The 57671-nt window shown below is 51.2% G+C and carries 41 protein-coding genes (2 of these 41 cut by a window edge); 14 read left to right on the top strand and 27 right to left on the bottom strand.

Translation table 11 applies throughout. The features are described from left to right. From ACN4EK_RS11870 to ACN4EK_RS11860, 3 genes are all read right to left on the bottom strand, one after another. A protein-coding gene (locus tag ACN4EK_RS11870) for a ribonuclease J (RefSeq protein WP_431658093.1) crosses the window boundary here: on the bottom strand, positions 1–621 show its start. 1143 nt of this gene lie to the left of the window's left edge; the window shows 621 of its 1764 coding nt (coding positions 1–621); it begins with the start codon at positions 619–621; the stop codon falls past the left edge of the window. Positions 622–845: 224 nt separating this feature from the next. Next, entirely contained in the window at positions 846–1730 is an 885-nt protein-coding gene (gene dapA / locus ACN4EK_RS11865) for a 4-hydroxy-tetrahydrodipicolinate synthase (protein WP_431658092.1), read from the bottom strand. 107 nt (positions 1731–1837) lie between these two features. Beyond that, on the bottom strand, positions 1838–2875 hold the full coding sequence (locus ACN4EK_RS11860; protein WP_431658091.1) for an aspartate-semialdehyde dehydrogenase: 1038 nt from the start codon (positions 2873–2875) through the stop codon (positions 1838–1840). Positions 2876–3290: 415 nt separating this feature from the next. Between ACN4EK_RS11860 and ACN4EK_RS11855 the strand changes: the two genes are divergently transcribed. Further along, a complete protein-coding gene (locus tag ACN4EK_RS11855) occupies positions 3291–3428 on the top strand; it encodes a photosystem II reaction center protein K (RefSeq protein ID WP_431658090.1) in 138 nt (45 codons plus the stop codon). A 137-nt stretch (positions 3429–3565) separates the two neighbouring features. Continuing rightward, complete coding sequence (locus tag ACN4EK_RS11850; protein WP_431658089.1) at positions 3566–4159, top strand: DUF4126 domain-containing protein; 594 nt, start codon at positions 3566–3568, stop codon at positions 4157–4159. A 95-nt stretch (positions 4160–4254) separates the two neighbouring features. On the opposite strand, the gene ACN4EK_RS11845 is transcribed toward ACN4EK_RS11850, so the two are convergent. Then, complete coding sequence (locus ACN4EK_RS11845) at positions 4255–5337, bottom strand: ATP-dependent 6-phosphofructokinase (protein ID WP_431658088.1); 1083 nt, start codon at positions 5335–5337, stop codon at positions 4255–4257. Positions 5338–5588: 251 nt separating this feature from the next. Between ACN4EK_RS11845 and era the strand changes: the two genes are divergently transcribed. Next, positions 5589–6500 carry a GTPase Era gene (gene era / locus ACN4EK_RS11840; protein WP_431658104.1) on the top strand — a complete coding sequence of 304 codons (912 nt, stop codon included), beginning with the start codon at positions 5589–5591 and terminating at the stop codon, positions 6498–6500. A gap of 301 nt (positions 6501–6801) precedes the next feature. After that, the gene (locus ACN4EK_RS11835) at positions 6802–9285 is read left to right on the top strand and encodes a sensor histidine kinase (RefSeq protein WP_431658087.1); all 2484 of its coding nucleotides are present in this window, start codon (positions 6802–6804) and stop codon (positions 9283–9285) included. Between the two features lie 139 nt (positions 9286–9424). Here the strand turns inward: ACN4EK_RS11835 and mutS are convergent, their stop codons facing one another. The 11 genes from mutS to ACN4EK_RS11780 form a co-directional block, all read right to left on the bottom strand. Next, positions 9425–12178 carry a DNA mismatch repair protein MutS gene (mutS, locus tag ACN4EK_RS11830; RefSeq protein WP_431658086.1) on the bottom strand — a complete coding sequence of 918 codons (2754 nt, stop codon included), beginning with the start codon at positions 12176–12178 and terminating at the stop codon, positions 9425–9427. Between the two features lie 85 nt (positions 12179–12263). Further along, positions 12264–12863: a pseudouridine synthase gene (locus tag ACN4EK_RS11825; protein WP_431658085.1), complete on the bottom strand. Its 600-nt coding sequence runs from the start codon at positions 12861–12863 to the stop codon at positions 12264–12266. A 75-nt stretch (positions 12864–12938) separates the two neighbouring features. Continuing rightward, positions 12939–15419 carry a hypothetical protein gene (locus ACN4EK_RS11820; protein ID WP_431658084.1) on the bottom strand — a complete coding sequence of 827 codons (2481 nt, stop codon included), beginning with the start codon at positions 15417–15419 and terminating at the stop codon, positions 12939–12941. Positions 15420–15495: 76 nt separating this feature from the next. Further along, the gene (locus ACN4EK_RS11815; RefSeq protein ID WP_431658083.1) at positions 15496–18048 is read right to left on the bottom strand and encodes a DUF11 domain-containing protein; all 2553 of its coding nucleotides are present in this window, start codon (positions 18046–18048) and stop codon (positions 15496–15498) included. A 2-nt stretch (positions 18049–18050) separates the two neighbouring features. Next, entirely contained in the window at positions 18051–20273 is a 2223-nt protein-coding gene (locus ACN4EK_RS11810) for an OmpA family protein (RefSeq protein WP_431658082.1), read from the bottom strand. Between the two features lie 17 nt (positions 20274–20290). Continuing rightward, positions 20291–24172, bottom strand: coding sequence for a hypothetical protein (locus ACN4EK_RS11805; protein ID WP_431658081.1), 3882 nt, complete (start codon positions 24170–24172; stop codon positions 20291–20293). A gap of 1 nt (position 24173) precedes the next feature. Next, positions 24174–25151: a hypothetical protein gene (locus ACN4EK_RS11800; protein ID WP_431658080.1), complete on the bottom strand. Its 978-nt coding sequence runs from the start codon at positions 25149–25151 to the stop codon at positions 24174–24176. 338 nt (positions 25152–25489) lie between these two features. Beyond that, positions 25490–26290: a tryptophan synthase subunit alpha gene (gene trpA / locus ACN4EK_RS11795; RefSeq protein ID WP_431658079.1), complete on the bottom strand. Its 801-nt coding sequence runs from the start codon at positions 26288–26290 to the stop codon at positions 25490–25492. A gap of 71 nt (positions 26291–26361) precedes the next feature. After that, the gene (locus tag ACN4EK_RS11790; RefSeq protein ID WP_431658078.1) at positions 26362–26679 is read right to left on the bottom strand and encodes a DUF3007 family protein; all 318 of its coding nucleotides are present in this window, start codon (positions 26677–26679) and stop codon (positions 26362–26364) included. 20 nt (positions 26680–26699) lie between these two features. Next, on the bottom strand, positions 26700–26924 hold the full coding sequence (gene ndhL, locus ACN4EK_RS11785; RefSeq protein ID WP_431658076.1) for an NAD(P)H-quinone oxidoreductase subunit L: 225 nt from the start codon (positions 26922–26924) through the stop codon (positions 26700–26702). 1129 nt (positions 26925–28053) lie between these two features. Beyond that, positions 28054–28242, bottom strand: a complete 189-nt coding sequence (locus ACN4EK_RS11780; RefSeq protein ID WP_431658075.1) for a hypothetical protein — start codon at positions 28240–28242, stop codon at positions 28054–28056. 75 nt (positions 28243–28317) lie between these two features. Between ACN4EK_RS11780 and ACN4EK_RS11775 the strand changes: the two genes are divergently transcribed. Further along, entirely contained in the window at positions 28318–28449 is a 132-nt protein-coding gene (locus ACN4EK_RS11775) for a hypothetical protein (RefSeq protein ID WP_431658074.1), read from the top strand. Positions 28450–28521: 72 nt separating this feature from the next. Continuing rightward, entirely contained in the window at positions 28522–29688 is a 1167-nt protein-coding gene (locus ACN4EK_RS11770) for a hypothetical protein (protein ID WP_431658072.1), read from the top strand. A gap of 19 nt (positions 29689–29707) precedes the next feature. Here the strand turns inward: ACN4EK_RS11770 and ACN4EK_RS11765 are convergent, their stop codons facing one another. Next, positions 29708–30661 (bottom strand): lysylphosphatidylglycerol synthase domain-containing protein, encoded by a 954-nt coding sequence (locus tag ACN4EK_RS11765; protein WP_431658071.1) that lies wholly within the window; start codon positions 30659–30661, stop codon positions 29708–29710. Positions 30662–30803: 142 nt separating this feature from the next. Between ACN4EK_RS11765 and ACN4EK_RS11760 the strand changes: the two genes are divergently transcribed. Both ACN4EK_RS11760 and ACN4EK_RS11755 read left to right on the top strand, forming a co-directional pair. Further along, positions 30804–32393, top strand: coding sequence for a B12-binding domain-containing radical SAM protein (locus tag ACN4EK_RS11760; protein ID WP_431658070.1), 1590 nt, complete (start codon positions 30804–30806; stop codon positions 32391–32393). 46 nt (positions 32394–32439) lie between these two features. Continuing rightward, positions 32440–34026 (top strand): B12-binding domain-containing radical SAM protein, encoded by a 1587-nt coding sequence (locus ACN4EK_RS11755; RefSeq protein ID WP_431658069.1) that lies wholly within the window; start codon positions 32440–32442, stop codon positions 34024–34026. Positions 34027–34112: 86 nt separating this feature from the next. Here ACN4EK_RS11755 and petL read toward each other — a convergent pair whose 3' ends face one another. Then, entirely contained in the window at positions 34113–34208 is a 96-nt protein-coding gene (gene petL / locus ACN4EK_RS11750) for a cytochrome b6-f complex subunit PetL (protein WP_431658068.1), read from the bottom strand. 140 nt (positions 34209–34348) lie between these two features. Here petL and aroB point away from each other — a divergent pair, with 140 nt between their 5' ends. Further along, entirely contained in the window at positions 34349–35458 is a 1110-nt protein-coding gene (gene aroB, locus ACN4EK_RS11745) for a 3-dehydroquinate synthase (RefSeq protein ID WP_431658067.1), read from the top strand. A 363-nt stretch (positions 35459–35821) separates the two neighbouring features. On the opposite strand, the gene ACN4EK_RS11740 is transcribed toward aroB, so the two are convergent. The 7 genes from ACN4EK_RS11740 to ACN4EK_RS11710 form a co-directional block, all read right to left on the bottom strand. Next, positions 35822–36811: a bifunctional riboflavin kinase/FAD synthetase gene (locus tag ACN4EK_RS11740; RefSeq protein ID WP_431658066.1), complete on the bottom strand. Its 990-nt coding sequence runs from the start codon at positions 36809–36811 to the stop codon at positions 35822–35824. Between the two features lie 102 nt (positions 36812–36913). Then, positions 36914–37807 (bottom strand): MBL fold metallo-hydrolase, encoded by an 894-nt coding sequence (locus tag ACN4EK_RS11735; protein ID WP_431658065.1) that lies wholly within the window; start codon positions 37805–37807, stop codon positions 36914–36916. Between the two features lie 583 nt (positions 37808–38390). Beyond that, positions 38391–40811 carry a sucrose synthase gene (locus ACN4EK_RS11730; protein ID WP_431658063.1) on the bottom strand — a complete coding sequence of 807 codons (2421 nt, stop codon included), beginning with the start codon at positions 40809–40811 and terminating at the stop codon, positions 38391–38393. A 404-nt stretch (positions 40812–41215) separates the two neighbouring features. After that, positions 41216–42241, bottom strand: a complete 1026-nt coding sequence (locus ACN4EK_RS11725) for a tetratricopeptide repeat protein (protein WP_431658062.1) — start codon at positions 42239–42241, stop codon at positions 41216–41218. 288 nt (positions 42242–42529) lie between these two features. Continuing rightward, positions 42530–46159 carry an NB-ARC domain-containing protein gene (locus ACN4EK_RS11720; RefSeq protein WP_431658061.1) on the bottom strand — a complete coding sequence of 1210 codons (3630 nt, stop codon included), beginning with the start codon at positions 46157–46159 and terminating at the stop codon, positions 42530–42532. A 49-nt stretch (positions 46160–46208) separates the two neighbouring features. Beyond that, positions 46209–47534 carry a sensor histidine kinase gene (locus ACN4EK_RS11715; protein WP_431658059.1) on the bottom strand — a complete coding sequence of 442 codons (1326 nt, stop codon included), beginning with the start codon at positions 47532–47534 and terminating at the stop codon, positions 46209–46211. Positions 47535–47676: 142 nt separating this feature from the next. Further along, positions 47677–49470, bottom strand: coding sequence for a two-component system response regulator (locus tag ACN4EK_RS11710; RefSeq protein WP_431658058.1), 1794 nt, complete (start codon positions 49468–49470; stop codon positions 47677–47679). 842 nt (positions 49471–50312) lie between these two features. Between ACN4EK_RS11710 and ACN4EK_RS11705 the strand changes: the two genes are divergently transcribed. Then, entirely contained in the window at positions 50313–50633 is a 321-nt protein-coding gene (locus ACN4EK_RS11705) for a YiaA/YiaB family inner membrane protein (RefSeq protein ID WP_431658057.1), read from the top strand. A gap of 107 nt (positions 50634–50740) precedes the next feature. Here the strand turns inward: ACN4EK_RS11705 and dapF are convergent, their stop codons facing one another. Further along, positions 50741–51580: a diaminopimelate epimerase gene (dapF, locus tag ACN4EK_RS11700; RefSeq protein WP_431658056.1), complete on the bottom strand. Its 840-nt coding sequence runs from the start codon at positions 51578–51580 to the stop codon at positions 50741–50743. 52 nt (positions 51581–51632) lie between these two features. Between dapF and ACN4EK_RS11695 the strand changes: the two genes are divergently transcribed. Next, positions 51633–51848: an Hfq-related RNA-binding protein gene (locus tag ACN4EK_RS11695; RefSeq protein ID WP_431658055.1), complete on the top strand. Its 216-nt coding sequence runs from the start codon at positions 51633–51635 to the stop codon at positions 51846–51848. 8 nt (positions 51849–51856) lie between these two features. Here the strand turns inward: ACN4EK_RS11695 and ACN4EK_RS11690 are convergent, their stop codons facing one another. After that, positions 51857–54196, bottom strand: a complete 2340-nt coding sequence (locus ACN4EK_RS11690) for a cation:proton antiporter domain-containing protein (protein WP_431658054.1) — start codon at positions 54194–54196, stop codon at positions 51857–51859. A 226-nt stretch (positions 54197–54422) separates the two neighbouring features. Here ACN4EK_RS11690 and ACN4EK_RS11685 point away from each other — a divergent pair, with 226 nt between their 5' ends. Both ACN4EK_RS11685 and ACN4EK_RS11680 read left to right on the top strand, forming a co-directional pair. Then, entirely contained in the window at positions 54423–55370 is a 948-nt protein-coding gene (locus tag ACN4EK_RS11685; RefSeq protein ID WP_431658053.1) for a M23 family metallopeptidase, read from the top strand. Between the two features lie 107 nt (positions 55371–55477). Then, positions 55478–56023: a late competence development ComFB family protein gene (locus ACN4EK_RS11680; protein ID WP_431658052.1), complete on the top strand. Its 546-nt coding sequence runs from the start codon at positions 55478–55480 to the stop codon at positions 56021–56023. 97 nt (positions 56024–56120) lie between these two features. Here ACN4EK_RS11680 and ACN4EK_RS11675 read toward each other — a convergent pair whose 3' ends face one another. Then, positions 56121–56810 (bottom strand): L,D-transpeptidase, encoded by a 690-nt coding sequence (locus tag ACN4EK_RS11675; protein ID WP_431658051.1) that lies wholly within the window; start codon positions 56808–56810, stop codon positions 56121–56123. Between the two features lie 720 nt (positions 56811–57530). On the opposite strand from ACN4EK_RS11675, the gene ACN4EK_RS11670 reads away from it, so the two are divergent. After that, on the top strand, positions 57531–57671 hold the 5' portion of the coding sequence (locus tag ACN4EK_RS11670) for a hypothetical protein (RefSeq protein ID WP_431658050.1). It continues 21 nt past the right edge of the window; the window shows 141 of its 162 coding nt (coding positions 1–141); the start codon lies at positions 57531–57533; its stop codon lies off the right edge, out of view.

The raw sequence follows: 57671 nt of genomic DNA, 5'->3' as shown, positions 1-57671 counted from the left end.
CCCAGGAAGTTCCGAGTTCGTGGAGTCACTGATTAAACAATGCACTCCCTGTTCGCCATATTCTGCCAAGCGTTGGAAGTCGAATACTTCCCCATCCACCGGCGTATGGTCGATCTTAAAGTCACCTGTATGAATCACCACTCCCACGGGAGTTCGGATGGCGACGGTAAAACTATCGGCGATCGAGTGCGTATTGCGGATAAATTCCACAAAAAAGGATGTGCCAATGCGGACAATATCCCGAGGTCGCACAGTTCTCAAGTCGGTACGATCGGCAACTCCCGCTTCTTCCAGCTTGCCTTCTAGCAACGCCATGGCTAAACGGGGCCCATAAATTACGGGAATATCAAACTGCTTTAAGTGAAAGGGAATCCCGCCAATATGGTCTTCATGACCGTGGGTAACAATCATCCCTTTGATTTTGTGGCGATTTTCCCGCAAATAGGTCATATCGGGCAACACAATGTTGACCCCATGCATACCATCCGTGGGAAACGCCAAACCTGCATCCAGGAGGACAATTTCATCATTGATTTCAAATACGCAGGTATTTTTACCAATTTCGTGTAGTCCACCCAGGGGAATAATTTTTAGTGTTGGTACAGAATTTGATTGGGTCATGGGTTATTTCAGTCGAAAAGTTTAGAGAATGAGAGAACAGTGATCAAATCGTGAGTTAGAAGTCAGAAGATACGCCAGGGTAGATCGGGCGGTTGCCATTGATCGATCGCATCGTTCACAACTAAAGGCAGATGGCTAATCCCCAATGGCGAGTAGCGAATGACAAGATCACCCAGGAGCAATATTCAATTGTCAGAAAGCTTATCGATGAACCAGCCTGCGGGTCACAGTAACGATAGTTCTGTCAGAACAGACTGTAAGGTGGCCGTGAGTTGAGCCGACGAGTCAGCCAGAGGGAGCCGGGTAGAACCAACCTGCCACCCTTGCAGGTTTAAAGCGGCTTTCACCGGAATCGGATTAGTAGTGACAAATAGCGCTTTAAACAACGGAAACAGTTTGAGATGCAGTTGAGTAGCTGTTTGCGGATCTCCCGAGGTAAATGCCTGAATCATTTGCTGGAGCTGAGAGCCGACCAGATGACTGGCGACACTGACCACCCCCCTTGCCCCGATCGCTAGCAGTGGCAAGGTCAGGGAATCGTCTCCCGAGTAAATTGCAAACTCCGACGAGGTGGCGCAGCGAATTTGACTGGCTTGATCCAAACTACCCGTCGCTTCTTTGATCGCCACAATATTCGGAATTTCGGCTAAGCGAATCACCGTTTCGGGTTGGAGATTTTGCCCTGTCCGCCCCGGAATGTTATACAACATCAACGGGAGATCAGGAACGGCTTCGGCGATCGTTTTAAAGTGTTGATAAAGACCCGCTTGCGGTGGCTTATTGTAGTACGGCACCACCTGAAGCGATCCATCTAATCCTAGTTTAGCGGCTTTTTTCGTGGCTTCGATCGCCTCATGGGTGGAGTTTGACCCTGTTCCGGCAATCACCTTTGCCTTCCCAGCCACCGCCTGCTGCACTACACGAAACAGATCATGCTCCTCGTCCCAGGTCAGGGTAGGAGATTCACCCGTCGTCCCGCAAACGACAAAGGCATCCGTTCCCTGATCCGCTAGATGCGCCGCCAGTTTTTCTGCCATTGCGTAGTTGACGCTGCCATCCTCATGGAATGGGGTGACTAATGCTGTTAGAACTCGTCCAAAATCTACCACACGTTTTTCTAGTAAATCGTTGTTTGTTGTTAATCATCACAGGGACGGCAGGCATGGATCGATCGAGGTAGGTTGCCGTCCTACAAAACCCCGATCGCAACAGTTGATTACGCCATTGCCAGGGCTGGTTTTAACAGATTCTTCTCGACCAAGAGTTCGGCAATCTGAACGGCATTGAGGGCAGCCCCCTTCCGAATTTGGTCGCCACACAGCCATAGCTCTAAACCGCAGGGATGGGAGAGATCTTGCCGAATCCGCCCGACCAGCACATCATCCTGACCACTGGCATCGATCGGCATTGGGAAGTAGTTGGCTGACCAATCTTCCACCAATTTGACTCCGGGGGCTTGAGCGATCGCGGCTCTTGCCTGCTCCAGACTCATTGGCTGGTCAAATTCTAGATTAATCGATTCTGAGTGTGCCCGCAGGACGGGTACCCGCACACAGGTGGCTGTCACCCGCAAATCAGGCACCCCAAAAATCTTGCGAGTTTCGTTTACCATTTTCATCTCTTCCTCGCAATACCCCTGCGGATTGAGCTTGGAGTTATGGGGAAATAGGTTGAAGGCTAACGGGTAGGGAAAAATCTCCGCGATCGGTGGTTGATCGTGCAAAATCGCCTGGGTTTGAACCTTGAGTTCTTCCATTGCCCTGGCTCCCGCGCCACTGGCCGATTGATAGGTTGCCGCCACAATCCGCCGAATCGGCTGAATCTGATGTAACGGATAAATTGCCACACTCATCAAAATCGTGGTGCAGTTGGGATTGGCGATAATCCCTTGATGACTAGCCGCTGCCTGGGGATTTACCTCTGGCACCACCAAAGGGACATTAGCATCCATCCGAAAGGCGCTGGAATTATCGATCACCACGGCACCGGCGGCTACGGCTTTTGCTGCCCAGGTACGGGAGGTCGAACCCCCTGCCGACGCTAAGACAATATCCACCTGATCAAAAGCATGGTCATCTACCGCCGTAATCGGGAGTGCTTCCCCCTTAAAGGTCAGCGTTTTGCCCGCCGATCGCGGCGATGCCAGCAACTTCAACTCCGCCAGGGGAAACTGCCGCTGCTCCAGTAATGCCAAGAGTTCGGTGCCAACAGCACCCGTCGCCCCTAAAATTGCGACTCGGTAAGATTGCGTCAAACCAAGATCCTCCACAAATTGTCAATCGTTAAAAGGTGATCCACAGAGATCGTGATATTGGAATGTTTAAGGCGTTTGACTAAAAAATGCTTGATTGCAACTCAACTGTTGAAGTGTTCCAATCGTTGGCGTGTAAATAAGGTTCTCAATAGCAGGTAGGTAATCAAATCATCTAAAAGTTAAGCACTGGTTAACTAGTCTACTGTGATCCTGTAAGCATAAGCGATCGCTTCAGACCCGCCAAGCAGATTCGGTGAATTTCATGATCATAATCGAGTCTATCGATCGAGTTCCAAAATTTTAGCGGATTTGCCAGAAACTCGGATCGAATCAGCCCAAGATACTTATCTGCACAGCCTAACATGTTAAGATGTATGGCAATTCTGAAAACTTGTGCTGGAGAGGTCATTTATACATGGAAGTCGCGCTGCTCTTAGCAAAACTGCCGGAAGCTTATTCAATCTTTGATCCTCTGGTAGACGTTCTACCAGTCATTCCTGTGTTTTTCCTCCTACTAGCGTTTGTTTGGCAAGCTGCGGTTGGTTTTAGATAACCTGAATATTCTTTATAAAGAAGTCGCTTTTTCCTGGGCAGGCAGTTTGTCTGCCCTTTATCGTGTTAGTACACTTTAAATCAGCCAGCAATCCGATTGTTTACCATTAATGGCGGCATCTTTAGCGTCCCTCTCCCATGCTTGAACTTCTGGCTGTTTTATCTGCCTCTGCTGCCGCCGGAATGCGTATTGCCCTGCCCCTCCTAATCATCGGGCTACTGTACGGTGATAGTCTCTGGTCACAGGTGCCGTTGCTATCCCGGATCTCGCCCCCGATCGTCCTGGGCGTTTTAGTCAGTTGGTCCTTGTTTGAAATCTTTGCCTCGAAGGATCGCCTGGGGCAACGGGTATTGCAGCTGGTTCAACTCCTATTTAGCCCGATCGTGGGAGCGATTCTTGGCATGGCAGTTGCAAGTGCAGTGGGAGTGCGATCGCTGATTTGGCTGATGGGCGTAATTGGTGGCTTATTTGCCCTGGTGCTGCAACTCGTGCAGGTCGGCTGGTTCTATCGATTGCGCGAAATCCCGCTCTGGGTAATTTTCTGCCAGGATTTGCTCTGTGTCATTCTGGTACTCTTTGCCTTTGATGCGCCTCGCCAGGGTGGATTAATTGCCCTCCTGTTACTCTGGCTCGCCATCCGCAGTTCTAAAGCCTGGCGACAGTGGTATCAAGCCCAAGCCCGACCGGAGGATCGGCGGAATCCTCGGCGGTATAAGCGAGATCCAGATTAGGGGGTTGGGGAGATGGGGGAGATATGGGAGATAGGGGAGATAGGGGAGATATGGGAGATAGGGGAGATAGGGGAGATAGGGGAGATGGGAGTAGACTAACTCCCGAGGAAAATCCCCATACGGCGGGCGGTGGTAACTAGGGTGCCGGTGGGGTTAACGGCGGCATATTGGGCGATCGCTTCAGCAATAGGCACACTGACAATCTTGCGATTTTGCCAGGTTACGACCTGATCATATTGCTCATGGGCAATTAATTCGACCGCCGCGACTCCAAAGGCGGCAGCAAGTAGGCGATCGACGGACGTAGGAGCCGCGCCGCGCTGGGTATGACCTAAGACTGTGACGCGAGTTTCAGCATTGATCCGACTACAGATCTGTTGCGACAGGTATTGACCAATGCCACCTAATCGGCAGCCTTCATTGGTTTCCGCCAGAATCACCGAATCCCCTGTCTCGGTTCGCACCGCTTCCGCCACCACAATCAGGCAGTAGTTTTTGCCCTGCTCCTGCCGCTGTTGAATCGTTTGGCAGATGCCATCTAAGGTATAGGGAATTTCTGGAATCAGAATAATATCGGCTCCTCCGGCAATGCCCGCAAACATAGCAATATGTCCAGCATCCCGACCCATCACTTCCAGAATCATCACCCGACTGTGACTGGCCGCCGTAAAGTGCAGCCGATCGAGGGCTTCCGTTGCCACACTTACCGCCGTATCAAACCCGATCGACATTTCGGTAACTGCCACATCGTTATCAATGGTTTTGGGAATTCCAACCAGATTCAGCTTGCCCTGCTGAGCAATTCGCCGCAGGATCGCTAAACTACCATCGCCGCCAATCCCAATCAGGGCATCCAGTCCCAACAAGTGATAGCCTTCAATAATTTCATCGGAGCGATCGCATACCGTACCATCCGGCATCGGAAACGCAAAGGGATTGCCCTTATTCGTCGTACCGAGAATCGTGCCACCGGCGGTTAAGTAGGGATCTACGCGATCGGGAGTCAGCACTAACGCCTCGGGGGGACGGGTCATCAGTCCCTGGGTCGCCTGCCGAATGCCCAAGACCTCCCACCCATAGGTATTCACTGCACTGTGAACCACCGCTCGAATCACGGCATTTAACCCAGCACAGTCGCCACCGCTGGTGAGAATTCCAATCCGTCTAAATTCGCCCATAGTTGTTCTAAGAGTGACAGTATGCGGTTAATGGGTAGTGGGTACATTCATCCTCATCTGCGTTAGCCCTTGTGAAAATCGGGGAATTAGCCGATGCTAGCCGCCAATCTTTACCCCTTCAGGAGATGACATTGCCCAAACTACCGAACTAAAATCTGACTTTATCGGTTTACGGTACCAAAGAAGCTTAAGCAGGGTTGAAGGATTTGAGCGATCGGCAGGATGAACTAGGATTTGAGAGTAGTGGCGGCATGATCCCCAAGCCCCCTGAAGGATTTCGATCGGGTTTTGTCGGGATTATTGGTCGCCCAAATGTCGGCAAATCCACACTTATGAATCAGTTAATTGGGCAGAAAATTGCCATCACCTCTCCCGTTGCCCAAACGACACGCAATCGACTGCGGGGGATTTTGACGACTCCTAGCGCCCAAATTATTTTTGTGGATACCCCCGGCATTCATAAGCCCCACCATCAGCTAGGAGAGGTGCTGGTAAAAAATGCTCAGATTGCCATCCAATCCGTGGATGTGCTGCTGTTTGTCGTGGATGGCTCGGTCGAGATTGGCAAGGGCGATCGCTATATTGCTGAATTACTTGACCATGTGACTGTACCTGTAATTTTGGGGTTAAACAAAATTGACTTGAGAGCGCCGGACAACGACACAATCGAGCAGGGATATCAGCAGCTAGCCGACTCCCGCCAGTGGAGCATGACCCCCTTCTCCGCCCTCACAGAAACGGGACTGCCCGCCTTACAAGAGTGTCTGGTACACCACCTGGAACCAGGCCCCTATTACTACCCGCCGGATCTGGTGACTGACCAACCGGAACGATTCATCATGGGGGAGTTAATCCGGGAACAGATTTTACTCCTGACCCGCGAAGAAGTGCCCCACTCGACGGCGATCGTCATCGATCGCGTTGATGAGGAAGCAACAATTACGCGGGTGTTGGCAACTATCCATGTCGAACGCCCCTCCCAGAAAGGGATTCTGATTGGCAAAGGTGGCAGTATGTTGAAGGCGATCGGCACAGCCGCCCGGCAGCAAATTCAGAAATTAATCGCGGGCAAGGTGTATTTAGAACTGTTTGTCAAAGTGCAGCCTAAATGGCGACAGTCCCGCAGCCAATTAGCGGAATTAGGCTATCAAATTGAGGAATAACAGGTTATTATCTCAACAAGAAATTATTGACAAACCTTTTTAATTGTTAGCAAAACGCTGTATTAAGCGATTTCTGGCAGCAAAAGTTCACGAAAAGTGTCAGTAAATTTCACGATTCTTCCGGCTGAAGGCTGTGAAATAATGCGAGGAAAACCGAGGGATTGCCGAATTACTCTGAGATTAGGTAAGCCACGGCTTGTCTAATCCCCTGATCGGCTGGTGTTTAAAGTTCCTGCAATTCTCAGCGTCAACCGTGATTGCCTGCCGATTCTATTAGCCAAGCTCTGAACCAGCCCTCCCCATGGACTTAAATCACCTGGGAATTTCGGTCAATTTACCTACCCGCGCCAGCGTCATCCAACCTGCCCCCCGCTCGCTAGTGGACACTCGCCCCTTGACTGAACTCGGCTGGGCTGATCACACCAGTTTTTGTGCCAGTGAGCCCCAATCCCCGTTATGTCAGACTCTCGGATGGCTGGAACAAGCCCTCTGTCAGGGTGGAGTCTTAGGTTGGATGATGATTAGTCAGATGTCAGATGGATTACTCCTGATCAATATCGCAGATCGGCAGGTGATCGCCTGCAATCCTGTTTTACAACAGTGGTTGGGGTACTCCGAGAGTGAACTGTTGCAACTCACCTGGGATGATTTGCTCGCTCCAGATATCGCAACGCAGGCTGCAACCAGCCAGCCTATCCCATCTCCCGCGATCGCAGAGGTAGGCGAACAACTTTATCGGTGTCGGGATGGCTCCCTTGTAAAGTTGGCTGTCCATACCTGTTTACTCACCCTGCAAAATCAACAGGTGTTGTGTATTGTCGCCCATCAACCCGCCCATCCCCGGACTGCTGTATCACCGATCTGTCACGCTGAACGGGAGCGCATCTTGAATACGATCGCCCAGCAAATTCGGTATGCCGTTGAGTTAGAACCTGTGTTTACGATCGCCGCTACGGAACTGTCACGGCTCCTCAACCTGGACGGGGTAGAACTATGGCAATACCATCTGGAACACCAACGTTGGCAGGTGATCGCGGATTACCACCCGGACACCACTCAACCGTCCCATTACGGCATCGAAATTTCAGATCGCACCGGCTCCCTGGCAGAGAAACTGCAACACCTGAAACTGATTCAGATTCAGACCGATGAGATCATCACCCCAGAACAGCACCCGCTAGAGTTGACTCCAGTTGCCCCAGTTACCCGCTACATGGTGCCTCTCTACCTCCAGCGATCGCTTTGGGGTAGCCTCAGTTTGCGAACTGATCCCGCCTCACCAGCCTGTGACTCTGAACTGGAGCTGATTCTGGCTGTGGCGGAGCAGTTAATGATCGCGATTCAACAGGTGCAACTGTATGAACGGTTACACCATCTGAATGCCAACTTAGGGCGGCAGGTGCAACAGCAGACGGCACACCTGCGGCAGGCATTAACCTGTGAAGCCACCCTCAAACGGATTACAGATCAGGTGAGGAACTCCCTCGACGAACACCAGATTCTCCAAACCGCTGTGGCAGAACTGGCGACCGTATTGGGCGTGAATAGTTGTGATACAGGGCTGTACAATCCTGAACAAACAACCGTTACCGTACATTATGAATACACCAATGACACCCACATTATTAGTGGTCAACTGCTGCACCTGACAGAGTTCGCGGATGTTTACCATGTCCTCTTAAGTGGTCGATCGCTGCAATTCTGTTTACTCCATCAATCACCGAACTCCCAGCGATCGCATCAGGCAATTCTGGCATGTCCGATTCTGGATCAGCAGGGCGTGATGGGGGATCTATGGTTGTTCCGGCAGGGACAAGAATGCTATGACGAGCTAGAAGTGCATTTAGTCCAACAGGTGGCTAGCCAATGCGGCATTGCCATCCGACAGGCTCGGTTATATCATGCCGCCCAAACCCAGGTGGAATCATTAGAACACTTAAATCAACTGAAAGACGATTTTCTCAGTACGATTTCTCACGAACTGAGAACACCGATCTCGAATATCAAAATGGCGACTCAAATGTTGACGATCGCCTTAAGTCGCGAAGGCTTACTGAATACCGAACCTAGCCCCCTGCGCGACTCTTCCAAAATTGCCCATTACCTGAAGATTTTGCAGGACGAGTGTAATCGTGAAATTAACCTGATTACCGATCTACTGGACTTGCAACGGCTAGAAGCCGGTACCCAACCTCTATCTGTCCAGCCGATTCAATGTTCGCCCTATTTGGTTCGCATTACCCAATCCTTCCAGGAACGGATTCAGGAGCAAAGACAACAGCTTCAGGTGAAGATTCCACCTGATTTGCCCTGCCTTCTATCTAACGCCCAAAGCTTAGAGCGGGTCTTAGTCGAACTGCTGACGAATGCCTGTAAATACACGCCAACCGGGGGTTGCATCACCGTTTCGGCTCAGGTGTTAGTCCCGCCAGATGCCAACCAATCCCCATCCCCACAGCGCGGTAAGTCCCCTATCCCGGCGGCAACGGGGCGCAGTCAACCCCATTCCCGAACCCCGACAGTCCACCTAGGGAGCGATCGCGCAGAACACCTGCAAATTACGATCAGCAATTCTGGCATTGAGATTCCGGAGAACCTACTCGATCACATCTTCGATAAGTTCTATCGTGTCCCCAATAGTGACCCCCATAAATACGGTGGCACAGGATTAGGATTAGCCCTGGTCAAAAAGCTGGTGTCCTGTTTGGGCGGTCAGGTATGGGCAACCAGTGCCAATGGTCAGACCTGCTTTACGCTGGAATTACCCATGCAAGCCACTCCATAAGGAGATTTCTGAGAAAAATATTATCCCTGTACGGGTTTAGCATTCGGCAGATCCTTGCTGCCCAATTGGAAAGACTGTTGACCGAATGCCAAACCCCTACAATTCGTGGGGATAAATTCTTTTGGAAATGACCTAACCTTTACTCCCCAAAGATGTCCAACTGCTCGATCGGGGGACTGGTGACAGTGGGATACCCTTTGCCATTGTTCTCCTGCACTGAACGGTTAGACTGCCGACTTTTGCGTAGACCAACGGCAATTTTGCTGTGCTGCTCAATTTGGGTCATCACCTGCCGCGCCCGTTGAATTACCGAAGTTGGTAAGCCCGCTAACCGTCCGGCTTCGATGCCATAGGAGCGATCGGCTCCCCCCGGTTGCACTTTATGCAGAAACACAATTTGGTCGGGTAACTCTTTCACCGTCACCTGATAATTGGCAACATTGGGCAACAGGGAAGCCAACTCATTCAGCTCATGGTAGTGGGTAGCAAAAATGGTGCGGGCAGCGATATCGATCGCCAAATGTTCCGCTACTGCCCAGGCGATCGATAACCCATCGAAGGTCGCCGTTCCTCGCCCAATCTCATCCAGCAGCACCAGCGATCGCGGGGTGGCATGGTTGAGAATATTCGCCGTTTCATTCATTTCCACCATGAATGTGGATTGTCCAGTCGCCAAGTCATCGACCGCGCCAACGCGGGTAAAAATGCGATCGCAGATGCCTAAGCGAGCTTGCTGGGCAGGCACAAAGCTACCAACCTGTGCCAGCAGTTGAATTAAGCCAACCTGGCGTAAGTAACAGCTTTTGCCACTGGCATTGGGACCCGTCAGGATAATCAAATCCGGGGCAGGTTGGGGTTCGGCATCCCCTAATGTGGTCGAATTGGGCACAAAGAATCCAGCCGGTAACGATTGCTCGACCACCGGATGTCGCCCCTCTAGAATCGTCAATTCCCGCGTATGAGTGATTTCGGGACAACAATAGCCCTGTAAAGTAGCGACCTCTGCCAACCCACACAAAACATCTACGGCGGCTACCGATCGTGCGACCTGGCGAATCACCTCGACCTGTTCACCGACCTGCGATCGCACGTGGGTGAAAATTTCGTATTCCAGCCGATTTAAGTCATCTTTCGCCAGAAAAATCCGGCTTTCTCGCTCCTTCAACGCTACCGTGATATAGCGTTCCTCACCTGTCAGGGTTTGCTTACGCTCGTACTCCGGCGGCACTTGATTGGCTTTGGTGCGAGAAATCCCGATGTAGTAGCCAAAGGTTTTGTTATAGCCAACTTTGAGGGTGGAAATGCCAGTGCGTTCCCGCTCGGTTGCTTCCAGATTTTTGATCCATTCCTGATCCGCTTCTACCTGGTGGCGCAGGTCATCTAGCTGGGGATTAACTCCAGTCCGAATTAAGTTGCCTTCGGTGAGATATAACGGTGGCGAGTCTACCAGGTGCGATCGCAGCATGTGACCTAAGGCAGTTAACTCGGATGGCACATGCTGGAGATCCTGCAAATAGCGAGCTTTGGTACTACTGACGATCGCGGCCAACTCGGGTAACTTCTCAAAGGAGTCCGCCAACGCCACCAGATCCCGAGCATTTGCCGTCCCCGAACCTGCCCGACCCGCCAACCGCTCCAGATCATAGATTTGCTTGAGGATACGTTGGATCGCCTGCCGCAACGCACTATGTCCGACTAACTCCCGAATCGTCTCCTGGCGATCGCGAATAGTGGCAATTTCCAGTAACGGTTGCAGTAACCACCGCCGTAATGCCCGACTGCCCATCGCCGTGATTGTGCGATCCAGTGCCCACAGTAAGGAGCCATGAAATGTGCCATCTCGCGCCGTTTGGGTAATTTCTAAATTGCGTCGAGTCTGATGATCGATCGTCAAAAACTCCGTTAACAAATAGGTACACAAGGGTTGCAACGGCACTGGTTGCAAAGAAGCATGGTGGGGGGTCACTAACCCTTTGCCCGGTTTACCAGCCGGATTGCCAGCCTCTCGTTGCCCCTCAATGCCTCGTTCGGAGGTCGTTTCCAAATATTCCAGTAAGCCCCCGGCTGCCCGTACCGCTAAGGGCAAATGTTCACAGCCCATGCCTTCCAGCGATCGCACCCGAAACCGTTGCAGCAAGCGATACCGGGCTTCGGCTAAGACAAAGGGGGTTTGCGGTCGCAGGGTGTAACAAAACTGAGACGGCAAGCACTCTGGCAGATGATCGGATTTTTCCCCCGGTCGCAAGAGACTGACCAGATCGGGAGCATTGGTTGGCAGCAGCACTTCGGCGGGTTGCAGCCGCATTACCTCCTGGGTTAATTGCTCCAGATCCTGTGCTTGCGTCGTCAAAAATTCTCCCGTAGACACGTCGGCATAGGCTAACCCCCAATGATTACCAGCAATCACCACGGCTGCCAGGAAGTTATTGCGCCGCGCATTCAACATGCCCTCTTCCAACACAGTGCCCGGAGTAATTACCCGAGTCACTTCCCGTTGCACCAACCGCCCCTGGGCATCTGCCGCATCCTCGGTCTGATCACAGACCGCAACCGCATAGCCTTTTTCCACTAACAGGGCACAGTAGCGATCGAGGGCATGGTGCGGAATTCCGGCTAAGGGCACCCGACCGATTTCCTTGCCAGCATCCTTTGCCGTCAGCACCAATTCCAACTCACGGGCAACCGTAACCGCATCCTGAAAAAAGGTTTCAAAAAAATCACCCACCCGATACAGCAATAACGCCTGCGGATACTGATCCTTCAGTTCCACATAATGCCGCATCATCGGCGTTAACAAAGCGCGATCGACCGCTCGGTGATGGTCATAGCGCACCGCATGTTTAATCAGGCGATCGGGCAACCCACTGGTCGGGTCAGAGGCAAAATCCGGCATACGACTCGCAGCAATAAATCCTCCATTGACTCTATCGCAAACGCCTGACCTCGATCGACGGTGATCTGAGGCAAACCGCGATCGCTCACCAGCCACACAAACGACGTAAGGCTTGCACCTCGGCAGAGGTTAAATCCCGCCATTGTCCGGGCGATAACCCCGCGATCGCTAGATTGGCAATCCGCACCCGGACTAACCGCAGGGTGGGAAATCCTACCGCCGCCGTCATTCGTCGCACCTGGCGATTACGTCCCTCCGTCAGGGTGATTTCTAACCAGGCGGTGGGTACCTGTTTGCGATAGCGGATCGGTGGGTCACGCGGAGGCAAGGGGGGATCTTCAGACAATAGTGTCACCTGAGCAGGACGGGTGCGATAGCCCTGGATCACCACTCCCTGTCGTAGGTGTTGTAATGCCAGGTCATCAGGCATCCGTTCCACTTGCACCCAATAGGTACGAGGATGCTGAAATTTAGGATCAATTAAGCGATGCTGTAAAGCACCATGATTCGTTAACAGCATTAAGCCTTCACTATCTTGATCCAATCGACCGACCGGATAGACATTGGGAACCGCGATATAGTCCTTTAAAGTTTGCCGAGGTGACTGCGCTGGCGGACTATCATCCGTAAATTGGCAGAGGACGTTATACGGCTTGTAGAACAGGAGGTAACGGTACTTGCCCATACGGTTCGATCAACAGGAAACAATCAACAGAAGCGGAAGCCAACGATCTCAAGTGATCTTCAGCTTCAGCCATGCCTAATTAATCCTGACGCGAAAGCGGACAAACCCAACATTATTAGGGGCAAGATTCGAGATGGTGCCCAGGTTAAAAATCACAGAACCATTGGGATTTGTTTGGTTCCTACAACCATTCTCGCTGGGTAAGGGAGCTAACGGGCTAAACACAGCACCATCAGGAATGGGACTATCAGTACCGATCGCCACCCGACTACTGGCAGGCACAAACCTAGCGCCGGGCGGAATTTGGTCGCAAAGGCTAACCTCCGTCACTGGCACACCCCCATCCGCCAGGAAGTAGATCGTGTATTCCACTTCATCCCCACTGCGTAAGGGCGTTGTCGGATCAATCCGAGGAGTACCCACGGGTGGTAAGGTCGCCCAACCGGGTACAGTATCGTTCGGATCATTCGGGTCATCAATCACCGTGTTAAACGGAGTGCGATCGCCGCGTCGCACGATCGCGGTAATCCGTTTGACTAAGCGCAAACTGGGTGCCCCCAGCACCACCTGTGCCTGATCATTTTCATCAGGCTGATTGTTATTGGGTGTGGAATTCGGATCGGGCTGATCAGAAGCAATCACCTCTGCTACATTCGTCACCGCCGGTTGGGTGAGAATTGCCGTGACTTGCAGAGTCGCATTGCTACCATTCGGGATACTGGCTACTGTCCACGCTCCCGTATTCGGATCATAAGTTCCCTGGCTGGCGGTGGCAGCAACAAAGGTTAACCCCTCAGCCAAGCGTTCCCTGACGACGACATTCGTGGCGGTGGCTGGCCCATCATTAGTCAGGGTAATCGTGAAAGTCACCGTCTCACCGACTCGGGCATTCGGGCGATCGACGGTTTTAGCTAACCGCAAATCTGCCGCTGCACTCGCCACAATATTCAATGGAGTCAGCACCGCCTCACTGGGATAGTACGTCCACAAATCCAACCCCTTTTGATCACCAAAGCCGGAAAACGCCCGCGCTCCACTGGTGGTATCAAATCCAGTAATCAGATTGCTATTGGGCGGGGTGGGAGCCCCACCGGGTAAGGGTTGATTGACGGTGCCAACGATCGAGCCATTGCTGGTACGATAGCCGCGATCGTCATAAAACGCGGAGGTACAGGGAGCCGCAAAGCCAGGTGGGCAAATTCCTCCCGGCGGATTGAGTAACCGATAGGTCGGACTGCCAAATAAACTATTCTCGACATCCAATAAGGGGAAATGATATTCCCCGGCTCGAATCACCAACCGAGCCGGATAGTTGGTTCCGATCGGAAATGGCGTACCACTATTATCTAAACCATCCCAGGTCACGGTTTGCGTCCCTGCCGCTCCTATTCCTCGCAACACCCGGTTTTGGGGATTGGTCGGGTCAAAATCGCTGCCATCTTGACTGATGATTAATTCATAAACATGGGGGACGTTGGCGCTATAAGCAAAATTGCCGCCCGTTGCCACCAGACTATTGTTACTCCCTGCCGTTCCCGTAAAGCTGTAACTTCCTGGCGCGATCGCCGGAATCGTCGTCGTCAGTGGAATTCCTAAAGCTGCCACCACCTCTGGATCGGGCGGACTGAAGAACAAGGGATATTCCGGCGGCGCAATGATCACTCCTCCCTGAACCGTATTCAGCAAATTATCGCTGGCTACCACATCCCGATTCAGGGGGGTGCGACCATCGGCATCCAAAAAACCGACCCGGTTGCCATAGACGACAAAGCCATTCGGATCAATGCCACGTAAGCCCGTTTCATAGAGAAAGCCATCGCTGGTCAGGATATAGACCGTCGAGTCGATCGGTCTACCATTAGCTCCTGTGAACAGTGACAAATAGTAGGTCAATAAGCGTCCCGGCAGGTTGGCAGGAGACACTAAGTTGGTTCGGACAGTGACATCCCACGCGGCGACGGTGGCATCCTGTCCTACCCCCGTTTGAATCGGATCCAGGCTCCCGGTGGGCGGAGTGTCATTATCCGTGTTGGCTCCGGCGGGTCCCAAAATTGCCACGGTATAGAATCCCGTTGTTGGAGCTTGATAGACACAGGGTGTATAGCCATTTGCTACCCCCCCAGCCGGAACAGTATCGGGACCTGCCAGTTCTTGCGTTCGATTGCTGATTACCCCTTGCGCCGGATTGAGCGCATTTTGCGTCGAGCATTGGAAGGCAGCGGCAGCGGGGTTAACCACCTCCTGCCCGACCGGGGTAAAGGGCACCACTCCCGGATCAAATACCAGAATGTCCCCGTTATTCACCCCCATAGCACTGGAGCCGAGCAAAATCACTTCGCCCTGACGCGCATACACCCGCAACAGAGTCCGTCGAGTCAATAGGTTATACTGCCCGGTTCGCCATTCCAAATTGGCACGAAAGCCCGTGGGATTGGGAAACAGACTACGGCTGCCCTCTGCCTGCCCAGGCGCGATCGCGCCAACGGTGGAAAGAATGACCGTCGCCATTCCAGCCAGTCCTCGACAAGCATAAGTCAACCAACGGCATGACAGCATTAGTTTGCGCCTCCTTCAATCAGGAGATGGTTCTCCCTTGGTCACACATTTGCAGTCAACACCCTGGATGAAAAATTTAGTTGATGCGAACGCGGAAGCGAACAAACCCCACATTGGTGGTTGGCGTATTCGTCACCGTTCCCAAATCGAAGATCACCGCACCATTGGGATTGTTTTGATCGGGGCAAGAGTTGCCACTGGGCAGCGGCGCTAAGGGCGAAAATACCGTTCCTCCAGGCACTAATTCACCACTGCTACCGAGCTGCACCCGTGGACTGCCGCCAACCAGTTGGGTCAGCACAGGAATGGGATCGCAGATATTCACATCGATCGCGGGTTTGCCCCCATCCGACAGGAAATAGACCGTGTATTCGACTTCGTTGCCACTCCGGAGCGGTTCCGCCGGACTGACACTGAGCAGACCCACCGGAGACAACTGTGACCACCCTGCCGCATTGTCATTGGTATCGGTCGGATCATCGACAAAACTAGAGAAGGTCTGAGTTTGCCCCTCCCGAGTTACGGCAGTAATCCGTTTGACAATCCGGAAGTTAGGCAATCCTATAGCCGCTGAAGCCTGGTCATCTTCATTCGGATCGTCATTTCCAGGCGTGGAATCGCGATCGACTTGATCGGCACCCGTCACCTGCGCCGTATTGGTTACCGGAGCCGTGGTGTCCAGTCTGGCAGTAATCTGGAGCGTCGCTGTGCCGTTGGCGGGAACCGATCCCACATCCCACAGACCCGTTGTGTTGTCGTAGGTTCCCTGGCTGGGAGTGGCGGACACAAAGGTCAGTCCAGTTGGGAGGCGATCGGTAACCTGTACTCCTGTGGCTGTCGCGGGGCCCGCATTCGCCAGGGTCACGGTAAAGGTGACATTTTGACCTAAACTGGCGGCGGGTGTATCGACGGTTTTTCTTAAACTGAGGTCGATCGTGTCCGAAGAGATGATATTCAACAGGATCTGTTCCGGCGCACTAGGATAGTAAGTCCATAGATCTAAGGCCTTTGTGTTACCAAACGCAGCAAACACCCGATCGTTCGGACTCGCTGCCGTATTAAACCCAAGTTCTAAACTACTATTTGGGGGATTGGGCGCGTTGGCGGCTAAGGGTTGATTTACCCCCGGCCCTACTAATGTCCCAGACTCTGGCAAAATATAACCGCGATCGTCATAGAAGGCAGAGGTACAGGGAGCGGCAAAGGGAGGACAAACATTCCCTGGTGCGTTCAACAGGCGTAATATGGGCGACCCATTGGGGGCATTTTCCACATCCAGCAGAGGGAAGTGGTATTCCCCGGTTCGCAACACAAGCCGCACCTGATAGTCTGTGCCCACCGGAAATGGTGTGCCACTGTTATCTAAGCCATCCCAGTTAACCGTGGCGGTTCCAGCATTCCGGCGACCTCGCAGCACCCGATTTTGAGGATTGGTTGGATCAAAATCCACGCCATCCCGGCTAATCACTAATTGAAAACTATGCTCTAGATTCGCCTGATAGGTAAACGTGCCACCCGTGTTAAAGAAGCTATTATTGGCACCGGCTGTCCCCGTAAAGGTCAAACTGTTCGGGGCAATGGCTGGGGCAACTGCTATGGGTGGAATTCTTAAGGCAGCAATTACGGTCGGATCGGGCTGCGAAAAGAAAATCGGAAAGGCAGGTGGACGAAAATTAATTTCACCCGGACGATCGAGCAACTGGTCGGTCGTCGTCACCACGTCTCGTTCCAGCGCTACCGGTTCCCCATTGTCATTCACGGTAAACCCAGAATTATTGCCGTAAATCACAAACCCATTGGGGTCAATACCATTCAGCCCCGTCTCGTACAGGTAACCATCACTGGTCATGGCAAAGACGGTGGAGTTAACCAGACGACCATTGGCTCCGGTAAACAGTGCCAGGTAATAACTAAACAGCCGCCCATTAATATCTAGCGTGGAGGTAGCATCTGCCCGTACCGTCACATCCCAGGCGGCTACCGTGGAATCCTGACCCGCCCCCGTTTGCACAATCGGAATACTGCCACTAGGAGCTGTATCTCCGGTTGAGTTGAGTCCAGAGGGTCCCGTAATCACCACGGTATAGATGCCTGTGGTAGGAGCGACATAAGAACAGGGAGCATACCCACCCGGCACATTTCCCCCCGGAATCGTATCGGGACCGGCTAATTCCTGAGCGCGAGTGGTAATTTGCCCCAGGGCGGCATTACCCAGAGCGGTGCGTTGGTCATTACAGGAGAATGATGCTACCGGGGGAATGACTTCCTGACCGATCGCCGGAGTTAACAGGTCAAAGTTTGGGCCAGCCGTAGGATCTGGTGTCACTAACCCAGGGTCATAAATCAAAATATCGCCCAGGTTCACCCCCACCGCACTGGAGCCAGTCAGAATCACTTCTCCGGCATTGGCATACACCCGTAACAGAGTACGGCGGGTCACGAAGTTAGCATATTGCACGGTGGGTGCCCGCCATTCAATATTGGCGCGGTTGCCCGTTGCCGTTGCGGGGTAGAGGTTGCGACTCCCTTCTGCCTGGGCGGCGGGTGTGCCCCACCATAGCGCTAAACCAGAAATAACCAGGCTAGAAACGGTTTTGAACGCGGTAGATTTGCGAACCACTGATGCCACCACTATCTATTTCCTCCTTCAATCTGGAGGTCCTCCTCCTGAACCACCACGTCAATCTCGCGAATATCCCTAAACAAAAATTCCACCCGTCGATCACGGGCATAATCCACCCGATCGCGTCCGGGAGTTAACGGTCGTCGTTCACCCAAGGAACGAATCGTCATCCGTTCGTTGGCAATACCCCGGCGCAACAAATAATCCCGAGCGGCTCTCGCCCGTCGCAGTCCCAGTTCCAGGTTGTAAGCGTCACTGGCACGCGGATCGGTATGCCCTTCAATGTCCACCAGAATCGTGGGATTTGCCTGTAAGACCTCAGCAATGCGATCAAGAACTCGCGCCGTTGCCGGAATAATGGTTGCCTGGTCGAGCGCAAAGTGAATTTTGTTCGGCACCGTCAGCCGAATCGGCGTTTCGGGGGGTGGCTCGACTTGCGGGGGCGGGGGTTGTTGAAATGGCGTGACACAAACGGGCTGGGAAGAAGACGGTTGCGCCGCTGGGGTATCTGGCAAGGTGTCGGCGGCTGCCCGAATCAGCGCAGGGCTAGCGGGTTCCGAAGTGCCGGTGTTGGGTAAGGTCGCGATGGCACTAATGCGATCGCCAATCCGCAGATTACTCAGGGTTGCCTCAAACTTCCCAGTGGCATCAGCTTCCGTGGTCGCGATCGGTTCCGTTAATGCCTGATCCGCCTCTGCCCCAGTAACTCGATACAACTGAATCTGAGATCCCGGATCCGCCTGCCCAAACACCTGTACCGCTTGAGCTTGAGTTGACGCTTGCAGCAGGGGTGATTCCGAAGCGGTGGTGGTTTGACTGAGCGCAAAGAACTCCCGACTAATAAATTGGGGTGCATCGATCGCGGCATTGCCCGTATAGATCCGCCGATTGTTCGTATTCCGAGACGGATTCGCCCCATCCCCCCGTTGAAAATCAATTACCCCCGTTCCCTGCGTTCCCTGTTGCGTCACCAGGTCAATGCTGAGTCCTTCCAAAGCCGTAAAGCGATTGGATAGAATTTGGTTCCGCCGACTCTGGGGATAGGCAGCAACCACCACACCGGGGCCCGCCTGCTGCACAATCTGGTTGTCCGTTACCTGATGATCATTGCCCATTAAGTAGATCGCGGCTCGTCGCAACCGTCGCCCATTAAAGGCAATTTGGTTATTGGTAATCTGCACCGCGCCCTGCGGTTTAAACAGATACACCCCACTGCCATCATTGCCACAGACCAGATTGCCCGTGATTTGGGATTGGTCAATCTGACCTTCTAAGCGAATCGCATCCGGCATTCCCGCTAACCCATTACTGGTCAGCACATTCTCACTCACCCGCAATTGGGCAGCATTCACCGAGGTGATAATGGCGCTGCCATCATGGTGAGCAATCCAATTCCGCCGAATGTCAACATTCTTGCCATTGAATACATAAACACCAAACGCCGATCGCACCGGAGGTTGGGTATATAAATCAGTGGCGGTCAACGGTGCTGCCGGAGTACGACTGGGTGAGATGCCAAGCCAGTTATTTTCCAGCGTCACGGTGGTTGCCGGCCGATCGTCGGGATAGAACGGCGCGAAGTTGGCGGGAGTCGGTTGCTGGCTAATGTCCGGTGGGGGCAAGCGATGGGCAATAAAAATATCGGCAGGCGGTGTCGTCACCGTCAAATCCCCAGTCGCTGTAAAGCCATACAGACTTAAGCCGCGAATCACCACTCCTTCCACCGACACGGTGAGACCGCGAAAGATCTGTCTGCCACTGGCGGGAGTAATTGCCACGATCGGGACGGGAATCGTCAGTTCATTAATCGCCGATCGCTCCGCCTGATACCCCGGTTGGGTAGAACCATCCAACACCGTACCGGGACGCTCCAACGGTGGTAACTCGGATTCGAGGGCGATCGTGGTTTGGTCAGCCGGGAGATTAAATTCAATCTGGGACGAAACCTCTCCCGCTAAGGAATTAACCTGCGCTCGTTCCGCCTCAGAAAGCTGGTCTAACGGGAGGCTACCATTGACAATCAAAATCGCTTCCCGCAGCGTCAGAGCATCATCGGCTTGGACTGCCGCATCTAAGCCACTATTCACCGTCACCCGATAGGGCGGCACCACCGGAGGCTGTTTGGCGGGATTGGCGATCGCGGGGCTGATGCCTAACCATCCCATCGATGTCCCAGCCAGCAGGGCGGGTAACCGGGAGAGGACGGGAGCCACCACTGACAATGTTGTCATAGAGTCAAACTGTGATTTCATTGCTCCTGCCCTCGCAATAAGGATGCTCCTCCCCCGGGCAGGAGTTGGGTTTGTGATACGGGTTTCACGGTGTCAACAGGTGGAATTTTGAGGACAGGTTGAGCTTCAGAGGTGGGATTGACCTGGAAACTGGGGGCTGACTGCGAGGTGGGTGTCGCCGGAGCCGGAGCTTGATTTGCCACAGGCTGAATCACGGATTCCTGCTGTTGCGGGGGCGCAATATTTTCCTTCCGCAACCCACCCAGCGTATTGTTCAACTTGACGGATAAGCCAAAGTACAGCCCATCTTTGTGGCGATCGCCAAAGTCGCGATCGTTAATCCCGCCAAAGTTGTAGCCGACAGCCATCCGTAGGTTAGGCGTGAGGTAGTAGCCCACTTCTGCCAGTAAACCAACTTCGCTAAAATCTGTGACCGATTGCCCAATCCAGCGCACTTCTCCGGCAATATCCCAGCGATACCCTAAGCGATAGGTGGCGCGGAACTGTGCCAGATTAATCGCATTCGTCCCGACCAGATCCTTCGCGACAAAGGATTTAGACTGGCGCAAAGCATACTTACCTGCAAATTCCCATCGATAGTTCGGGGCATAAATCGCTTCCAGGGACACCAGATGCGCCGTCGAACCAGTGCCACTGCCCACCAGAATCGAGTCGGGAGTTGTTGCCGGATTTTGCCGAAACTCATAACTGAGCAGGGCATTAAATTTGTCATCCGTCGGATTCCGGTAAGCTAACCCGACTTTGACGTTGACCGTATCCGCCAATCCCGTATCTTCCAGCAATTGGTTGGCAAAATTTGCCTGCTGGTACCGCGCCAGCACCGTCAGGGCAGGAGATAACTTTCCGGCGGCGGCGGCTGAGATCACCATGCTGTCCCCCGCCTCTGTATCCCGGTACTCAAACCGACCGCTGGCTTTGAAGTTGGGATTGTCGAAATATTCCAACCCGACGCTATAGCTGTCGCCCTCCGTAACCCCGATGACCGAGGAACTCTGACCAACCGCCACGGGGGTAATAAACTCCTGACCCGCCGCCGTATAGACAAAGATGTCACCGAAAATCCGCTCGTATGCCAGACTGAGTCGCAACCCAGGTGCAATCAGGAGGCGATGGTTCACCCCGATCGCGCCCTGGCTGGTCAAGCCACCGAGACTATTCAACAGCGAGTAGCGTCCGGTCACGGTCATATCGTCAGACACCTTCTGATCCACCAACATGTCTAAGCTGGTAATCGAATTACTGCGGAAGTTTTCGTTACCATCAATAAACTGTTGTGCCAAGCGCATGGTTAGACCGGGCATTGCCGCCCAATCCAACGCAAAGGTCGTGCGGCTGGGATAGATCGGATCGCTACTGCTTAAGTTCCGTTCATCCTGTGCCCGAAAAGTCAGGGTCTTGGTCAGCGGCCAGTTCAAACGGGAGACGAGTTGATTACTCTCCCCACTCAGCCGATCGGGAAAGATGCGATCGTCCCGGGTGCGATTCACCCAATCCAGTCCCAACTCAACCGCGCCAATTTTTTGGGTCAATCCGGCACGAATTGTCGTCAGACTGTTATCAACCCGGTTGCCGGGAATCGGGTCGCGACTGGGATTAAATAAATCTCCAATGCCCACACTGGCGATCGCTGAAATTCCCCGTCCGGCGGGGGCAATGCCAAAGTTGACCTCACGATCGATCTGGAACTGAAGTTGCGTGGTCGGCGACACCTTAGCGGCTAAGTCCGCTCCATACCGAGTTTGTCCCGGCGTAAAGCTGAAGGTGGCATTGTTGGAAAAGCCTTCCTCCACCGAGCGATAGTAGGCGCGGGCAAAGACTCCCGGCACTACCTTACCAAACGCCTCAACCCGATAGGCATTGCCGTCAATATCTCCCAGAAACACAGAAGTATTGAGGGAGCGAGCAAATTCAGCCGTCAGTTGCCCACTTTTGCCCAGGGGCAGCATCAAGTCAGCGCCATATAGCTCAAAGTCGCGATCGCCCTGGTCTTCCCGGAAATAGGTCGCCCCCAGCCAACTTTCCCGACCTAATTCTCGGGAGAAATGGTACTGGAGCCGTCCCGCATAGATGTCGTTACTGCCAGCACTATCGTACTGATAGGTGACAACAATCTGCCGTACCAGTGTCCGCCCGAAGATATCGAAATCCGTTTGCAGAATCGGTCGGCGGAACAACAGCGCCCCGCGATCGTAATCAATTTCGTAATCCAGCGTCCGACTTAACGGTTTCCGCTCAATTACCGTCCCCGGACGACCTAATTCCTGGGTTTCGATGTAGACATTTTCACTGCCACCAATTAGCAAGCGGCGGGACAAAAAGTAATAGCCACTGGTGCCGTTAGGCGCGATCGTGTCTCGCTGGAACCCCTCAACGTTATTGGCGTATATCCCTGTGATCTGGAGATTGCCCAGGTTGTAGTTCAGCTTCAAACCATGCAGTTGCCGATTGGTTGCCGTGAAATACTGCGATGCCCGAGCAAACTCGGAGGTGGTGTAATCCCCCCACATCAAAAAGTCGGTGCCAGCGCCCACGACCGGGGAGGTGCGTTCCAGTTTGGCAAACACACTGTCGATCGAGGGGGTCATGTAATCCACGGTGGAACTATCGCCAAAGGTGGGATAGACCTGATCACAAAACTGCGGATCGCGAAATAGCCGGGTCGTCCCGTCACACTGCTGGTTTAACGGTCGCTGGTTATTAAACGCCCCAGTAAACAACCATTCCCCAATTCGTCCCGAGGCAAAGACCGCAATTCCAACATCGGCACGCGTGCCATCGTCAAAATACTCAGGACTGAGAAAATCCCGGTAGCTGCCGTAATAATCCAGACCTGCCGCCCCCACCCGCAGATTAATCGTTCCCGATACGATGAACGGACGCAGATTCGTAATAAACTCTGCCTGGGTATAGGTTTCCAGGGGGGCATCCAGAGTCGCCGGACGCTGCACTTGCGCCAGGGGAGGCTTGGGTAAGTTGGGCGTATCAACACTGGGCTGACTGAGTTGCGTCACAGGAACGCGATACAGTTGATCCGGCTGGTTTGGCGGTCGTTTCAGCAGATCCGATCGATCGATCGCCGCCCGAATCCGTACCATCTGTGGTTCCAGACTGGACTGAAGTTGAGCCGCAAATTGCCCATTCCGCGCCAGAACTTGAAAGCCAGGGCGATCGCGATCGTAATCTGCCCCCACAAACTTGCCAGCACTGGCGGTCAGGGTAACAACGACCTCTTGAGCAATCCGCTGTCCGGCATCATCTAGAATCTGCCCAGTCACCGTCATTACCGATCGCCCATCTGCCGGAATCCGCAGGGGTTCCTCCGGTGGCAAAAACTCGATCGTGGCGGTGGTTTCTTTGACTGTCACTGTGACACTGACGGGCGTTCCGCCTTCAGGCTGCACCGTTAAGGTATTCTCTCCCTCCTGAAGGGGGATTTGATACCAGACCTGAGTGGCAGTGGTATCGGTGCGATCGACCTGGGTCGGCGTAGCCGCATTAATCGGCTGACCATTCACCGTTACCGTCACTTTGGTCGTCGCCGGGTATTGCACGACTAGATTCGTCGCCCGTTCCCCCATAACCGATGCCTGGGGACTGAGAATCCGCACTTCTGAAGCGGCTAGATCAACAGGTATCCCTGAAGGTGAGCCAGTCGGATCTGCCGGAAGCTGTGCCACTGGACTCCCAATTGCGGCGGCTAATGCCCGAACATCCAGGGATTTAGGATGAGAAGTAGGTTGAAACTGTAATGCTGCCGTTGCCGCTACGGACGATGGGGTTGAACGATCGCTGGCACGAACGGGTATCGCTACTAGCCCAATCGCCCCCAGCACCGTCGTCAGCAACCCTAAGCTAGCGATCGTAGAAGTCATTCGCATACTACCGCTTGCCCTCCACTCCAAAGGTTGGCGTGACCGCAAAATTCATCCGCACCATGCCGCCCGGAGCCAGACGCACCAAGCGCGAAGCACTATTCCCTTCAATCCGATAAAGGTTAGGTGCCAGGGTATATCCCGGCAGACTGGTTAAATCCAGCGTTCCAGTTCGCAAACCAGAAACCGCATAGGGCAGCGAGAACAACCCATCCGCATCGGTGGTAATCCGGTTGCCGTCATCCATGAAGATTACGGCATTAGGTACTCCTGGCTCACCGGGTTGCTGTTCGCCATCAAAGTTTTTATCCACAAAGACCCGTCCCAGAACCGTGCCGCAATCGGACAGGATACCGGGACGCACACGCACCAGGTAAGTAGCTTCCGGACTGCTAACCTCTCCTCCTGCCGGATTCACCGCGATCGCCACCGCCCGGTTGCGTCCATTGCCTCGAATGGCTTCCGGACTGACTAAGACGGCATAGGCGATCGTCAGGGTTTGTTGCGGCGCTAAGGGCCCAGCGTAGGAAAAGGCAATCTCACGACCATCGACCCTCGGAGCTGGCAGGTCAACCGTCGTAGACCCACTATCGGCTGAAGCAACCGAGCCCCGTAGCGACCCCGAGGTATAGCTGAATCCCAGGGGCAGATTGTCATCCACCACTAAGTTACTGACTGGACTGCCGCCGGTATTCCGGATTTGCAGACGGTAGACAATGGTGTCGCCCGGTTCTGCCGCCCCGCGATCGGCGGTTTTGACGATCTCTAGACGTTCTGAGACGATCGGAACCGTGACGGTATTCGATGTAGCGGTGATCCGGGGAGCACCAGGTTCTGCCCGATAACTAGCACTCGCGGTATTGGGAATAATGGTGGCCTGCTGGGCGAATGCAGACCAACCCTGGTAGTTCAGCCACCCTGCAAGGAAAACCAGCGGTAGATAGCGTAGCGGCTTGAACCCCAACCGTTTCGTTGGAGGTTTCATTCAAAAATTCAGGGCTATTTCTAAACTGCAATGTTGTCAAACAAACCTTGAATGTGAGGAGCGCGAGTGTGTGAGGTGAGAAGAATAAGCACCTGATGATTTAACGACTTGACCCATCCCATCTACGGTGACAGCAGCAAGTCAACCTGTAATTGATCCGGGGATCAACTCCGTGATTTTACAGAAAAAGATAGATACTTGGCAAACACCTACATAACTTTACAAACAGCGAACTACCCCAATGCGTTTACTCAAGGAAGTCGAATCAATTCTTCAAGAAAAGATTATATAGCGATCCCGCATTTCAGCAACCCTCAGGAGCAAATTCCCGGTTGGGACTAGGTTGGGGCGATCGCGGCTTTCACACTGCGACAGAACGCTTCTATCTCTTGCAAGCCCTTAGCGGCTGGAGGCTCTGCCAACCGCTTGACCACCGCACTGCCAACGATCGCTGCATCGGCACCCCATTCCATCACCTGACGGGCATGCTCCGGTTGGGAAATGCCAAACCCCACACCGATCGGTTTATCCGTGACAGTACGGAGTTCAATCAGTAAATCTTTCACCCTGGCTTCCAATTGCGTCCGCATTCCCGTCACCCCCGTGGTACTGACGAGATAAATAAACCCCTGCGATTTGGCAGCGATCGCCATAATTCGCTCTTTAGGACTGGTCGGAGCCACGAGTAGGGTGACTTCAATCCCGTGTGCCACCGCCGGTTGTAACAAACTTTCCGCCTCTTCCAATGGCAGATCAGGAACCACTAACCCCTTGACTCCCGCCGCTGCAATCTGTTGCAAAAACGGCTCAATGCCCCGGTTCAGAATCGGGTTGTAGTAGGTAAATAAAATAATTGGTGCCCGTAGCTCCGGTGACACCTGGCGTACCATCTCCAAGACCGCATCCAACTTGGTACCTCGCTGTAAAGCTCGGGTCGCGGCAGCTTGAATCACCGGACCATCGGCAAGCGGATCGGAATACGGGACACCCAATTCAATTAAATCAGCCCCACTGCGATCGAGCACTTGCAACGCTGCCGCCGTAGTCTCCAAATCCGGATCTCCGGCGGTAATGAAGGGAATTAAGGCACAGCGAGCATGGCTTCGCAGGAACTCGAAGCAGTCAGAAACGGAGGTCATCAGAGCCTGTGGAATTTTAAGGTACAGGGTATAGGGTACAGGGAAACGGAACCCGGATACACCCCGATCGCCTATTCCGGTTGAGCAGCCGCCTGTTCTTGTTCGATCTCAGCCTGGAGTTGGGCTAATTCTTCCGGCGTGAGGGACTCCAAACGCTTTTGCAGCGCCGCCTCCTCATAGTCTCGTCGCTGCTGGTGATAGGTCATACGCCCCGTCACGGCTCGTAGCACGTAGGTCAGCAACCAGACCACTAACCCACCGACGAGCACCGCCTGACTCCAAATACCCGCCGTCGCACTCTCCACCCCAACCGCTTGTAAGCCGCCGTAGAGCAAGCCGCCAGCGATAAACACTCCCAAGCCGATCCACAGGGCATCAATCCGTCGCATGGTAATATGGCTCTCCCCCGTTAGCCCCCAATTTGCCGCCGCTTCGGACGGAAATTTAAAAATGGTGATAGTAGCAACAACCCTGGAAAGAAGAAGAAGACCAGGAAATACATAAAGCCCCGCTCCAGCGAACTGGCAACATACCACCGAGCTTGCAGGTAGAAATACAACATGGCTGGAATCACAACCAAAAAGGCACCAGCCAACGCGAGATATAGTAGGGCAATGTCCAGTTCAACAGTCATAAGGTTTAGCAGGACTTAAATAGTGCAATCACGTTCCCGATCGGGGAACAGCCCTATTCTACTCGCTTGCTTCCCCGGAAACCAGAGACTTGAATATAAGACTTCTGATGGCAGAGCATCAGGTTTGTTGTCTAGGTTGGCAACAATGCTGGTAATATAAACGAGTGGCATTGTTCACCACAGCAGCGGCATCTGAATTCAGATATTTTTTCTGAAGTGCAGAATCGATGCTAAATTATTGGCTAGCATAGAGGTTATCCTCTGATCGCAAAGCTAATTGAACCCAACTATCGGGGGCATGGCGGAATGGTAGACGCTACGGACTTAGCGATTTGAGCCTTGGTAGAGGAATCTATCAAGTGAATGCTCTCAAATTCAGGGAAACCTAAATTTAGGACGATCAACCCCGGTTTGGTCATACCTCCTAAACATGGCAATCCTGAGCCAAGCCGACCAATTATCCGCAGATTGCGTATGGTCGGAAGGTGCAGAGACTCGACGGGAGCTACCCTAACGTTGATTCAACACGGGTAAAGGGAGAGTCCAATTCTCAAGGATGACGAAGATGTTGCTTCGAGCCGCAGCGAAAGTTGCAGGAGAATGAAAATCCGTTGACCGCAAGGTCGTGAGGGTTCAAGTCCCTCTGCCCCCATCCTTACAGCAATAAACCAACGGCAACCATCCGAAACCTAGCCGATCGAAGATGGAGTCGTTGTTACGACGTGTCTCAACCCAGCAAGCCAGCAAGGGCGATTCGTTGCCCTTTCAATTAGTTGGCAGAATGCTGGAAGAGCCACTATTGCAACATATAAACTGACTTCAGGAGGAGGTGGCGATCGCTAGACTTGCCCTAAATGGGTGATCACGGTTCCTCATTCTGTCACCTATGATTTCAGGCAGGTCATTCTTTCGTCGGCAATTTTTCTCATCTCATCCTGCCTCAAGTTGCATAATTTTAATTTTCACCTAGATAGATTGACTAAAAGCAGTCGCAAGTGACCTATCGCCCATCAAGTTCGCTGCCCTATCAACACCACTAGATTCTGTTTTTCATTGAACAGTGAAAAAATTCTATCTCCAGTATGATACTTAAATGAATTAAGTGTTTTTACTGAAGTTATGTATCCTTTCAGATCCATATCGTAGTCAGTATCCCATGATGCACATCACTGTAACGGTTCCGAAAAATCACTTGCGGTTGCTTCCGGCTATCACAGAGGTTAGGGGTTTTCTCTAATATCCTGAGGAAGAGACCATTGTGACTTGCAGACTGGATCAGGTCTTGCGTCAATGCGGCGATCGCCAATTGAGTTCCCATCAACTCATCTCTGGTTTAGTTCAATGGCTGTTTTAACATGCGTCAGAGCAAAACCTTTTCGTATCCTGAGTGCCTATGATGATCAGGGATTCCCTACCAGATGCCTATCGTGATGAACCGTCCTTTCGGTTTAATCGATCGGGTCGGAATATCCAACTCGCTCAGGATATTCTTTATAGTTTCCTGCTAGAAATCGTTAAGAAATAGCCCCCTGAAGAAGTTTTATTAGAGTTCAAACGGTTATTTATTTATCACGTTGACTCTGTAAATTCAGAGGCAATGCAGGCTGTTTATGACATTGTTTTTAGCAACAACGAGGAAGAGTTTAGAAACACCCTCAAACGCTGCTGCTACATTTTAGTGAATAACTGGGATGCCAGTCGTCACTATAAGCCAATTCAAGAACTGATCCAACTGTTTGCCGATCCTTGCTTTAACCGCCATACAGCTTCGCCCACATTGAAGCGGTTACGTCTCTGGTTGACTAATTTTATTAATGGCAAAGATTTTGAAGAACTCAAATTATTTGCCTCTCGCTATGAGGAACTCGGACGAGGACCGTGGAGTTCACGCTATACATCTTACCTGTTAGTCCCGCAATATATTGATTTACGCAATCCGATCGAGCAACGGGAAGCTGCTAGAGCATTATCCAAACAATTAAAAGATCGGTTTAAGTTTGATTTAGCGATGTATATTGCCCGATCGCAAACCCGTTCTGCGAGTGAGCGTCCCCCGAAAAATCCCACGGCGTTAGGGGATGAAGTGCTACGCCTTATTAAAACGATCGTGGCAAAGCGGGGCCCGTTTAGCTATGTCAACTTAGCCAATATTTTTGTCAACCAAACCCAAAATCTCATCTACAACGACTTTAAGCAAAGCCTGTTAAATTACCTGATGTTTGCCATAGATAGCCAGAGCTTTGCGGACATGTTGCGGTCAAGTTTAAGTGAGAAACTTGAGCCGCTTTATACAAATCACGGGGAAGAAACGGTCAGTAATGCGCTGGTGCTGAGAACCTGTAACCGAGTCATTGACTACTTGACCACCGAGGGGCATGAAGAACCTTCCGCGTTATTTGCCATGTTACTTTCCCAAGGGAACCCCATTACCCTGGTGACGGTACTCCTCAAAATCATCTTAATTTGTAAGCATTCCCGTACTCATTTAGAATCCCGAATTGCTGTCCTGATTAAGTATTACCAGGACTATCCAGAAGACGAATGTGCCTGGGTGGTTAACTTCCTGGAAGTATTTAACGTCACCTTTGCGATTCATGCGGAAAATGTCCAGTACAATCTGGTGAAAATGGCACCCGAACCACCGCAACAGCCCCAGTTTTTTGATCCGGATACCTATCGAATTTTTTCCCAACTAAAAAATGAAGCTGAAGTTGAATATATTCCCGAATTGCCTACCTCCGAAGAAACCTCACTAGAGGAATAGGACAGGGCATGAGGAAATGTCACTTGCCTAACTCGCTCATCCGACTCAATTGGGCATCTAATTGGGCTAGTCCCGCTCCGGCGGTTTCTGCCAAAATGCTAATCAGGCGATAGCAAGCCACTACACTCAAAATGACTCCGGGTGAAAATAGTTGATCCAGTAACGCGATCGCGGTCGCTTCAAACACCCCGATTCCTCCGGGCGCACCAGGAACCACTAAGCCCAGTAACCAGGCGACACTGAAGGCACTGAGGACAAGCAAAATTTGCGCTGGGGCGATCGGACTGAGGGCCAGAAAGGTGATCAGAAAGCCCAACCCTCGCAGCAGCAAAAATCCCAGTTCCCCCAATAGCGGCACGATTGGATAGTGATCCAGGCGAAAGGGAGAAGAACTATCGGCGGCTTCACGGTTAGCAGGTACCTTGGCTCGACTCAGGCGTTGAATCAGTTGATTCAAAACGATCGGATGGACAGATAGCAACACCGCCACCAGTCCCGCAACTTGCAACACGATCGCGGGGAAACCATATTTAGCGACAATCTGTTGACTACACAATAAGGCAATCAGCAAGGCTGAGGCTGCCATCAACAGAGGTTCTAACAACACACTGACCGTTGAGGCGGCTAACGACGCTCCGGCGGTGGTGGCGGCAGTGATCCGCCCGTAGTAATGCCAAATATTCCCCGGTAAATATTTCGCAATATTAGTCTTGAGATAGGCTTGGATGATCCAACCCCGATCGATCGGTTGGCGAAAATCTCGCAAAATCTGGCTCCATACCCAACCGGCAAAAGTATGTGCCAGTAAGGTGACTCCCAGGGCGATCGCTAAACCTGCCCACCCCGACGCACTAATCTGAAGCTGGGTGACGCTTTGCCAATTCTCCTTGAGTACCTTCGCTAAGAAGAACAGGGTTCCCCCCAGGATTGCCCAGCGCAGCCAGGGTTTTAGCTTTGCCCCGATCGCTTTCATAAATGAATTTCGATGATCAACCTGCGGATTGCCAACCTTAAACCATTCAGAATACCAAACTTAACCCGCACAAACTTGTACGAACACGATAAGCTTGAGTCATTTGAATGCAAGACCGTTATGGTGTGAGTGTGGCATCAATATGCGTGTTTTATTGATTTATCCCCAATTTCCTAAAAGCTTTTGGTCGTTTGAAAAAGCACTGGAACTGGTAGACCGCAAAGCCTTGCTACCGCCTTTAGGTTTAGTCACTGTCGCGGCAATTTTACCTCAGGAATGGGAGTTTAAACTGGTCGATCGGAACGTGCGATCGGTGACCAATGCTGAATGGGAGTGGGCAGATTTAGTCATGCTCTCTGCCATGATTGTCCAAAAAGAAGATTTTCTTGAGCAAATTCAGGAAGCCAACCGTAGAGGCAAACCTGTCGCCGTGGGGGGACCCTATGCCACTGCCCTGCCTCAAGAAGCAGCCCAGGCAGGAGCAAACTATTTAATTTTAGATGAAGGGGAAATCACCCTACCCTTGTTTGTAGAAGCGATTCAGCAGGGGCAAACTCAGGGCACGTTTCGTGCCGATGGGGAAAAACCCGATGTCACCAGTACCCCAATTCCCCGGTTCGACCTGCTGGACTTCACAGCCTATGATAATATGTCGATTCAGTTCTCGCGGGGTTGTCCCTTTCAATGCGAATTCTGCGACATTATTGTGCTGTACGGTCGTAAGCCCCGCACGAAAACCCCTCAGCAACTTTTAGCCGAGCTAGAACGTCTGTATGACTTGGGTTGGCGGCGAACCGTTTTTATGGTGGACGATAATTTTATTGGTAATAAGCGCAACGTTAAGTTACTGCTGCGTGAGTTAAAACCCTGGATGGCAGACCATGGGTATCCCTTCCATTTCAATACCGAAGCTTCGGTGGATCTTGCTCAAGATCAAGAATTGATGGATCTGATGGTAGAGTGCAATTTCAATGCCGTGTTTTTAGGGATTGAAACGCCGGATGAAGCCAGTCTGTCCCTGACGCAAAAATTTCAGAATACCCGAGATTCGCTCTCGGAAGCGGTTGAAGCGATCGTGCGATCGGGGATACGGGTGATGGCAGGCTTCATTATTGGGTTTGACGGGGAAAAACCAGGCGCGGGCGATCGGATTGTGCGGTTTGTCGAGCAAACAACCATTCCTGTGGCATTCTTCAGCATGTTACAAGCGCTGCCGGATACTGCCCTGTGGCATCGGTTAGAACGCGAAGGACGGCTCCGAGACAAAGTCGCCAATATTAACCAGACCACCTTAATGAACTTTGTCCCCACCCGTCCGTTAGAAGAGATTGCCCAGGAATATGTGCAAGCGTTTTGGGAACTTTACGATCCGATGCGCTATCTGGAACGCACCTATCGCCATTTTCGTCAGATTGGTGTCCCGAAATGTCCGAGTCGGTTGCGTAAAGTCGATTGGGTCGGGATCCGAGCCTTACTGACTATGTGTTGGCGGCAGGGAGTAGTCCGAAAAACTCGGTGGAAATTCTGGCTGAATCTGATTGGCATTCTGCGGCATAATCCCGCTGTTTGGCAGCATTATTTAGCCGTCTGTGCCTTAGGCGAACACTTCCTAGAATATCGGCAGATTGTCCGCGATCAGATCGAAACCCAATTAGCGGATTATTTAGCCACAGAGTCACCCCGAGCAGTCACCGCTTCAGATGACCCAATACTGCGACAACTAGCCAGCTAATTAGATTGCATAGAGTTACTCAGAATCACAAGGAGCCTGCGTTTTAATGCGAGTTTTATTGGTTTATCCGCTATTTCCCAAAACGTTCTGGTCTTATGAAAAGATTCTGGAATTGGTCGATCGCAAAGTCCTCCTGCCACCCTTGGGACTGATCACCGTCGCCGCGATCTTGCCGCAAACCTGGGAATTTAAACTGGTTGATCGCAATGTGCGATCGGTGACAGAGGCGGAATGGGAATGGGCAGATCTGGTCATCCTCTCGGCCATGATTGTGCAGAAAGCGGATCTGATCAGCTTAATTCGGGAGTCCAAGCGGCGGGGTAAACGGGTCGCCGTTGGCGGGCCCTATCCCACATCTGTACCCGAAGAAGCAGCAGCGGCTGGAGCCGACTTTTTGATTTTGGACGAAGGGGAAATTACCCTGCCGATGTTTGTGGAAGCGATCGAGCGAGGTCAGACCCAGGGAATCTTCCGCAGCGATGGGGAAAAACCGGATGTCACCAGTACCCCAATTCCCCGCTATGACCTGCTGGAATTTGATGCCTATGATTCCATGTCCGTTCAATTCTCGCGGGGGTGTCCCTTTCAGTGCGAATTCTGCGACATTATTGTGTTGTACGGACGCAAACCCCGCACCAAAACGCCCCAACAACTCCTGGCAGAACTGGATTACCTGTATGAACTGGGGTGGCGCAGGGGCGTGTTTATGGTCGATGACAATTTCATCGGCAACAAGCGCAACGTCAAACTGCTGCTGAAAGAACTGAAAATTTGGCAACAGGAACACCAATATCCTTTCCGGTTTAATACCGAAGCCTCCGTGGATCTGGCAGAGGATCCAGAATTAATGGACTTGATGGTGGAATGTTACTTTGATGCGGTGTTTCTGGGGATTGAAACGCCCGATGAAGCCAGCCTATCCCTAACCCGCAAGTTTCAAAATACCCGGAGTTCGTTGATTGAGTCAGTTCAGAGCATTACTAAAGCTGGACTGCGCCCGATCGCGGGGTTCATCATTGGCTTTGATGGGGAACAGGCCGGGGCCGGCGATCGCATTGTCCGGTTTGCCGAAGCCACTGCCATTCCTACTACCACCTTTGCCATGCTGCAAGCGCTACCTAATACTGCCCTGTGGCAACGCTTAGAAAAAGAAGGACGACTCTATAGCAAAGACAGCGAACTCAACCAAACGTCGCTGATGAACTTTGTGCCCACTCGTCCCTTAGAGGACATCGCCAGAGAATATGTAGAGGCGTTCTGGCAGTTATATGATCCTGAGCAATATCTCGATCGCGTGTATCGCTGCTTCCTGATGCTGGGTGCGCCCAAATGTAAAGCTCCTGCTAAATTGCCCAGCCTGATAGATCTGCGGGCACTGGCGATCGTCTGCTGGCGGCAGGGAGTCGTGCGGAAAACTCGCTGGAAGTTCTGGCACCATCTATTCAGCATGATCAAAAATAATCCGGCAGTCTGGGAACACTACCTGACCGTCTGTGCCCATAATGAACACTTTATTCACTATCGGCAGATTGTGCGCGAGCAGATTGAAGCTCAGGTAGAAGCCTACTTAGCCCAGGTCGCCAAGCAAACCGTAGAACAACCACCCAGTCCGCAGTTCACTGCCGTGTCGTAGTGAGAGATCAAAGGGGCGAACATAGTTCGCCCTGACTATCCCTGAAAAGGTCGTGATCACATTTCAGCGCGATCGCAGACTGCTGCTTAGATCAGCTTGATGGCTCGGAAAGCAAAATATAAGCTGATCGCCGTCGCGAATGCACCACCCAACAACACAAAGTAGATTAATACGCCGCCCATTTTAGATCTCCTTTCTTACTAACAAAACTATACAAAACAATGGCACCCCACAGTGCAGTAGGATGCATACAGACAATGGGGCATGGTCGGGTGACTGTCCCACCTGATTGTTTGAATTTCTATCGCTGCACTCCTGATTTATGCCATCTGTGATTCCTGTTCCCCTTCCAGACCACGCCTACACAATTGCGATCGCATCCGGTCACTTAGACCAGTTGGGCAGCCAGATGCGCCAATTAACCAAGCTGGGCAGTCAAGTCTTAGTCGTCTCCAATCCCACCATCTTCCGGCATTATGGCGATCGCGCGATCGCCGCTCTCCAGTCCGCTGAATTTGAAGTGGGACACTGCATTCTGCCCGCCGGGGAACGCTACAAAACCCCCGCCACAATCCAAAAAATTTATGATGCCGCTTTAGATCTGCGGTTAGAACGCACCTCTACGATCGTGGCATTAGGCGGTGGGGTAGTGGGGGATATGGCTGGCTTTGCGGCGGCTACCTGGTTGCGAGGGATTAATGTGGTGCAAGTTCCCACCTCCCTGCTGGCAATGGTGGATTCGGCGATCGGCGGTAAGACTGGAGTTAACCATCCCCGAGGCAAGAATCTGATTGGAGCCTTTCATCAACCCCGGCTGGTCTTAATCGATCCCGATGTGCTGAAAACCCTACCCGCGCGGGAATTCCGGGCCGGCATGGCAGAGGTAATTAAGTATGGCGTGATTTGGGATGCCGAGTTATTTGCCCAACTAGAGGCTGCTAAACGCCTGAGTCAACTGTCCTATGTCAAGGCGGATCTGCTGCAAGAAATTTTGACGCGCTCCTGTCAGGCAAAGGCCGATGTCGTCAGTAAAGACGAGAAAGAAGCTGGACTCCGAGCCATTCTCAACTATGGTCATACGATCGGTCATGCGATCGAAAGTTTAACGGGGTATCGCTCGGTGAATCATGGGGAAGCCGTGGCGATCGGGATGGTTGCCGCCGGACAATTAGCTGTGGCATTAAACCTGTGGGCAGACACCTGTGCCGAACGCCAACTGGCACTGATTGCCAAAACTGGATTACCCACCCAAATCCCTGCCGGAATTGAGATTGAGGCGATCGTCGCAGCCCTAAAGCTGGACAAAAAGGTGCAAGCAGGACAGGTGCGGTTCGTCCTCCCCCAAACGATTGGCAGCGCGATCGTCACCGATCAAGTCGATGGCGATGTCTTACGGCAGGTATTAGGACAGACGATCGCTGGCTTAACCTAAATCAAATTTGCAGGCAAGACTTGAGCTTAGGATTTTGGACTAAATAATCTGTAAAACTGTCAACCTCTTGCGCCCTCATCCCCAACCCTTCTCTTGTGGGAGAAGGGAGCTAGAAAACTAATTCCCTCTCCCTGGGGTACGGTGTACACACATCTCCTCAACCGCCTCAAGATCCTGCATTTTGCCCCCCTAGCCCCCCAATTCTGGGGGGAACTCAGGATTCAAAGTCCCCCAGAATTGGGGGATTTAGGGGGCGCAGAGAACTCAAACGAAGTCCGGCTCGACTTGTGTGTACACGGTAGCTCCCTGCGGAGAGGGCTAGGGTGAGGGCAAAAATTGCAACATTAAATAAATCTGCGATCCTTAACGTTCTATGCGATTCTCAGTCTCTGGGGTTGTCTGAGTCGCCCCCAAGAGTGCCTTTGCCGCCAAGCAATCCGCCTGAATTTGGGCTTTGAGCGCATCTAGCGAGGCAAACTTCTGTTCTGGTCGCAAAAAGTGTTCCAGGGTGACGCAGAGATTTTTGCCATACAGATCCCCTGACCAGTCGAATAAATGCACTTCTACGGTTTCATGGCTACCATCCACCGTCGGACGCATACCTAAATTCATCACCCCTGGCAGAACCGCCGTCGTGGGCAACCGCCCATGTTCATCCAGTTCCCCTAAATACACCTGAACGGCATACACGCCCTGACGGGGCAAAAACTTTTCGGTTGGGAGTTGCAGGTTCGCCGTTGGGAAGCCGATCGTTCTGCCGCGCTGCTGCCCACCCACAACCTGCCCAATCAGGCGGTAAGAACGTCCTAATAAGCGATTAGCCTGGGGAATTTCACCTGCCTGTAAGGCTTGCCGAATCGCCGAACTACTCACCCGTGATTCTGCCAGCATTGCCAAGGGCGCGATCGCCACCTCAATACCATGATTTGCGCCGATCGCCTGAAGATCAGCTACAGTGCCCGATCGCTGGCGACCAAAACAAAAATTCGACCCGACACTGACCCGACAGGCGCGGAGATGGTCTACCAAAATCGTTTGGACAAATGCCTCGGGACTTAAACTCGCCAACTCCCGATTAAACGGTAACAATACCAATTGCTTAACGCCGATCGCTTTGAGGAGCGCGATCTTTTCATGTAACGGCGTTAAGATATGGCGGCGTTGTCCCGTAAAAAACTCTTGGGGATGGGGATAGAATGTCACCACCGTGGCATGGGCTGCCTCACCCGACGCAGAGACGCAATCCAGCACAGGCTGAATCACCTGCCGATGCCCTTGATGCACACCATCAAAGTTTCCGAGAGCAACCGCAGTTGGGGTTAAAACAGTATCCAGCGACGAAGTAATCCACACGCTTTACATTTTGACACATTTGTCGCGATCGGTCGCAATAATTTCTGCTCCGGCGGCAACAGCGACAATCCTGACTAGCCTGCGATCGAGATCATTCCGGCTCTAAGCTTTCACTTCAGCGGGTTGTTTCGCCGCCGCAATTAAGGGAATCAGCGAAATCGACATCCCTTCCTGTGCCATCACGCCATTGGGGAACGCGGCCGCTACTTTTGTCCCAATGTGATCGAGATAATCATCTGTATGGAGCGGGTCATGGTGGAAAATCACCAGTTGCTTCACCCCCGCTGCCTTGGCAATTTTCACCGCTTCCTGCCAGGTCGAATGTCCCCAACCCACCTTACTGGAATGCTCGGAATAATATTCCTCATCAGAATAGGTAGCATCGTAAATCAACACATCCGCATTACGTGCCAGTTGTAAAACATGCTCATCCATGCGATCGGGGTAATGTTCGGTATCCGTCACATAGGCCGCTGCATATCCCTGCCAACTTACCCGATACCCCACTGCCTGCCCCGGATGGTTCAGGGGAGCATTTTCGACTTCAATGCCTGCCCCAATTTGAATCGATTGCCCAATTTCCAGATCGTAAAAATGCAAATCAGCCCCCATAATCTGGAGAGGCACCGGGAAATTAGGATGCAACATTTGATCATGGAGCCGCTGTTCGATCGTGGAACCGTTGGGCGCTACCGCTCCATAGATATGAAACCGATTGCCTTTGATAAACGCCGGGGTGAAAAAGGGAAATCCTTGAATATGATCCCAGTGAGAATGAGTGAAAAATAAATGTCCTTCTACGTGTGAGTGTGCTAAAAGGGATTGCCCCAGCACCCGAATACCAGTACCACCATCAAAAATCAGGCGTTCTCCCCCAACCACCATTTCTACACAGGGGGTGTTGCCGCCATACCGAACTGTCGCTGGGCCTGGGCTAGCAATACTTCCCCGCACCCCCCAGAAATTGACAATGAACTGGTTTTTCACACTGGACATGGGTATCTCTCACAAAGGTTGATGATGGTTCCCGGATCAGCATTGTCCTTGGCTACGAAGCCGCCGACCTGGGGTGATCGGACTGCAAGACTAAACGTTGAGAATGCCCCTTCATGGCAGCTTTATCGAATTGTTTTGGTTTAGCAGTGATCACGATCGCAAAAACGAAGTGATCACAAACACAATGCCCCTGTAGCGGTTATTTCAAACTTTACCGCTTTTTTCAATTTCTGAGGATTTTTGTTCATACACCTCTTATAAAAATACCCATAGGAAAAAGCACTTGAACAGGAAAAAAGGCAAAATTTTATCCGTAGTTCATGCTTGACCTATGAGATGCGCTTTAACTGAATAGGCTAATTCAAGATTTCAGGCTTTTATATCCCGGAATAGACAGCAATTTCGAGTGTCATACGGGTAGTGTTTTAGACGTATAGACATTGATCACCTACGTAAACGACTCTGCCCCGCAGCAGTCGGATTAACAGCAACCCCTCCTTAACTCATTGCCGTCACCCGACTTGCTTCTACTCCCGATCGCGACCGCTCAATGAGCCGCCCGATCGCTGCTTCTCCCGATCATTTAGCGGCGCATGTGCTCTTCCAGTAAGGCTTTGGCGCGGGGGCGATACAACAGGTAAAACAGCGATTCGAGATAGCGCAAGATGTCCTCGCGATTTTCCTGAGAGGTATAGTTCCAGAATCCATAAATCTTAGCGAGGGAGAGGAGTCGCGTGGTATGGATTCTCCAGGTATAGGTGCTATAGACGCGATCGATGCCTCGTTGTGAAATTTCGTGCCAAACACTGGGATTTTGATCACATTTAGTGATGAAATTTAACAGAATCTCTGCCATTTCTTCCTGATGGGTCGGATTGATATAGAAGCCATTCTGTTTATCCTGAATAATTTCCAGAGGCCCCCCAAATCGTGTGGCAAAGGTCGGTAATCCGGTGATCATGGCTTCTAGAATTGTTAAGCCAAATGCCTCAAATAAAGCGGGTTGGACAAAAATACCCCGATGGTCCGCAATAATCCGGTAGATCTCTCCAGAGTCAGCTTTTGGTAACCGCACTCCTAACCAGCGAATTTTGCCATGCAGGTTGTACTGATCAATGATGTGATAGAGCTTTTCGATCTCACTAATCTCTTCATGATCCGTAGACTCTTCGGTGCGTAGTTTTCCTGCCACCAGAATTAGATTACAGCGCTCTTGTAACTCTGGACTCTTGCCAAAACATTCTGCCAACCCCGTTAGGTTTTTAATGCGATCGAGCCGCGCCATTGAGAATAGAGGGCGCTTGTCTGGATCCGTTAACTCACCATAGACATGGGTTGGATCATCCAGGGTAAACAGCAATTCTTCCAAGCGATCGTGACTACCCACTAATCGATCTTCCGATCGGGTATAGGGGAAATAAACATTTTCATTCACCCCCGGTGGCACAACATTAAATTTGGGACTAAATAATTCAATCCCACTGACGACATGATAGAGATCGGGCATGGTAAAGCTTTTATAGGACTCATACTGCCCCACACTATCGGGTGTTCCGACGATCTCCTGGTAGGTGCTGCTAACCACAAAGTTCGCGGCATTCATCGCGATTAAATCGGCGGTAAATTGCAGCGAGAAGTGGTATTTATCTTCTAGATCTTGCCAGTACAGGTTACTGAATAAATACTTCGATTTCTCTAGGGCATGGGCAATATTACACTGGGTAATTTTCAGACGACGGGCTAATAGAAACGCGACCAGATTACCATCCGAATAGTTACCGACAATTAAATCCGGCTTCCCCCCAAACTCAGCTCGGAGTTCCCGTTCTGAGTCGATCGCAAAGGTTTCCAAATACGGCCAGATTTCAAAGCGAGAGATCCAATCTTGCGTCAGTTTAGGATTAAATTCTCGAAACGGCACCCGCAAAATCCAGGCATCTTCAGTGCCATAGATTTTCTCTAAACGTTGATTACAGGTAGTGCCATCGCTATTTGGAATTAAGCGACTGAGTACAATCACTTTAGGATGTACATTCAGAACATCTAATCCGGCTAGTTCAATATCTTCTTGGAGTTGTTTTTCTAAACTCTTGACCTGATCCAGAATGTAAACCACCTGACCGCCGGTATCCGGTCGTCCCAACACTCCCTCTTGTCCAAACCAACCATGCGGCGACACCAGGACAATCCGAAAGATCATCGGAATGCGGGACGTGAATGACTCCAACGCCTGGTGATCCGGTGAGTCAATCAATTGATCCAACATTTCCAGAGTTTCCCGGACTCGATGGGCGGTATTACCCCATCCCGGTTCAAAGCCCAGGTTTTGCAAATCAAACCGAAAGGCTTCATAGGGTTGATCAGAGGGCAGACCCGCTACCAGATTCAATGCTTGTTTAATCCGATCGGATAATTGCCGCCGGGTTTGAATCCGTTCATTAATCAATAGTTGGGAGCCGCTATAGCAATGCAATCGCAGGAAATTAAACATGGCTTCCTGCCACTGGTCTTGATCCTGAAACAATTTGCTCGACAAAAATCGGTTCAGGAAGTCCACCCCTTTGCCAATATTTTTCGGATCCCGAATGGAGGGTGAGTAGTCATAAAAGGGCTGAAAATCAATTTCCAGGACATCGCCTTCCTGCGGATGGTAACGATTCACCAAGCGATCGCGCAAATCCAGCAAATCCTGGATACTCATCGGCTCGATCGTTAAATCCTCTAGCAACCGATAGGCTTCCTGGCAGGCTATTCGAGGACGAATCACCATACAGAGACTTTCATTATCAAAAATAATTTCTTGGGTATAAAAAATTAATTTACCTAATCGGGAAGAGGTATAAAACTGTTGCGATTTCTCATAGTTACGACAATAGTCTTCAAAAGCTGTAATAATTTCATTGCGCAGGAGATACTGCTTTTCCGAAGCACGTAATAAACTAGCAAATTGCCGTAGGTTAGTGCGTTCATCGCTCTCTAAAACGGCTTGAATCAGATCGGACATAAACTTCTCCCTCAGGTAATCAATACATCAGAACAGGCTCATAACCTATGCAAACCTGCTCTGCATTTAATCGCTCAGCACCCTAGTTTAATTCGCTAGTCAGACGTTGAAACAACCGTTATCCGATCGTGCTCTGAATTTCTTCAGGGCGGCTGATGACCGCCTGCCTTAAACTATCTGGTTTTCAATCTTCGATCGTAAAATTAATTGTCTGTAATGTCTTTCTCTCTAAAGTCTCATTACAGATTGTGCGGCGACTGAGCCATTCTGCCTAGCCAATTCCATTGCATGAATCCTTGTCATCACCATAACGACAGATTCACAGCCAAAACTGTAAAGCTACCCGCTAAATTAGTAAATTTCTAATGAAGATCAGCAGATTTGCGGAGGAATCGTTATAACGATCACACTCGTACACTGACGGGTGGCATTAATCGGAAAATCGCCTGTACCTGTGGCCCAAACACAATCACATCTTCAGCGTGCAACTCACAGGTTTGGTGTTTATGACCATTAATAATTAAGCCATTGGTACTGAGTTTTCCATCTAAATTGCCGTCTTGAATTTGGTAAGTATAACTACCATCGGGTTTGGGCAGGCGCATCAGCACCGCATGTTGGCGAGACGCAAACTGAGAATGTAAGCAAATATCACTTTTCGGATCACGCCCGATCGTATAGCACTCTTGATCCAGCAAAATCTCTCGGTTGCCCCAATCATCCTCAATCACCATCAAAGGTTGCCGGTGTTGGGTGCGCGACACTTCATCCGTAGGCGCAAAGTCCAGGGAAAAGATCACCTGAGAGTCCGTTTCCGCTTCCACAAAGGTGGGATCATCAAAATGGGAACCTGACCAGGCGGGATGAGTCGTTGGTTGATGACTATTGAACCCAGATTGTTCCGCCGCCAGATTACGGGCGTGCCAGGAAACCTGATCTTCGGGATGCAGTGCCAGTGCTCGATCGTAGCTGGCGATCGCCTCCTCATAGCGACGCAATTCTACGAGCGCATGTCCCCGATTCCGCCAGGTCAACGGATTATCAGGATTAATTTCTAAAACCCGGTTGTAACAGACAAGCGCATCTTCCAGGCGGCTTAAGCCAAACATGAACGCATTACCCCGGTTTTGCCAAATTAATTCATGATCGGGATTTAACTTCAAGGCCTGGTCATAGCTGGCGATCGCCTCAACATATTGCCCTAAACCATATTGCAAAGCATTGCCCCGCTCATGCCAGATCTCACACCTGGCATCCTCATTGGGACAGAGGCTCAGGGCTCGATCGAAACTCGCGATCGCATCGGCATAATAGCCTCGCGTTTCTAAGACTAGACCCCGTTCATACCAGGCTTCATAAAAATCAGGTCTGGTTTCTAGGACTTGGTCATAGCAAATTAACGCCTGCTCATAACGACCAGATGCTGTCATCGTTAGTCCCTGTTGGAACCAGAGGAGGGATTCACCACTCAGTGGTATTTGACCCGTATCAAGCATGAAACTTTGCGTTCTAGACTGCACTAGTTACTCATTAGCCAGACTCAACCCAGGGAGTTCAGTTAAATAAAGAAGCTAGAAACCCATCACGGCTAATTGATGTCTGTGATTCCCTGAAGCAAGCGATCGTGATCCCTACGTAAATTTTATCGAGCCTTTATGAAGTTCAGCACAGAAATCCGCATCTCCTCATACTTTCTTCAAACAGGCAGAACACACCCACTACTCGATCGCGCCCAACCGCTTTAGCGTTAACCATTGAGCGTCTGTCAGACCAGTAGCACCCGTCAAAATCATACCCTCGTAAGGACGTAGCACTTGCAGACTAACGTGACACTCTCCGGTGTGTCCATCTACCAGGAGACAGAACCCATCCTGACTTCCAATACTGAGCCAACCGCCATCCGGGCTAAATAACACCGTATTGTTGTAGCTAATCCGCAACGGGATCTGCCACAGACACTCCCCCCGACTGACTGACCAGCAGCGTACCGTTCCATCTAAACTGGCACTGACCAGTAATTCTCCTTGGGGATGCAGGGCGATCGACACCACACCCGCTTGATGGGCAGTCAGCACTCGGAAACATACCCCGGTCTGCACCTGCCAAAAGCGAATGGTCTGATCCTGACTGGCACTGATTAACACCTGACCATCAGGGCTAAAGGTGGCGGCTGTTAAGCGATTGGTATGTCCTATGAAGGTGTGAAGGCATGAACCCGTTTCCACCTGCCAAAGTTTGATTGTTTGATCCCAACTACTACTGGCGATCGTGCGACCATCTGGGCTGAAGCATAAAGCTTGGACGGGATTGGTATGCCCCTCCAACACGGCTAAACAATCCCCCGTCTCCACCTGCCATAGGCGAATGGTTTGATCCCCACTGGCGCTGGCTAGCCACTCACCTGCCGGACTGAAGACTACTGCTCTAACCCAGGCAGTATGCCCCCATAAGGTGGCTAAACACTTGCGCTGTTCAAGCTGCCAGAGTTTGACGGTGTTATCCAACCCAGCACTGGCTAACAGACAACCATTGGGACTGAGGGCCGCCTGCATTGCCCCTGGAATGGCAAAAGAACAGGGTTTCAGGCAATCGCCAGTCGTTAAATCCCAGCACCGAATCTGGTGATCATCACTGAGGGTCAACAATTGACCAGGGGCAGGAACGATCGACAAGGGCAGAAAGCCGATCGGAAATGTGGCGTTGTGGTAGCCCTGAAGCGTTCGCAGACAATGCCCATCTTCGGGATGCCAAAATCGCAGCATTTTATCTTCGCTCCCACTGGCCAGCACCATCCTGTCTGGATCGGTTACGGCAGGGGTGTAGGCGATCGTCCAGATCCGTCCCTGGTGTCCCTGAAGGGTACGACTGACCTGATAGCTGATTAAATCCCAAAGACAGATATAGGGGTCATCCCCCGCACTGGCCAACGTTTGTCCATCCGGACTAACGGCTAAACTCCAGACGGTCGCTTGATGGTGGTTGAGGTGTGCCAAACATTCCCCTGTCTCACCATCCCAGAGTTTCACCCGACCATCATCTCCCCCCGTTGCCAAAAGGATGCGATCGGCTGGCTGGGGAATTACCGCGATCGTCAAGAGGGCACAGGTATCCTGCCAGGTGCGCCAACAGGCTCCAGTAGTGACATCCCAGATCTTGATGGTGTGATCAAAGCCGACACTTGCCAGCCGCCGACTATCGGGATACCAGGCGATCGCTCGGATAATATCGGTATGTCCAGTTAACGTGTGGCGGAGTTTGCCCGTCTGCGAGTGCATCAGGGTAATGGTGCGATCGCTACTCCCACTAGCAAGCCATTGCCCATCCGGACTGAATGCCACGGTTGCCACCCCTCCCCGATGCACCTGGATTGTGCGGAGACAGTCACCACTGGCGACCTGCCAAACTTTGAGGGAACAGTCTAAACTGCCTGTGATTAAGCAATCCCCCGTGGGATGAAAGGCGATCGAAAAGATCCAGTCTTGATGGGCATGGACAGCCCGTAATTGCTGCCCCGTCGAGATTTGCCAGAGATAAAACCAGCCTTGATTATCACTGGTTGCCAGTATGGTGCCATCGGGACTAAACGCCAGGGAAACCACACTGCCAAAGGTTTCGGTAAACGCGGAGGTAGATAGATCGGCATGGCTAAAGTTGACCTGGTTCAGGCTAACTCCCCGTAGGTTTGCCTGCCAAATTGGGAGATGGGAACAGTCATAACCACTCAAATCAACCTGTAAATAACTGCATAAATTCAGCAGGTTACCTGCCAGATAGCCGGTTTGCCGGACAGGTTGACCACGATGCTGATCGAGCAGTTGAGTGAGGTGACAGACCAGACTCTCCTGATCGCGGTATGCCATTTGTAGCCGTTGCACTAAGGGTTCCAAAATGAAACAGGTCTGCGCCTCGCGGATATAGTCCTGGCTTTGGGCTTTTAATAGCGCATGACGGTTAAATAAATTTGGCTCCTGAGTCAATAACTCCTGTTCAATCTGCTGGATCAAGCGATTGGTGGTGTATTCCATCACAACGGGTTGGAGGGTATACCCGGTGGCAGTGACTTCTAACAACGATCGCCGATTCAGGGATGACAGAGTTTCCGGCAATTTGGTGTAGGAGTCGGGCAACAAAAGATCGGCTTGCAGAGTGTTGATCGTGATCGGTTGCCGCTCGATCGCTAACCAGTACATTACCTCCTGCTCTAATCCAGAAAGGCGATTAAAGTGCCGCTCTAATAAATCATGAATATCGGAAAAGGTAAACTTACCCTGCTGTAAGAGATCGAGGAACTGCACCACATCATTGTTTAGCAACCCTCGAATCCCCGCCGCCACGATTTTGAGGGCAAGGGGATTCCCCGCATAATGGGAGACGATCGCAGCACACTGGGGCTCAGACAAGGGAAGCATCCCCGTTCGTTGCAAGACCTGATGCCCTTCCGCGATCGTTAACCCTGTCAGACGCAATACTCGTACCCGTTCACTTTCCAACAGGGCCACCTCGGGTGGTAATTCCCGACTGGTCAGAAACACACAACTTTGATGCCGCTCTTCGCCTAACCGCCGCAGTAACTCACCATAATTCTCGTATCCAGCCCGATACCGTCCTGAGGCATCCCCCACTCCTGCTGCCAGCGTTGCCGGATGGCTACTCTCCTGCAAAATGGATTCCAGATTGTCCAGCACCAGTAAACATCGCTGCTCCCGCAAACAATGGAGCAGTAACGCTACCTGGAGATCGAGTCGATCGGGTAAAATCACTGACGACTGACGGGATAACGATGGGATGACATCGGCAAGCAAGCCCTCTAATGGCGGAGCATTGCGTAACGATCGCCAGACCATTGCCTGAAATCCGCTGGATGTAGGATGCGGTGCAGCCGCCACAACAGGATCCAGCAACTGCTCGACTAATTGCACCGACAGAGTGGTTTTACCTATCCCCCCCATGCCGAGCAAGGCAACCAGTTTGCACCGCTCTTGCCCCATCCAGTCCCAGAGGGTTTGGAGTTCAAGCCTGCGTCCACAGAAAAACGCTGGTTCGGGCGCTTCTCCCCAATCCTGCATATAAGGCAGGGCGGCATCCGGCTCAGGAATTGCCAGCTCAACTGCCAGACCATCGGTAGGCAAATCCGCGATCGTCTGCCAATCGGGAATCCCCACCACCTGACACAGGCGAATAAAGGTATCCCGTTGAATGCGCTCACCTCGCCAAAATTGCTTTAAGCAAGAAACCGTTGTCAGGGCTAACTGCGACCAGGCAATCGATTGGCGATTCCACCCCTTACGCTTGCGAGCCTGATCGACAATGGCTAATCCCTGCTCCGATGCTTTCAGCGTATTTTCCATGCTTAGCCACTATCCGTTGAGCCTGCCATCCTGTCAGCCATTGTGGCATCTAGGTCACGACGATCGCCGCTACAGGAATTTCAACGACAAACTCAGTGCCTTGCCCCGCCACCGATTCGTAGGTCAAATGACCTTTATGTTTGTCTGTGACAATTTGGTAACTGGTGAGTAGCCCTAAGCCCATGCCTTGCCCGATCGGTTTGGTGGTGAAAAAGGGTTCAAATAGGTGTGATTTCAAGTTATCCGGAATGCCTAATCCATTATCTTGAATACGCACTAAGACAGTATTAGCTGCTGTTACTTCAGTCTTCACCCAAATTGTCGGCAACTCCCCAGTCTGAGAACCGGATGCCTCTGGCGTAAATTTATTAGCTTTGATAGCCGCTTCTAAGGCTTCGATCGCATTATTGAGAATGTTGAGAAAAACCTGATTGATCTGACTGGCATAACAGGTAACTGACGGCAATACCCCGTACTCCTTAATTACCTGAATCGCTAGGTGTTCCGCTGAATTCAGCCGATGCTCCAACAGTAACAACACACTATCAATGCCCTCATGCAGATCAACCAATTTCACATCGGATTCATCCAACCGGGAGAAGATGCGTAATGCCAGAATCACACTCCGGATCCGTTCAACTCCGGTTTTCATTGACCCCATTAGCTTCTCTAGATCGGTGACTAAAAAGTCCAGATCCGCCTCTGCGATCGCCGTTTGCAGCGTTGGACTGGGGTTCGGGTACTCCTGCTGATACAGTTCAATAATATGCAGTAAATCATTGATATAGGCTTTCGCCGGACTTAAGTTACCGGAAATAAAACTGATGGGATTATTAATCTCATGGGCAATTCCAGCCACCAGTTGTCCTAGGGCCGCCATTTTTTCTTTTTGCAATAATTCAACCTGGGTTTTTTGTAGATCGCTGAAGGCTTGTTTCAATTGTTCATTTTGAACCTGTAGCTGTGCCTGTAATGTTTGGATCGTTAACTGAGTTTGAATTCTTGCCAGGACTTCTTCAAACTGAAATGGCTTAGTAATGTAGTCAACACCACCACTTTGAAAAGCTCTTACCTTATCCGCAACATTGTCTAAAGCACTTAAAAAAATCACCGGCACTTTTGCTGTTTGCGTATCTTCCTTCAGCCGTTTACATACCTCATAACCATCCATTTCTGGCATGGTGATATCTAGTAACACCAAATCGGGCAACAAACTTTTTACAGCCGTTAGTGCCATATTGCCATTTAAGGCTTTTCGCACGTTATATCCCTGTTCCAATAATAGAGATGCCAGAAACCGAATATTTTCTGGAGTATCATCCACGATCAAAATATCAACTTTAGGAGGTTGTTCGGTTAAATCTTCAACTATCATGTTTCAAAATTACTTGTTCGTGTCATGAACTGAAGTCGTTGCACACTGCACCTGGTATCCAATTATTGGTAGACTTGAAGTTGCCTGACCGTTTTGATTGATCTGAATTAAACTGAGCTTTTACCCCTAATTTCTGGCTAGTTTACCATTGCGGACTACTCGCCAATAAGCTCACGACCTTATCCGCTTCCAGAGGTTTTGAGAAGAAATAGCCTTGCGCAAATTCACATTTCAGAGCTTTGAGTTGAGAGAGTTGTTTAGAGGTTTCTACCCCTTCCGCTACCACATCCATCCCTAAGTTCCAGGCTAGCCCAACGATCGCCCGTACCAGTTCCAATTTTTTACCATCACTATCAATTAAGTTAATAAAAGAACCATCAATTTTGAGGGTATCTACCGGTAAACGGTGTAAATAGTTCAAGGATGAATACCCTGTACCAAAATCATCAATACTGACCTGAATGCCGCGATCGCGTAACTCTTGCAGGGCAGTTGCCGTAGTCCGAGTGTTATCCATCAACGCACTTTCAGTAATCTCTAGTTTGAGATAGCGAGGATTAATCTGTGTCTCTTGTAAAATCTCATCGATCTGTTCAATCAAGTTAGGTTGGGCAAATTGTCGCGTCGATAGATTGACACTCATGATCAAGGGATAGTCCACCAACTTCTGGGTCTGCCAGACACAAAGCTGCCGACAGGCTTCCCTAAGTACGTAATACCCAAGTTGGCAAATTAATCCGGTTTCTTCTGCCACTGGAATAAATAACCCCGGTGAAATCAATCCCTGTTGCGGATGCAGCCACCGGACTAAGGCTTCAAAACCAGAGATCTTGCCAGTTCTAATCGCCACGATCGGCTGATAGTGAACAATAAATTCCTGTTGATTAATCGCTTTGCGTAAGTCAATTTCTAGCTGCAATAGTTGCAATGCTGCATCATGCATCGCTGAATCAAACACTTGATATTGGGCTTTACCAGATGCCTTAGCATGATTCATCGCCGTATCGGCATCACGGAGCACATCTTCTGATTTAGCGTATTGGTTATTCCCTAAGGCAATTCCAATGCTGGCATTAATAAATACCTCATGCCGAGTTAATTGAAATGGTAAAGCGAAGTTCTCTAAAATTTCCTGCGCCAACTGGCTCGGCGTTAGTACATCAGAAATATCATGCAGTAAAATCGCAAATTCATCGCCTTCTAACCGAGCCAAAACATCATCGGGATGAATGATTTTTTTCAAACGATGGGCGATCGCGATTAACAATTCATCCCCCACGAGATGACCGAGAGAATCGTTGACTACTTTAAACCGATCGCAATCTAAAAACAGTACAGCAAAAACACGATCTGGATGATGTTTCACTGCCTCAACTGCTTGCTGCAAACAATCAATAAATAAAGCCCGATTTGGTAAACCCGTCAACGCGTCATGTAACGCCATCTCCCGCAGGCGAGCATTGGCAAGCTCTAGTTCCCTAGTACGGTCTTTAACCCGCTGTTCTAATTGTGAGTTCAAATGGTGAATTTGGCGTTCGGCAGCTTTCAAAGCCAGTTGGTTTTCAACTCGGATAATCACTTCCTCACATTGAAATGGCTTGACAATATAATCAGAGCCACCAATATTAAATGCTTTTACCTTATCAAAGGCTTCACTCAATGCACTTAAAAAAATGACCGGAATCTGGGCAGTTTCTGGTTGCGCTTTTAACTGTTTACAGACATCATAACCATCCAATTCTGGCATCATGATATCCAGTAAAATCAGGTCAGGAACCATCGTTTGCACTGCCATCAATGCCATGTGACCACTTAGCGCTTTGCGAACACCATATCCTGCTTGCACCAGGACGATCGAAAGTAACCGCAGATTTTCTGGGGTATCGTCAACAATCAAAATATCGGCTTTGGGCGCACTAGCTGGGTGATCATTCATGCTTTTTCAACAGTTTTTAGTGTTTTGTTTTACACTGCGTCCTCCCCTATAGGGATTCAGTGTGAGGTAAGTTCGCTAGAGTAGTGTTGGAAAAATAGTGAATTAACGTATGACTCCATTTCTAAACTAATCAGGTAGGAAAAATCTATATTAAATGGAACAGCAACCAGGAGTGTCAGCCTGTGCTATCTCACTCCTATCCCAATTTGCCCTAGTTTAGTTTTCCCAGTCACCACTGTATCTATGCACCGGACAGAAGAAACTCGATTAGTTTTGTCCGCAAGCCATTGCAGCCACTGGCGTTTATAGCACTAAAAAGTCATAAAGTCATAAAGTTAATTTCAGTTAGATAGTATAGGTTGCCCTACCTGGCGAAACACCGACTAGGGGCAACCACTCAAAAGATTTATCAGTCAATCAGGTCAGGAAGTTGTCGATCGCTGAATGACATCGCAAGCCACCCTCGCCAACCCCACAATCTTGCTATCTATTCTATTCTTTCTAGAAAGTTATCTCCAGCCATAGGTTAGAGATACATTGCTCTGGCATTTGGCTACACCAGTAACTACGCCAATTATTCAGCCAATCATTCAGCCAATCAGCTTAATCTCATCAGGCATTCTAGAAATATAGGAAGAGTCAACTTAACACCTTAAGCGCCTCTTTCTGAAGGGTAGTTAGCTGCCAGGACTTGCTCGTTAGCGATCGAGGTTCATCCTTCATTCATTAGCCACTAGCTGAACGGTTGAACGCTTTGATTCATGCACTGAGCTAACGCGTACCTGATAGCGAACTACCTTTTTTCTCTGCCTTGCTGCTTTCCCCCCGGATCACAATGCTCTATGCCCGCTAAACCAGCGACAAGTTTTCAGACCATGAAGAAATTTGATACTCCTACCCCTGTTCATACCTCTGCCTGGATCATTCAAACCTGGGCTTCCTTCATCATTTCCCTATCTGCCACCGCGATCGGCATTTGGTACTTACCCGTTGATCAATGGGTCAAAGGCTATCTCGGGATGGGGTTGCTGTTCAGTATTGGGTCAACCATTAGTCTGTCGAAAACGACTCGGGACATCCACGAAGCGGGACGACTGCTCTCAAAGGTGGATGAAGCCAAGCTAGAACGGTTACTTGCGGAATATGATCCATTTAAAAAATGAGTGCTGGCAGGGCAAGTTACGCACACGGTTGAGCCAATGCCCCCTACAAACATGCAGCCAACCCGCCCCTAGCTAACGACCTCAGCCAATTCCATGATCGATCGTTGTTAGCCAACCTGTCCTGTAAATACCGCTTCTGCCGGTCCCGTCATATACAAGCGATTGTCGGAGGCTGACCATTCAATCTGTAGTACGCCCCCCGGTAGTTCGATCGCGGCACACCGATCGCTGCGTCCCGTTAGCACCGCCGCCACTAGAGAGGCACAGGCTCCCGTTCCACACGCCAGGGTAATGCCAGCCCCCCGTTCCCACACCCGCATTTTCAAATAATCCGATCGCACGACTTGAATAAACTCAGTATTGGTCTTCTTCGGAAACACCGGATGGGTTTCAAACTGAGCGCCGATCGCTTCCAGGGGAATCGCGGCGACATCCTCCACAAAGGTAATGCAATGGGGATTGCCCATACTGACACAGGTGACATGCCACACTTGCCCAGCCACTTCTAGCGGGTGTTCAACCACCTTTTGATCGGCAACACCTAAGGTTGTGGGAATTTCGGCAGCCAGGAGCCGAGGTTCGCCCATATCCACCGTCACCAACCCATCAGCTTCCAGTTTGGGGGTAATCACTCCCGCCAGGGTATGAATCCGGTAGGAACGCGGTTCAGTAACGCCTTCTAAGTCCGCAATAAACCGAGCCAGACAGCGAATGCCATTGCCACACATTTCTGGTTCCGAGCCATCGCTGTTAAAAATCCGCATCGTGTAATCCGTCCCATCCTGACCGGGCAAGGCAAAAATCACCCCGTCCGCGCCAATGCCAAAATGGCGATCGCAGAATTGAATCGCCTGTTCAGGGGTCAAACAAGGCTCTGCGGCAGTGCGATTATCAATCAGAATAAAGTCGTTACCTAAGCCGTGATACTTTGTAAACTCGATTGCCATAGAGATAGGGTTGGTTCAGTGTAGTCTAGTGATGTTGAACAGGACGTAAGCGATGTCAGCGGAATTAGAAACCGGATTACCCAGCGTTCGCCAGATTCAGAATTTGATTCGTGAAGAAAAAGAAGTGGAACTGAAGCTAGTTACAGGCGACTTGTTGACGGGCAAAATCCGTTGGCAAGATTCCCATTGTATGTCGTTAACCGATCAGTACGATCAGCCTACGATCGTCTGGCGACAGGGAATCGTCTATCTCAAACCCAAGATGTAACTCCCCCTTTACAAATCGGTAGCTTGATCCGGCGGCACTCGCTCCCGGATCGGTTCGCTTAAGCTGATCGGCACCGCCATTAACGCTGTGGGTTTGGGCGCGTGGGGCGCAATCCACCGGCTGGCTTGTGCCAGGGAATAAAAGCCACCACACAGTAACAGGCGATCGCCCGCCTGAATATCACTTTTGCCGTGGGGGAAGCGAATGAATTTGCCCTCCCGCCGAATTGCCTGGACTAACACCCCAAACTGGCGGCGAATATGCAGTTCTTCCAACGTTTTCCCTACCACGGCACTATCCTCTGGCACAAGTAACCACTGACAGGAGGCGTTGTCTGTGGGAATGGTGGCACTCCCTTTTGCCAGTTCATCAAATGCCGCCAGTTCATCCGGTTCCCCGACGATGAGTAAGCGATCGCCCGCCTGCAAGATGATTTTGCTATCCGGGTAATCCATCTCTTCCCCCGTCGATCGCTGGATTGCCATTAAACTAACGCCCGTCAGCCGCCGTAAATGAGTTTCCTCCAGGGTCATGCCAATTAAGGGCGAGTTATCTGGCAACGCGTACCAGCGATTGCCCATATCCTGCGTCGCCGCTTTGAGTTCCCGTGACACTTGATAGGACGGGCGATCCGATCGCAGTTCCTGATAACGCGAGCTGCGGATCTGTTGGACTTCTCGCTGAATTACCGGCAACGGTAGCCCAATCCCCGTTAGAAGGTGAGATGCCAACTCCAAACTCGCCTCAAAGTCGGGCTGCACCACTTCCCGCGCCCCTAGCTGGTACAGCAGTTCAATATCCTTATCCTGATTTGCCCGTACCACCACATCCAGATCGGGAGTTAGCCCCAATGCCCGTTTGACACAGAGACGACTACTCATGGGATCAGGTAAGGTAATCGCCATCCCCTGGGCTGTACTCACCCCAGCCTTTTCCAACACATGCAAACTGGCAGCATTCCCGTAAATATAAGGCAGCCCCGCCTCGCGCAATTCTTGAATCCGTCGTTCCGATTGATCAATCACCACAACGGGATAGCTGTGATCCTGTAACAGTTGGACAATGTGATGACCGACTCGTCCATACCCACAGACCACCACATGCCCCTGGGTCGGCAGGTCTTCTGATACTGCGATCGGAAAATCGGCTCCTTCTAAATAGGCTTTCAACCAGGGAATGGATGCTGCCCAATCCAAGAGGGGCGGCACTAACCGGAGCACAAACGGAGTCAGTACCAGGGTAACTGCTGTCGTCCCCAGAATCAGCAGATAGACCCGGCGAGACACTAACCCTAATGACTGCCCTTCACTGGCTAACACAAAGGAAAATTCCCCAATTTGCGCCAGTCCCAACCCCGTGATTAAGGCAGTCCGCAGAGGATAACGAAACAACCGCACCAGAGGCGTAACAATCAAAAACTTGCCGACAAACACCAGGGCAACCAACCCCAGAATCAGTTCCAGATTGTTCCAGAGAAACACGGGATCAATCAACATGCCGATCGCGGCAAAAAATAGCGAGGCAAAAATATCCCGCAATGGTTCCACATAGGTCAGGGTTTGGTCGGCATATTCGACTTCAGAGATCATCAGGCCGGCAACAAATGCCCCCATTTCGATCGACAGCCCCATGTGTTCGGTCAGCAGCGCAATCCCCAGGCACAGAGCCACCACCCCTAGCAGGAATAATTCCCGGCTTTCGGTTCGAGCGAGTAACCGGAGTAAGGAGGGAATCACCCAAATGCCCGCCGCGATCGCACCCAAAGCAAATAAGCCAGTTTGCAACAATGCCCAACCGACCGCTAGACCGATTTCCTCGATCGGTTTATCCAACGCTGGCAGCACCGCCAACATTAAGCCCAATGCCAGGTCTTGTACCACCAAGATGCCTAACATTACCTGACCATGCGGGGTGCCCGTCTCATTCCGTTCCATCAACCCCTTGAGTACCACTGCCGTAGAGGACAGCGATAAAATGCCGCCCAGAAACACGCCTTGGGCAGGAGAAGTCACCCATCCCATGCCAACGGCGGCAAGAGCCGTGATCAGAATGGTCAGCGCCATTTGCAGCGCTCCCCCACCCAAACTGATTTTTTTAACCTTATTTAATTCTGAGAAGGAAAATTCAACGCCTAAGGCAAATAACAGAAAGGCAACCCCAAACTGAGCCAGGGTTTCGACTTGGATCAGTTCTTTAATCAGCCCCAACCCAGTTGGCCCCACAATCATCCCAGCCAGTAAGTAGCCTAACAGGATGGGTTGCCGGAGCAAGGCGGCAAACAAGCCCCCTGCGGCAGCGGCTGCCAGTACCAATACCAAATCAACAATTAGCCTAAAGTCTTCTTGCACAGATTTTTTATGGATATTAAGAAAAGTATTACAGGGTATAAACTTCAGAATACAAAGTTTTTTAGATCACAGGAAACCACAGGAAAGATTTGTTTCTCACGGATCACTCCCCGATCGCAGAGTAAGAGATCAAGAGTATAAGAAGAGATGCCCTACCACCTGTTCTAGCTTGCGCATAGGGTTGTTTGATCACCATACCAGCCGCACTTAATTCGTTGAATGACCGATGACTAGCCTATTTGCTCTCAGCCCATCGCCCAAACAGCCAAGTACCCTACCCCGATCGCGGTTCTCCAGACTGACGGCAACTATCCCATCCTGGACAGCCACGCTCGTTAGTTTGACTGGAGCGACGATCGCCTTCGCTGTAGCCGATCCGGCTCACGCCTTGCGAGTCCAGGTGACACCCAGCAATCCGCAGTTGGGCGATACCTTAACGGTGATTGCAGAATATGACAATCCAGCCATCAGTGCCACTCCAACGGTAACGCTGGGCAATCAGACGCATCAAACCTTCCTGATTGGGGCAAATCGGTTCCGGGCACTCCTACCAACCACTCCCCTCAATCGTCCGGGCAACCTGCAAATTCAGGTGACAGGCGAGGGGGAAACCAAGATCGTCACAGTCGCCCTCCGCAACCGCAATTTTCCCACCCAGTCCATTTGGCTGCCACCCGGAAAAGGCGACGATGGGACAGATTACGAATTTGATTTAGTCGATGCGTTTAAAAAATTGGTGACTCCCGAAAAATATTGGCGGGGAGCCTTTCTGCGACCTAACCAGGGAGAAGTGACTACCGTCTATGGAGTGCGGCGATATTACAATGGTAAATTTGCTCAAGATTATTACCATCGTGGGGTAGACTATGCGGGGGGACATGGCTCTCCCGTGGTTGCCCCTGCGGCGGGACGGGTAGCGCTAGTGGGTCGAGAAGCCCAAGGGTTCAAAATCCACGGCAACACGATCGGGATTGATCATGGGCAAGGAGTTCTCAGTATCTTTTTGCACTTGAGCCGGATTAACGTCAAAGAAGGGGATATGGTAAACGTCGGACAGGTGATTGGCACCGTGGGCTCAACGGGCGCTTCCACCGGACCACACCTGCATTGGGGCTTGTATGTTCAGGGGCAATCGGTTGATCCAGTGCCCTGGCGAACCGCAGGCTTCGAGTAACATTTTTTTTTAAGCTTTGATTAAGTCGTTCCGGTGTGAAAATTCTAAGGCAAGATCATGCAAGGCTACTCATTCGACCAACTAGCGACGTGCAGTAGAGAGACACTATGAGCATCGAGAAGATTGTGGAACAGGCCCTACAGGACGGCTACCTGACTCCCGCTATGGAGGCAGAGGTAGGGCGAATTTGTGATACTGCGTCCGAGTTATCGATCGAGGAATATATGGCACTCGATCGCCTGATGGGAGCCCTCCTGACGGGCGAGGTGGTGGCAGTGCCACGGAAGCAATTTATTAACGTCATGGAAGAATTAGTGTTGACTGAGGCGATCGCCAGAGTGGCTGAAATCGAAGCGACGAGCGATCGCACCTTAGACTTAGGGGACATTGCCGCCTATGCCCTTAACCGCCTCCCACCGCTTTATGCCACCACCGAGGAAGGGGCAAACTACCAGCGCCAGCGAGCTAAAGAAGAGCTGCAAGGCTTAATTGCCCATCAAGTGGGTGAAGCGATCGCTCGCAATCTCGATCGTCCCGAATTCTTCCCCGAACGGCAGGCGATCGGCAAGAGTTCCGGTGATGAAATCCTGACACAGGTCAGCAGCCTACTCCAGGCTTACGCCCCTAACTTTGAACCCCAGCCAGAACCTTAATCGGCTGCCTGCCATTATTTCCACATCTTCGACAACAGCGGGTTTGGCGACATGTCTCACCCGCAAGTTTTTGTGCCGTTATCTATACCAGTTCTACCTAAGGCTGCACCACTACAGGAGTTCCAATCGACACCTGTTCATATAGGGCAATTACATCGGCATTCCGCATCCGCAAGCAGCCATGCGACACGGCAGATCCAATTAGTTCCTCCTGGTCGGTGCCATGAAAGCCAATCTCCAGTTGACCATCCGACCAAAACCCCAGCCAGCGTTTTCCTAAGGGATTGCCATCTCCGGCGGGAATAACTTCCCCCGTAATCGGATGCACCCAGTCGGGCTCCCGTTCCATCATGTGAATCTGAAACGATCCGGTTGGCGTTTCCCATCCCGCTTGCCCGATCGCTAACGGATAACTGGCTTGTAATCGCGACTGACGATAGACATAGACCTGACGATCGCTTAAATCCACCAGTAGCGTCGGGGAATTCGCGGCGATCGAGAGGGGTGAGCGAGATGCCGTTGCCGATGTTGTCCCCTTAGCAGAGGTGGTGGGCGGCATTAGGCGACGACTACCGTTAGCCGCTTGCCGTTGAGAGGTGAGAGTCGGCAATCCTGGAGGAGAGGTGCGATGGGCGGTTCGTAAAGATTGCCCAGGCAACAACGCAATTCCTGTCCGAGACCTTACTCCACTCACCTGCCATTGGGCTAACAGCAAAACAACGGCAGTGCCCATACATAGCCACATCATGCTGCGAGGCAAAAATTCATCTTTTGTCTTTACAGACATGTACCGCTAATTCTGTAAACGCAATTGAGCCTTTTCTCGATCGCCGCCTAGTGGTCAGTCAATTAATCATTGACGGGTCGCTAAAACCCAGGTTGTTGATTGAGGTTGAATTTTGCAGGTCTTCGACCCGTCAAAATTTTCCTGACGGAACACTAGTCAGTTAAGCATCTTTGATCGGGCAGCCACACCCTACCTGAGAAAGAATTTTCCCGCGATCGCACCTTGCTGTCCTTAGTCTACCCTGCAAGCAACGAAAATAAAGGCTAACAATAGAATTTCCTTCATCGGGGTAATTGGTTCGATTTCTCTGTCGTTATGCGGACGATCGCCGTCCTCTGCATCCCAGCCCTTCGATCCTGGTGATCTCTCGCAGAACTGGAGTTTATCAACCTAAAATCTTGGGATTTTTACTGTAGATCGATCAATGTAATTAAGGAAAAGTAAATAGGTAAGTTCCCCAGCAACCGTTAGCCTGAAACAAAGCTGAACTACTATTATTCGTTACGTCCGTAGTCATTAATTTTTCAATCAGGATTTAACAGTTTCTGAATTTATTCTTAGAGTTCCCAGGGCACTATGGGCACCTAAAGCGCATAAAATGCGTCCAACGTGCGTATAGATTCAGTAGATGGCAGACCTGGAATATTCACTCGGGTCTTGTAGTTGAAGTAGAATTCGTCGCCGATCCAGCGTCGCGATGCAAGTGTAGGAGAGGTTGTAATGTTTGACAAACTAATTTTGGCAGCCGCCGTAACCTTTGCAATAAACCTGTTTGCTGGGATCAGCGTTCAGTCCACGGCTCATCAACCAGAGTCAACCATGCGATCGGCTCAGTCAGTTCAACCAAGCGTAAGGCTGGCA

Source organism: Pantanalinema rosaneae CENA516 (genome assembly GCF_050753385.1).
Classification (GTDB): domain Bacteria; phylum Cyanobacteriota; class Cyanobacteriia; order Leptolyngbyales; family Leptolyngbyaceae; genus Pantanalinema; species Pantanalinema rosaneae.
This window is presented reverse-complemented; position numbering and strand designations above follow the sequence as displayed.

Bases quoted from the DNA above. Each gene is read 5' to 3' on its own strand.
- ACN4EK_RS11685 (WP_431658053.1), top strand. From the start codon at position 54,423: ATGACTAGCCTATTTGCTCTCAGCCCATCGCCCAAACAGCCAAGTACC.
- ACN4EK_RS11835 (WP_431658087.1), top strand. From the start codon at position 6,802: ATGGACTTAAATCACCTGGGAATTTCGGTCAATTTACCTACCCGCGCC.
- ACN4EK_RS11790 (WP_431658078.1), bottom strand. From the start codon at position 26,679: ATGCGACGGATTGATGCCCTGTGGATCGGCTTGGGAGTGTTTATCGCT.
- ACN4EK_RS11680 (WP_431658052.1), top strand. From the start codon at position 55,478: ATGAGCATCGAGAAGATTGTGGAACAGGCCCTACAGGACGGCTACCTG.
- ACN4EK_RS11805 (WP_431658081.1), bottom strand. From the start codon at position 24,172: ATGCGAATGACTTCTACGATCGCTAGCTTAGGGTTGCTGACGACGGTG.
- ACN4EK_RS11705 (WP_431658057.1), top strand. From the start codon at position 50,313: ATGCCCGCTAAACCAGCGACAAGTTTTCAGACCATGAAGAAATTTGAT.
- petL (WP_431658068.1), bottom strand. From the start codon at position 34,208: ATGGGCGGCGTATTAATCTACTTTGTGTTGTTGGGTGGTGCATTCGCG.
- ACN4EK_RS11820 (WP_431658084.1), bottom strand. From the start codon at position 15,419: ATGCTGTCATGCCGTTGGTTGACTTATGCTTGTCGAGGACTGGCTGGA.
- ACN4EK_RS11845 (WP_431658088.1), bottom strand. From the start codon at position 5,337: ATGGGCGAATTTAGACGGATTGGAATTCTCACCAGCGGTGGCGACTGT.
- ACN4EK_RS11765 (WP_431658071.1), bottom strand. From the start codon at position 30,661: ATGAAAGCGATCGGGGCAAAGCTAAAACCCTGGCTGCGCTGGGCAATC.
- ACN4EK_RS11810 (WP_431658082.1), bottom strand. From the start codon at position 20,273: ATGACAACATTGTCAGTGGTGGCTCCCGTCCTCTCCCGGTTACCCGCC.
- dapF (WP_431658056.1), bottom strand. From the start codon at position 51,580: ATGGCAATCGAGTTTACAAAGTATCACGGCTTAGGTAACGACTTTATT.
- ACN4EK_RS11725 (WP_431658062.1), bottom strand. From the start codon at position 42,241: ATGACAGCATCTGGTCGTTATGAGCAGGCGTTAATTTGCTATGACCAA.
- ACN4EK_RS11800 (WP_431658080.1), bottom strand. From the start codon at position 25,151: ATGAAACCTCCAACGAAACGGTTGGGGTTCAAGCCGCTACGCTATCTA.
- ACN4EK_RS11730 (WP_431658063.1), bottom strand. From the start codon at position 40,811: ATGTCCGATCTGATTCAAGCCGTTTTAGAGAGCGATGAACGCACTAAC.
- ACN4EK_RS11760 (WP_431658070.1), top strand. From the start codon at position 30,804: ATGCGTGTTTTATTGATTTATCCCCAATTTCCTAAAAGCTTTTGGTCG.
- ACN4EK_RS11735 (WP_431658065.1), bottom strand. From the start codon at position 37,807: ATGTCCAGTGTGAAAAACCAGTTCATTGTCAATTTCTGGGGGGTGCGG.
- mutS (WP_431658086.1), bottom strand. From the start codon at position 12,178: ATGCCGGATTTTGCCTCTGACCCGACCAGTGGGTTGCCCGATCGCCTG.
- era (WP_431658104.1), top strand. From the start codon at position 5,589: ATGATCCCCAAGCCCCCTGAAGGATTTCGATCGGGTTTTGTCGGGATT.
- ACN4EK_RS11695 (WP_431658055.1), top strand. From the start codon at position 51,633: ATGTCAGCGGAATTAGAAACCGGATTACCCAGCGTTCGCCAGATTCAG.
- ACN4EK_RS11715 (WP_431658059.1), bottom strand. From the start codon at position 47,534: ATGATAGTTGAAGATTTAACCGAACAACCTCCTAAAGTTGATATTTTG.
- ACN4EK_RS11850 (WP_431658089.1), top strand. From the start codon at position 3,566: ATGCTTGAACTTCTGGCTGTTTTATCTGCCTCTGCTGCCGCCGGAATG.
- ACN4EK_RS11825 (WP_431658085.1), bottom strand. From the start codon at position 12,863: ATGGGCAAGTACCGTTACCTCCTGTTCTACAAGCCGTATAACGTCCTC.
- ACN4EK_RS11755 (WP_431658069.1), top strand. From the start codon at position 32,440: ATGCGAGTTTTATTGGTTTATCCGCTATTTCCCAAAACGTTCTGGTCT.
- ndhL (WP_431658076.1), bottom strand. From the start codon at position 26,924: ATGACTGTTGAACTGGACATTGCCCTACTATATCTCGCGTTGGCTGGT.
- trpA (WP_431658079.1), bottom strand. From the start codon at position 26,290: ATGACCTCCGTTTCTGACTGCTTCGAGTTCCTGCGAAGCCATGCTCGC.
- aroB (WP_431658067.1), top strand. From the start codon at position 34,349: ATGCCATCTGTGATTCCTGTTCCCCTTCCAGACCACGCCTACACAATT.
- ACN4EK_RS11775 (WP_431658074.1), top strand. From the start codon at position 28,318: ATGATGATCAGGGATTCCCTACCAGATGCCTATCGTGATGAACCGTCC.
- ACN4EK_RS11675 (WP_431658051.1), bottom strand. From the start codon at position 56,810: ATGTCTGTAAAGACAAAAGATGAATTTTTGCCTCGCAGCATGATGTGG.
- ACN4EK_RS11855 (WP_431658090.1), top strand. From the start codon at position 3,291: ATGGAAGTCGCGCTGCTCTTAGCAAAACTGCCGGAAGCTTATTCAATC.
- ACN4EK_RS11770 (WP_431658072.1), top strand. From the start codon at position 28,522: ATGCAGGCTGTTTATGACATTGTTTTTAGCAACAACGAGGAAGAGTTT.
- ACN4EK_RS11710 (WP_431658058.1), bottom strand. From the start codon at position 49,470: ATGAATGATCACCCAGCTAGTGCGCCCAAAGCCGATATTTTGATTGTT.
- ACN4EK_RS11780 (WP_431658075.1), bottom strand. From the start codon at position 28,242: ATGGGAACTCAATTGGCGATCGCCGCATTGACGCAAGACCTGATCCAG.
- ACN4EK_RS11720 (WP_431658061.1), bottom strand. From the start codon at position 46,159: ATGGAAAATACGCTGAAAGCATCGGAGCAGGGATTAGCCATTGTCGAT.